Here is a 57,671-nt window from a genome sequence, read left to right as displayed (position 1 = left end):
GCTGACGAACCTCGACGACTACGTCAAGCAGTACAAGTGGGACGAGAAGGTCACCGGATCGCTCGCCGACACCGGCAAGTACAACGAAAAGGGCGTCATGGGCTCCGGTAACTGGTACGGCATCACGAACTACGGCGAGGACGTGATCATGTACTACAACAAGGACATGTTCGACAAGAACGGCATCGAGATCCCGACGACGATGGACGAGCTGACCGACGCGATGCAGAAGTTCGTCGACAAGGGCATCACGCCGCTGTCCGAAGGCGCCGCCGAATACCCGGTGCAGCACCTGTGGTGGCAGCTCGCGCTGAGCAAGGCCGACGATCAGTTCGTCAAGGCGTACGAGATGTACGACGGGGACGTCGACTGGGATTCCGAGCCGATCACCTACGCGACGCAGACGATCAAGGACTGGACCGACAAGGGCTACATCTCGAAGGACTGCACCGGTCTCAAGGCCGAGGACGCCGGCCAGGGCTTCATCAACGGCACCTACCCGATGTTCTTCTCCGGCACCTGGTGGTACGGCCGCTTCCAGAACGACATGAAGGGCACGAACATCACGTTCTCGACCTTCCCGCAGTCCAAGAAGGTAGTCGGCTCCTCCGGCAACCTGTGGGTCATCCCCGAGAACTCGAAGCGCAAGGACCTCGCCGCGAAGTTCATCAACATCACGCTGAGCCCCGAAGTGCAGGACCTCATGGGCAACTCCGGTGGCCTGCCGATCGCCGCCGAACCGGACAAGATCACCGATCCGTCGACGAAGGCGCTCATCGAATCCTTCAACAAGGTGCTTAAGGACAACGCGCTCGGCTTCTACCCGGATTGGCCGACGGCCACGTTCTATGACGAACTCAACGCCTCCCTCCAGGAGCTCATCAACGGTTCGACCGACGTCAAGGGCGCGATCGCCCAGATGAAGTCCGACTATGACAAGGGCGTTCAGGACGCCGGCGTCAAGGACTGACCGGTTCCGGTTCCGGGACCCCATCCATTCGCGGCGGCCGGACGGCGAAGCCTTCGACCGGCCGTCCGGCCGCCGCATGCCCGCAGGGCACCATCTGTACAACACCTGCTGAGGGAAGTGCATCATGTCTTCAACAACCAACCGTACCAAGCGCGAGCGCGACGCGGCCAAACGCGAGCGCGGGATGTCGCGCATCCCCGGAAGCCCGTCGCGGCGATTCTGGGTCTATCTGATCCCGGGCCTGCTGATGCTGCTGTGGATCATCGTGATCCCGGCCGTGTGGAACATCTATCTGAGCTTCACGAACTACCGCGGCATCAAGCCGCCGGTGTGGGCGGGCCTGACCAACTGGTCGCGTCTCGTCAAGGACCACACGTTCTGGATCTCGTTCATGAATTCGATCTGGATGATCCTCGCGATGGTGATCATCCCGATCCTCGTTGGCCTTGTGCTTTCGTCGCTGCTGTTCGATGTCGTGCAGAAGAAGTTCGGGCCGCGCACGGCTTCGACGATGCGCGCGTTGTACTACTTCCCGCAGCTGCTGCCGATCGCCGTCGCCTCGCTCGTCATGGGTTGGATCCTGCGTCCGGAGAACGGCGCGCTCAACGCGCTGCTCAAGGCGATCGGTCTGGGTGACCTGCAGCATGACTGGCTCGGCAAGCCGGATACGGCGCTGATCTTCCTGATGTTCATCATGATCTGGATCCAGATCGGCTATCCGCTCGTCATTTTCATGTCCGGCCTGCAGCGCGTCGATCCGGAGCTCTACGAGGCCGCGAGCCTCGACGGCGCCAACTGGTGGCAGCGTTTCCGCGCGATCACGCTGCCGTCGATCAAGCCGGAGATCTTCGTCGTCGCCCTCACCTGCACAATCGCCGCGCTCAAGGTGTTCGGCCCGGTGCAGATGCTCACGCGCGGCGGCCCGGGCACAAGCACGACGGTGCCGTCGTACTACTCATACAAGCAGTTCTTCCAGTCGCAGCAGGTGGGATACGGTGCGGCGATCGCCACGGCGCTCACCATCGTCATCATCATCGTTTCGATCGCCTTCACGAACCTTCAGGAGAAGGTCGCCAAAGAGGATGAGGAGTAGGCCATGACTTCCACGCTCGTATCCGCCGAACAGGATTTCGAATACAACTCGCCCGATCAGCACAAGCTGACGCCGAAGGAACTCAAGGAGATCGCGCACGTCAAGAAGAACCGCACAGCGGGCGACTGGGTGATCCTCGTGCTGCTCGTCATCGGCGCACTCATCATGATGTTCCCGTTCATCGTGCTGCTGCTCAACGCGTTCAAGACCTCCGCCGACTACAACACCTCCGGCCCGCTCGCATGGCCGAAGGAACTGAGCTTCACCGGTCTGCAGACCTTCTGGGAGCGCGTCAACTTCCCGCAGAAGGTATGGAACAGTATCTGGACCTCGGGTCTCGTCGCGGTGCTCGCCGTTGTGCTTTCGATGTTCAACGCCTTTGCGCTCGGCATCGGCCGCGTCAAGGGCCGCAAGTGGATCGTGCTGCTCATCATGCTCGCGAACATGCTGCCGCAGGAGGCGATGCTCTACCCGCTGTACACGATGTTCAAGGGAATGGGCCTGTACAACAATCCGTGGGCGATCGTCATCATCTTCACCGTCATCCAGAGCGCCTTCGGCACCTATCTGCTCTCGTCGGTCTTCGGCACCTTCCCGAAGTCGATCCTTGAGGCGGCGACGATCGACGGCGCGAGCCGCTGGCGCATTTTCAAGGACGTCGTCTTCCCGATTTCGAAGCCGACGCTGAGCGTGCTGCTCGTCTTCTTCTTCATCTGGACGTGGAACGAGTACATGATTCCGCTCGCGTTCCTCGTCGACAATTCGTCGCAGACCGTGCCGATTGCGATCAGCTCGCTGACCGGCGACCGTCTGATGGACGTCACGACGACGGCTTCGGCGTCGCTCATCAGCATCGTGCCGACGCTGATCTTCTTCCTCATCTTCCAGCGCACGCTGTCGCGCGGCATCACCGCCGGCGCCGTCAAGTGACCTGCGCGGACCATTCATTCACCTGCAAGGAGCATCATGAAATTCACCAACGGCTACTGGCTGATGCGTGACGGCGTCGATGCGCTGTTCGCGCGCGACGCCTACGAACTGCACGCCCACCCGGCGCAAGAGACGATCGATGTGCTCGCGCCGACGCGCGTCATCAACGAACGCGCGAACACGCTCAACCAGCCGGCGTTTCACGTGGAACTCAGCACGCCTATCGAAGGCGTCATCCGCGTGCGCGCCACCCACTGGCGCGGCGGCGCGCAGGGCATCGGATTCCCGATCGCGCACGACGAGGTCGGCGGACGCGACTACGTGAGCGTCGTCACGCACGGCGACGGCGACGGTGAGACAGGCGAGCGCGGCGCGACGGCCGCGCTGCGCTCCGGCGGCCTGACGGCGACCGTCGTCAAGGGACCCGAATGGAACCTCACGTTCACCGACGCCGACGGCCGCACGCTCACGAAATCGCAAGGCAAGTCGCTCGCGCGCTTCGCGCTCAACGATCTTGCGAACGTCAGCGCGGAGCCGGTTGGCGAGTTCGGCGTGACGCCGACGGGACTCGCGAAGGACGAATCGCGCACCTTCACGTCGATCCAGCTCTCGCTTGCCGTCGGCGAAACCGTCTACGGTCTGGGCGAACGCTTCACGTCCTTCGTGAAGAACGGGCAGAGCGTCGACACATGGAACGAGGACGGCGGCACCGCCTCCGAGCAGGGATACAAGGACATCCCGTTCTATATGACGAGCGGCGGCTACGGCGTCTTCGTCAACGACCGCGGCCACGTCTCCTTCGAAGTGGGCACTGTCAACACCGAAGCTGTGCAGTGCTCGGTGCCGGGCGAGACGATCGACTTCTGCGTCATCTACGGGCCGACGCCGAAGGAAATCCTCGACCGTTACACGCGGCTGACTGGACGTCCCGCCGAGGTGCCGGCGTGGAGCTACGGCCTGTGGCTGACGACGTCATTCACAACGAAGTACGACGAGGCGACGATCACGTCCTTCGTCGACGGCATGGCCGAACGAGGCATTCCGCTGAGCGCGTTCCACTACGACTGCTATTGGATGCGCGAGTTCCACTGGACCGATTTTGAATGGGATTCGCGATTCTTCCCGGACATCGAGGCAACGCTCAAGCGGCTGCACGCGGACAAGGGCCTGCATCTGTGCGCGTGGATCAACCCGTACATCGGTCAGAGCGGCGCGATGTTCGACGAAGGCATGCGCGAAGGCTACCTTGTGCGCAACCCGGACGGCACGATCTGGCAGACCGACAACTGGCAGGCCGGCATGGGTCTCGTCGATTTCACGAACCCGGACGCGCGCGCCTGGTTCAAAAGCAAGGTCGTCGCACTGCTCAGGCAGGGCATCGACGCGATCAAAACCGACTTCGGCGAGCGCATCCCACGCGACGTCGTCTGGCATGACGGTGCCCCGAAGCTCTCGATGCACAACTGGTACACCGAGCTGTACAACCAGACGGTGTTCGAGGCGATCGAGGAGGTGTACGGCGCCGGTAAGGCGTGCCTGTTCGCGCGTTCGGCGACGGCCGGCGGCCAGCAGTTCCCGGTGCATTGGGGCGGCGACTGCGAATCGACGTTCAACGGCATGGCGCAGTCGCTGCGAGGCGGCCTGTCGCTCACGTCCTCCGGATTTGGCTTCTGGAGCCACGACATCGGCGGATTCGAGGGCGCATTCCCCGACCCAGCCGTCTACAAGCGCTGGCTCGCCTTCGGTCTGTTGAGCTCGCATTCGCGTCTGCACGGCTCGACCGTCTACCGCGTGCCGTGGCTGTTCGACGAGGAGGACGAGAAGCAGGGACGGCGAATCGAGCCCGGCCAAAGCGCCGTCGACGTCTGCCGCGAGTTCACGCTACTCAAGCTCAGCCTGATGCCGTACCTCTATCAGCTGGGCGTCGAGGCGCATGAACACGGTACGCCGGTCATGCGTTCGATGTTCGTCGAATTCCCCGACGACCCCGCATGCCGCACGCTCGACCGCCAGTACATGCTCGGCCCCTCGCTGCTCGTCGCGCCGGTGTTCAGCTACAGCGGCGACGTGAGCTACTATCTGCCAGCCGGCGGGTGGACGAACTGGTTCACCGGCGAGCATGTGCACAGCGAGCACGGCATGTGGCGCACCGAGCATCACGATTTCGATTCGGTGCCGCTGTGGGTGCGCGACGGCTCGGTCATCGTCACCCATCCGGGTGCGATGACGCCGGACTACGACTACGCCGCCGACGCCGACGTGCGCGTCTTCCTCGGTGACGAAGCCGAGGCGAGCACGACGGTCACGTGCACTGACGGGCGTCGCGTCGTCTTCACGGCGAAGCGCGACGGCGACGGTGACGTCGTCGTCGATCGAACCGACTGCTGACAGGCGTCGAGGCTGTATCTAGATGAACGCGCCGGGGGCGAACGGTATTTCGTTCGCCCCCGGCGCGTTCATGCATGCAGTTGCGGGGTGATCAGGCGTTATCGGAATCGTCATCAAGGGACTCGACGAGCGGGGTTGTCTCGTCCTTGGCGAGTTCGGTCGCCGACGCGACCTTCTTTTTGCCGAACTTCGCCTTGAACAGGCCGACGAAGGTTGGAATCAGCGAAATGACGAGAATTGCGACGATGACGAGCTCGAAGTTCTCCTGGACGACCGGAATGCCGCCGAAGAAGTAGCCGAGCAACGTGAACAGCGACGACCACACGAGGCCGCCGAGCACCGAGAACGGCGTGAAACGACGCCACTGCATGCCGGTGATGCCGGAGATGAACGGCATGAAGGTGCGGATGAACGGGAAGAAACGGCCGAGGAAGACGGCGAGCGGACCCCAACGGTCGATCATCGTCTCGGTCTTGGCAAGACGTTCCGGCGTCATCGCCTTGACTTTGCCGGATTCGATGATGCGGCGGCCGAAGAAGTGGCCAATGAAGTAGTTGCATTGGTCGCCGAGGATCGGCGCGATCCAGACGACTGGCAGCAGCGCGGCGATCGGCAGCGCTGATTCACCGGTCGTGGCGTCGGGGGCGGCGAAGAAACCGGCGGCGAACAGCAGCGAGTCGCCGGGCAGGAACGGGAAGAAGACGACGCCGGTCTCGATGAAGACGATCAGGAAGATGAAGCCAAGCGTGGGGGCGACGCCCATCGCGATCCAGCCGGCGATCGCGCCACGCGGATCCTTGAGCAGGTTGGCGATGAAATGAATGAATCCCATGGAAATCCTTGACGAGTGAGGACGCGGATGCGCCGTGACCATTCGTTACTTATTACCGACATCTATCAATAGCACGGCAGCCATACGGGCGGCTGTGTGGGTGGGATGCAGGCGGTGGGGGGCGACGACTTCTACGCGGGCACGCCGGCCGTCACCGCGCACGACGTCGGCGACGGCCGCGCGATCTTCGTCGGCACCGCGCTCGACGAGGACGGCATCGACGCGCTGTTCGACGACATGCTGCGCACGGCCGGCGTGGCGACGATCGACGCGCCCGAGGACGTCGAGGTCGCCAGTCGCGTCGGCGACGACGGCACCATGTACACAATCGTGACGAACACCGGCGACGCCACGCGCGTGTGGGAGCGCGCGGACGGTGAACGAATCGTGCTCGACCCCTTCGCGGTGCTGCTGTTTGAGAACGACGTGCAAGTCGCGACGCCGCAACGATGAACGACGTGCAACGATGAGCTACGTACCGGGGCGGCGCCGCAATGGCGGACCGCCCCGGCCGATATGGGCACGTCGTCGGTACAATTGGCGAGGACGGACAAAGAGGAGCGAACGATGACGAAACGCAGCGGCGTGCATCAGGTGCTCGCGTTCGAGATCAACACGAACTTCACGCGGTACGCACTGTTCACCGACGGACGGATGGGCATTCCCGGCACTTTCGCGACGCCGAACACCGATCTCGACGAATTCTACGACGCGCTCGTGCAGGTCGTGCGCAAACTCGGCGTGCAGCTCGACGGCATCGCGATCAGCATGCCTGGATTCATCAATCCGCGCACGCAGACAGCGGAGACAGCCGGCGCGCTGCGCATCCTGTACAAACAGCGCATCGGCGCCGAACTGACGGCGCGCCTCGGCGTCGACATCCCCACATGGATGGAGAACGACGCGAACTGCGCGGCGATGGCCGAAAAAATGACCGGCAACGCGCGCAAATGCGACGATTTCGTGCTCATCACGCTCGACATGGGCATGGGCGGCGCGCTGTTCCTCGACGGCAAGCTGCGGCGCGGCAAGGATTGGCGGGCCGGCGAACTCGGCACGATGATCATCAATTACGATTCCGCAGGCTCGCTGCCGCTGCATGACTTCGTCTCGACGATGAAACTCTCGCAGTGGTACGCCGAGGAATTTGGCGTCAACGAGGGCGACGTGCTGCCGAGCACATTGTTCCACAAGCTCGACGATCCGCGCGTGCGCGCAATCGTCGAACGGTGGCTGCGCTACGTGGCGGTCGCCATCTTCAACACCGTCGTCGCCGTCGACCCGCAGATCGTGCTCGTTGGCGGCAGCATCAGCCGCGAGCCGGCGCTCGTGCCGATGCTCGAGGACGCGCTGAACACGATCCGTGACTGGAAGGCGTTCAAAACGCAGATCAAACGCTGCCGCCACAGTGGCAACGCCGGGCTGGTCGGCGCTTATTTCATGTTCGTCGAGGAAGTCGTCGAACATGGCGGCGCCAGCGACGTGCTCGCCGTCGGCGCGCGCTGAGCGGAAGGTCGCTCAGCCGAGCTCCTGTAGCGTGTACGGCAGCAGGCAGCGCGTGTCGTGCGCGTCGAGCTCCGACGGGTCCATGCAGCCCTCCCACAGCGCACGCGGGAAGATGACGTCGCTGAAGCGCACCCACTCTTCGAGCAGATCGATTGATTCGTCGGCGAGCCAACGCTGCTGCAGGCCGTCCATCGCCGACTGCGCGAGCGTGAACAGATCGAAGAAACGTTCCTCGGTCATGCCGCGCGGCAGCAGCCAATTCATCGAACCGACCATCTCCCACAGCCGCATATGGCGGCCGGTGAAGAAACGGTGAGCCGGATGGTCGGGGTTGAGCGCCTCGCCGCTGAGCACGCAGAACAGCTGAATCATCTCCGGACGCTGCATGTTGTACAGCACGGTGTTCAGGCAGTAGCGCGGATAGCAGTAGATGCGGTGGCCGTCGCCGTCGACCGCCGACGCGCTCAACGCGGCGAACTCGTTCGATTCGGTCGTGTCGTAGCCTTCCGACAGGACCATGCGCAGCAGATCCTCTTTGGAATCGATGTAATGGTAGAGCGCGGCCTCGCTGATGCCGATCTCGTCTGAAATGTCCTGCAGCGACATGCCCCAGTAGCCTTTGACGGCGATTGTCTTCGACGCGGCGCGCAGGATCTGCAGATGCCGCTCCTCCTGACTCATGCGCTTGCGTTTGACGAAGCGTTTGCCCGAGGTTGTGTCGCGCACCGTGACCTCATGGGAGGCGAGCAGCGGCTTGCGCGGCTCATGGGACACGCCATGCTGCTCGAGGATCTGCTGCCATGCGGCGACTGTCATCATAGGTCCTTTGCTCGGCGCACGACGCCGACGATACGGGGATGGAGGATCGGCGTCGCGGTTTGCGGCCGACGGAGTTGTGGATTATCTGTGCATAGAAGTGTAGCGCGGGCGGGGACAGCGGGCTCAGCGGGCGAAAACACGGTCGAGCCACGCGAGTGCGAGGGACATCCAGACGTCGACGCCCGGTTCGATGCCGTCGGTGCCGCCCCAGGCGGTCTCGGCCGTCGCGAGCGACAGACCATGGCCGCCGGTCGGGAACAGATGCGCCTCGACCGGGACGCCGGCGGCCTTGCAGGCGGCGATGAGCCGCAGCGTGTTCTCGACCGGCACGCAGTCGTCTGGCACTGTGTGCCAGACGAAGACCGGCGGCGTCTTCGCATCGATATGCTCCTCGATCGACACTTCACGCATCAGTTCGGGATCGGGGTAGCGTTCGCCGAGCAATGCGCGGAAGCTGCCGTCATGGCGGAACTCGCCGGAGGTGATCACCGGATAGGACAGCATCATCGCGGCCGGACGCAGCATATCCGGGTCGTAACCGTGGGCGAGCAGCACGTCGTCGGACGCGCTCGTGGTGAAATCGGCGGTGAGATGGCCTCCGGCAGAGAATCCGATGACGGCGATGTGCGACGTATCGATATGCCATTCGTCGGCGTGCTCGTGCATCTGCCGCACCGCCTCGGCCACCTCGAGCACGGCGGTCGGGTAGACGGAAGGTTTGCACGAGTAGTGCAGGACGAACGCGTCGCAGCCGTGCGCGAGGAAACGCAGCGCGATCGGCTCGCCCTCGCGGCCGGTCGTCATCTCGTAGCCGCCGCCGGGCAGCACAAGGACGGCCGGACGGCGACGCTCGAGATCGATGTCGGGATAATTGTCGGGGATGTAGCCGGCGAAACGCGCGTCGGTGCCGTCGATGCCGCTGATCGTCGTCTCGAAATACTGCATGACACTCCTTGGTTCGGGTCGGCGACGTCGCCGGCACGGAAAATGAATCGTTCGCGACCCATATTAGTTCGGTCGTCGAAATATCTTCGCCGGCGGAGCGACGCCAGCCGTCAGATCCACGAATCGAACCACATATGGCTCAGCCAGAACTCATACGGCACCGGCATCGCCGTCCAGATCGGGTAGAAGAAGATCGAGACGAGCGTCGTCACGGCGAGCACGGCGGTGAGCGTCGCGCGCCACAATGTCGGCGAGCAGGTCGTGCGGATCCAGTCGAGCACATAGCAGATCGCGAGGATGATCCACGGCAGCAGCACGATTGAATAGAACGTGAAGGTCGTGCGATGCAGATACTGCGCCCACGGCAGCCAGCCGGCGAAGAAACCGGCGAGGACCGCCCAGATGCGCCAGTCGCCGCGTTTGGCGATCGCGATGCCGATCGCCACGAGCGTACACAGCGAGCCGAGCCACCAGATGACCGGATTGCCCAACGACGTCACGGCGGCGACGCATTCGCTCTTTGGTGCGAGCGAACACAGGCCCGGATGGTCGCCGAGCTTCTGCCAGTAGAAACTCGTCGGACGGATCTGCAACGGCCACGTCAGCGGATTCGCCTTGTAGTCGTGCGGCGCGTCGAGCGTCGTATGGAATTGCCACATCTGTCGGTGGTACTCGACGAACGAGCGCGCCGTCGGCGGCAGCCACTGGACGCCCTGGCCGGGATGGGACAACGCCCAGTCATGCATGTAGGAATCGGGATGGATGAACCAGCCGATCCACGTCGCCAGATAGCTCAGCGCGTACAGCGGAATCATGACCAGCGCGGCGAGCAGCCCGGAGCCGAGGCCGGCATTGAGGAACCAGCGCCGGTAGCCGGCCTGATGGTACAGCCACGCATCCCACAGCACGCTGATGACGCAGAAGACGGCGAAGAAATAGGTGCCCGACCATTTGACGCCAGTCGTCAAGCCGAGCAGGATGGCCGCGCCGACGCGGTACCACGAGAACGCGATCTGCGGCGGACGGCCATCCGGGTCGGCTTCGTGCGCGGCGAACAAACGCCGGCGCGACCAATCGCGGTGCATGACGAGCAGCATGAACGCGCCGAGCGCGAGCACCATGATGAAGTTGTCGAGCAGGCCGGTGCGGCTCAGCACAATGCCGACGCCGTCGATCGCCATCAGATAGCCGGCGACGAGCGCGATCGGCATGTTGCGCCACAGACGCAAGGTCAGGCGAATCAGGATGACGATCGCCGCGACACCGGCGAGCGCAGTCGCGATGCGCCACGCGTAGACGTGCTGCGCGCCGCCGCACAGTTTGAGCCCCAACGCTATGAGCCACTTGCCGAAGGGCGGGTGCACGACGTATTCGGCCGAGCTCAACCAGCCGCCGACGTCGCCGTGCGCGAAGGGGATGTTCGGGCTCACGCTCGCGCCGTCGTAGACGACGCTGTCCGGCCAGTCGCGCGGCTCGCCGGTGTTGAGCATCGTCCACGCGTCCTTGACGTAATAGGTCTCGTCGAAGACGACGGCGCGCGGCTCTCCCAAACGCACGATGCGCAGCAGCGCGCCGAAGAATGCAACGATGAGCGTCAGACCCCACGAGACGGGGGCGGACAGCGGCGGAGTGGGCGCGGTAGTGGCTGCGGTGGTTGCGGTGGTTGTTGTGTGTGCGCCGTCGTTGGCGGTGTCGTGCGCGCGGCGGCCGTGCCGCGGGCGCGTGGCCGCATGCATGACGTTGGCGAAGGATCTGGCAATGGACAATATCAAACCTCCGGACATTGTGGCGTCGACCGTGCCTTCGTTCGGCGCGCGTGTCCCACGCTACCGGAGGTCGTGTATGGCGGGGTGGGGTTCTTGGGGGCGGTGACGTTTTGGGGGACGCGCGCGGCATACTGAAGGCATGACGGCACACAGGATCGATGATGAAATGATCGGCGACGAAACAATCAATGACGATACGCGCGGCGGGTTCGCGGAGGACGGCGGTTCGGACGTCGATGTCGAGCTCGGCGGTACGTCGCTCGACGTCAATGTTCCACGTGGAACGGTCGTGCTCGCAGCGACGCCGATCGGCAATACGGCGGACGCGTCGGCGCGTCTCGTTGCGCTGCTCGAACGCGCCGACATCGTCGCCGCCGAGGACACGCGACGGCTGTACGCGCTCGTGAATCGCCTCGGCGTGCACGTGTCGGGACGCGTTGTCGCCAATCACGACCACAACGAGCGCGGCAAAGCCGACGGACTGCTCGACGAGGCGGCCGCCGGCGCGACGGTGCTCGTTGTCTCCGACGCGGGCATGCCGACGATCAACGATCCGGGACTGGCGATCGTGCGCCGCGCGATCGAACGCGGGCTGCCGGTGACGTGCGCGCCCGGGCCGTCCGCCGTGCTCGACGCGCTCGCGTTGTCCGGACTGCCGACCGACCGTTTCTGTTACGAAGGCTTCCTGCCGCGCAAACACGCCGAACGCGTGCAGCATCTGCGCGCACTCAAAGGCGAACGCCGCACGATCGTGTTCTATGAGACGCTGCATCGCATCGTCGACGCGATGGCCGACCTTGAGGAGGTGTTCGGCCCCGAACGCCCGATGGCGCTATGCCGCGAGCTGACGAAGGACTACGAACAGATCCGCCGCGGCACGATCGGCGAAATCAGGCACAGCGTCGAAACTGATCCGCCGCGCGGCGAGATGGTGCTTGTCATCGGCGGTGCGGCCGAGGGCGAAGGGCAGGCCGCCGAGACTCTGGACGTCGAGGCGCTCGCCGCGCTCGCGACACGCTATGCGCAGGAACACGACGTGCGCATCAAGGACGCGATCGCGAAGGTCGTCGCCGAACATCCGGGCGCGGACGGTGCGCTTGCGAACAAGAAACAGGTGTATGCGGCCGTGCTCGCTACGCGTGGCTGAACTGTCGGGCGCGGCTGAACCGTCGGGCGCGGCGGGACGGAATCGTCGGATGGTGGGAATCGTCGGGCGGAGGGAAGGTTGAACTGCCGCGTGCGCGGCGGAAACTCAAGCGCGCGAACGCTCGACGGAATCGAACAGCATCTGCAGCGTCTCGCGCACGCCGGGGCCGCCCTGCTGTGAGATGTATTCGAGCAGGTTCGCGTCGGCGGAACGGTTGACGATGACCCATTTGCGCAGCCGCGGCGCGTGGCGCGCGATGTGCCACAGGATTTCGAGCGGCGTGTCCGGGTCGCTTGCGACGGTCGGCGTCAGGCGCACCGGCGGTGCAGGTGGCGTCAGCGGCTCGGCACACTGTTCGCTCACGGCGCACTCCTCGGTTCGCATCGATTCGAGGCGGCGCTGGACGGAAAGCGCGCGTTTCGCGCACCCGCGGCGATGAAGCAAAGACATGGAACGTTCCCCCGATGGTCAAGGATAATTCGGTAACTGTAGGCGGCGGTGTCGAACAAGGTTGGTGGCGGTCGTGTCGGCAGCGGTTGCAGTGGTTGTCGTGTCGGTAGTGGTGGGTTGGCAGGCGTCGGTGGTGGGCGTCGGTCAGGCGATGCAGGCGAAATCGGCAATCACTTCGCGCGCCCGCTGCGCCGAGTGCAGGTAGGCGCAGCCTTCGAGGATGAGCAGGCAATCCTCGATGTCGATGCTGAAATGACGCAGCAGCTGCAGGATCAGCTCGTCGAGTGACTGCTCGTAGATGTCCTCCGGCGGGCACATCGCCAGGTCACAGACGGTGCGTTCGGGCGTCGTGATCGTCAGCGGGCCGACGACCTGCGTCTGTTTCGGCGGGACGCGGCGCTCGCGCACGTTGATCGGGCGCCCCATGAGCGGCGCGCGGTAATGCGTCGTCGACAGGACGTCGACGGCGCTCGGGAATTCGCCGCCGAGCCACACCCACGCCGCCGCGCGGCCGCAGGCGACGAGCTGCGGATTCGGTAGCATCGCCGCGACGATCGCGGCGCGGCCGTACAAGGTTTCGCCGTCGGCGCTGCGGTAGGCGTGGCTTTCGTCGAGCGCGACGAGCGCGCCGGCACGCACGAGCGTGCGCATCGCGAAAGGGCCGGGAAGGTTGTCATAGGTGTAGAGGACCGTTTGGCCGCTCGGATTGTCGGGAGAGTATTGGTTGTCGGGCGTGGCGGCGTCAGACGCGGCGGTGTCGTGTGGTGGATGGGTCGCGCTGTGGGCGGTATGGTCAGCGTGGCCGTTGGCGTCGTGGATCGGGAAGAGGCCATCGACGCTCGCCGACTCATAGGTGAAGCAGTCCGCCTTGCGCAGATCGATGCGCGGCGGCTGTCGTCTGTCGTCGCGCGTCGGGTCGGGCTGTAGGTCGTACTCTGCCGGCTGCCATAGCGGCAGCATCGGTTGGTAGGCCTCGGTATGTCGGTCATGAATGCCCATCGATTATGCCTCCTCTCGCCATTGATGGTTGTTGCTGTCGTTGTTTGGTTGTACTCGCTGGGCCGTCGTCGGCGCGGCGATGGGTAGGTGCGTGGCATGTCCGGTCGGGTGACGTAGCCCGTGGCATCGGTTGCCGTCGTATGATGACCGGACATGCCATGCGTGCGCCGTCGGCACCGCGGATGCGTCGTGACGCGTGGCACGAGCGTATGGGCGGTGCCCGTGGCCGCGCAAGTCAAAAGTCATCCGATGTGCATATGTGGATAATCGGCGTATTCCGCCCACCATCTGTGGATGAAAATGTGGAAGGAACATGACGTGTGGATAGTGCGTGCGCGCCATCCACACGTCATCCACAACAGGTTGATAATCAATCAGCTGAACACGGCGTCGACGATGCTCGAACGGTGAGTCGATATGCGGTGTTCGCGACGTGCGTCGCATACGTCGAAGGTGTCCGCGTGCTGCCGGATAATCGGCGCATGACTCATATTATGGTGAATGTCGCTTGGCCGTATGCGAACGGCCCCCGTCATATCGGTCACGTCGCGGGCTTCGGCGTACCTTCGGACGTCTACGCGCGCTACCAGCGCATGAAGGGCAACGACGTGCTCATGGTCTCCGGCACCGACGAGCACGGAACGCCGATCCTCGTCGAGGCGGACAAGGAAGGCGTCACGCCGCAGGAACTCGCCGACCATTACAATCGCGTCATCGCCTCCGACCTGTGCAATCTCGGCCTGAGCTACGATCTGTTCACGCGTACGACGACGAAGAATCATGAACTCGTCGTGCAGGAGATGTTCCGCCAGTGCCTGAAGAACGGATACATCTACAAGGGCACGCAGAAGGTCGCGATCTCGCCGTCGACCGGACGCACGCTGCCGGACCGCTACATCGAGGGCGAATGCCCGATCTGCCATGCGCCGGGCGCGCGCGGCGACCAGTGCGACAACTGCGGCAACGAACTCGACCCGGACGAGCTGATCAACCCGGTTTCGAAGATCAACGGCGAAACGCCGATCTTCCAGGAAAGCGAACACTACTTCCTCGATCTGCCGGCGCTCGCCGACGCGAACCTCGCGTGGCTCAAGACGCGTCAGGGCTGGCGTACGAACGTCCTCAACTTCTCGATTGGCCTGTTCCGTGAAGTCAAGCCGCGCGCGATCACGCGTGACATCGACTGGGGCATCCCGATTCCGGTCCCCGGCTGGGTCGACAACCCGAACAAGCGTCTGTACGTGTGGTTCGACGCCGTCATCGGCTATCTGTCGGCGTCGATCGAATGGGCGCGTCGCTCCGGCGACCCGGAGGCGTGGCGCAAGTGGTGGAACGACCCGTCGACGCCCGGCTACTACTTCATGGGCAAGGACAACATCACGTTCCATTCGCAGATCTGGCCTTCCGAGATGATCGCCTATAACGGCGGCGGCTCGAAAGGTGGCGAAGCCGGACAGCTCGGCCCGCTCAACCTGCCCGAGCAGGTCGTGGCCTCCGAGTTCATGACGATGGAAGGCAAGAAGTTCAGCTCGTCGCGCGGCATCGTCATCTATGTGAAGGACATCCTTGAACGTTATCCAGTGGACGCCGTCCGTTATTACATTTCGGTCGCCGGCCCGGAGAACTCCGATTCCGACTTCACGTGGTCCGAATTCGTCCGCCACAACAACGAGGAGCTCGCCGCGTCGTGGGGCAACCTCGTCAACCGTGTCGCGAACCTCATCGCGAAGAACTTCGGTGAGGTGCCGCCAATCGTTGAAGACAAGCTGACCGACGAGGATCGCGCGCTGCTCGCCGAGTCGGCGGCCGCCTTCGACGCGGTCGGCTCGCTCATTGAGACGCATCATCAGAAGAACGCGCTCAACGAGGCGATGCGTCTCGTCGGCGACATCAACAAGTACATCTCGGCGACTGAACCGTGGAAGATCAAGGACGATGCCGACCGTCTCGGCACCGTGCTCCATGTGGCCGCGCAGGCGGTGCTCGACGCGAACCATCTGCTCGCGCCGTTCCTGCCGCATTCGGCGCAGAAGGTGTGGGAGGCGCTTGGCGGCACCGGCACGTTCTCGCCGCTGCCGCACATCGAGGAGGTCACCGATCTGGATAACCCGGCCTTCCATTACCCGATCATCACCGGCGACTACGTGCTCGGCGAGACGTTGCGTCCGTGGAAGAGCGAACCGATCGAGGTCGGCGCGAAGGTTGCCAAGCCGACGCCGATCTTCGCGAAGATCCCGACCGAGGCCGTCGACGAGGAACTCGCCCGCTTCGAGACCGCGCTCAACGCGCGTCGCGAAGCCGAAGCGGCTCGCCTCGCCGCCGAGCAGGCGAAGCTCGCCGAATAGTCGACACCAGCGGATCCAAGCGGATCCACGAGGCCGGCGGGAACAAACTTGTCTCCGCCGGCCTTCGCCATGTGTCGGGCGGGTCCGTCTGGCCGGTTGTGAACGTCTGCGGTGCGGTTCGTGCCGGTGATGTTCACGGGGATGGCCGGTTGTGAACGTTCCGGGTGTGATTGGCGTCGGTTACGTTCGCGGAGATGGATTTCCGCGGACGCGGCAGGTTGCAGGACGGATGCGGCGCGGAGGCACGCAACGGGTTTTGCTGGAGGCGAAGGGCGGTGTGATGGTGGCACGGCGATGGACGGAACTGCGGGTTGGCGTTGGCGGAAGTGGGGCAATCGTTGGAATGGTGCCGTTTTGGCGACGCTGAGATCGGTTGCGTACATGCGCGCCGCCGGCCGATTTTCCCGTTCCGCACCTGTTTTCAGGGAATTTTCAGAAAATCGTAGCGTCGCACTCAGCAACGGGCGGTTATATGAAACATGTCAGCGATCACAAGCTCGCCGGCGAGGTTCCTTCCAAGAACCCCATAACTGAACCCTTCTTCTCTCTTCTCTCTATGAAATGCCGGCGGCCTTCTCTCCGCCGGCTTTTTCTTTCCCTACTCCACCGCGTCCGTGATCATCGCGTACTGCGACTCGACGAGCCGCCAGTAGTGGCCGCGCTTGGCCATCAGCTCGTCGTGCGTGCCCTGTTCGACGATCTGCCCGTGGTCGATGAAGCAGATAACGTCGGCGTTCTCGATCGTGCTCAGCCGGTGCGCGATGATGAAACTCGTGCGTCCGACGAGCAGATGCTCGAGGCCGGCCTGCAGCGCCTCCTCGGTCTTCGTGTCGATGTTGCTCGTCGCCTCGTCGAGGATCAGGATGCGCGGATCGGCGAGCAGCACGCGCGCGAAGGCGATGAGCTGCCGCTGTCCCATCGACAACGTCGCGCCGCGCTCCTCGACGACCGTGTCGTAGCCGTTGGGCAGATGTTCGATGAATTCATGCGCATGCACGGCCTTCGCAGCGCGCTCGATCTCCTCGTCGGTCGCGTCGAGCCTGCCGTAGCGGATGTTGTCGCGGATCGTGCCGGAGAAGATGAACGTATCCTGCAGCATGACGCCCATCTGCCGCCGCAGCGACGCGAGCGTCACGTCGCGTACGTTGTATCCGTCGATCGTCACCGACCCTTCCGCCACGTCGTAGAACCGCGACAGCAGATTGATGATCGTCGTCTTGCCGGCGCCGGTCGGCCCGACGAGTGCGACCGTCTGCCCGGGGGAGACGTGCAGATCCACGAGATTGAGGATGTTCCTGCTGTCCGGTTCGTAGCGGAACACGACGTCGTTGAAATCGACTTTGCCGCGCACCGGCGGCAGTGCAACAGCGTCGTCCGCGTCGGTGATCTCCGGCTGCACATCCATCGTCTCGAAGATGCGTTCGAGATACGCGGAGCAGGTGATCAGCTGATTGTAGAAGTTGCCGATGTTGATGACCGGGTTCCAGAAGTTGTTCGCATAGCCGATGAACGCGATCAGTGTGCCGGTCGTCGCCGCGACGCCGCCGATGTTCATGATGCCGACGTAGTACAGCAGCGCCATCGTGCTCATCGAGATGATTTCGATGCTCGGCCACATCAGGAACTGCAGATGCACCGAACGCATCCACGCCGTGCGCACGGCGCCCTGCTGCTCCTGGAACGTGTGGTACTGTTCCTGCTCGCGCGCGAAGGTCTGCGTCGTCTTGACGCCGGCGATCGACTCGTGGATGAAGGCGTTGAGGTTGCTCTGCTTGTTGGAGAGGTTCTGGTACGCCTTGCGCTGGAAGTGCTGCAGCACGCGCACGGCGATGATGAGCAGCGGGAAGAGGACGAGGCTCCACAGCGCGAGCCGCCAGTCGATGACGAACATGATCACCAACGTGATGACAAACGTGAACACGTCCGAGATGACGTTGATCAGTCCCGAACTGAGCGTGTCCGACAGCGTGTTCACATAGTTGACGACGCGGATCAGGATTTTGCCGTGCGGCCGCGAATCGAAATAGCTGAACGGCAGCGTCTGGATGTGCGTGAACAGGTCGCGGCGCATGTCCTTGAGCATCATCTGCCCGACGCGCGTGATTTCCAACGTGCGGTAGCGCAGCGCGATCTCGTAGAGCACGATCAGCACGAGCATGATCGCCGATATCCATCCGAGCAGCCCGTAGTTGCCGTGCGGCAGCACGTCGTCGATGACGACCTTCGTCAGATACGGCACGCTCACGGCGATGCAGCTCATCGACATGACGACGGCCACGATTTTCGCGATGCGCGCGCGGTACGGCCTCATGTAGACGGTGATGCGTTTGAGGTCGCTGAGATTGATCTGTTCTTCGAGTTCCTCGTCTTCGCGGAAGGTGTTGCGTTTCGCCATTGCTGTCTCCTCCTTTCTGCGTGTGCCGCGCTCAGCGCGCGCCCGTCTCGTCGTCGATGGCGTATCCCTGCGCCTGCCCGGACTGTGCGCCGAGCTGCTTGTGGTAGATCGCCCAGTATCTGCCGTGTTTGGTGACGAGTTGCTCATGCGTGCCGCGTTCGACGATGCGTCCGTGCTCGAGCACGAGGATGAGGTCGCTGTCTTTGATCGACGAGATGCGGTGCGCGATCGTCACGATCGTCTTGTCGCCGTCGAGTTCGTTGAGGTGTCGCCTGATCTTCGCTTCCGTCTCCATGTCGACTGCGCTCGTCGTGTCGTCCATGATCAGGATCGACGGGTCGTCGGCGATTGCGCGCGCGAGCGACAGGCGCTGCTTCTGGCCGCCCGACAGGCCGACGCCGCGTTCGCCGACGACGGTGTCGTAGCCTTCGGGCATCCGTTCGATGAAGTCGTCGGCGCCGGCGATGAATGCGATGTGCCTGATGTATTCGGGTGTCGGGGCGTGCGCGCCGTCGACACCGAAGCTGATGTTGCCGCCGATCGTGTCCGAGAACAGGAACGTGTCCTGTGCGACGACGCTCACCTGCGAGCGCAGCGTGTGCAGCGGCCAGTCGCGCGCGTCGATGCCGTCGATGAGTACGCGTCCGCGCGTGGGGTCGTAGAAGCGCGCGATCATGTTGACGAGCGTCGATTTGCCGGCGCCGGTTTCGCCGAGGATGCCGAGGCGTGCGCCCGCCGGGATCGCGAAATCGATGTCCGTCAGGATTGGCGTGTCCGGATCGTCGGGGAACGAGAAGTCGACGTGTTCGAAGCGGATCGAGCCGTTGATGTGCGCGGGGGTCGCGGCGACCGTCGTGTGCGCGGCGGACGTCGAGGCAGAAGTCGAGTCGGCCGCCGATCCAGTCGTCGACTCAAATGTCGCAGCAGCCGCCGCGTCGGCGTGCGGCTCCTGGATGCGCGGCGTCGCCGTGAGCAGACGGCGGATCTTGACGCATGAGGCGTTGAAACGCTGCCAGTCGTTGACGAGCCATCCTGATTGGCGCACCGGCGAATCAATCATCCACAGATACGAGCTGAACGCGACGAGGCCGCCGAGCGTCATGTTGCCTTTCAGGACAAGGAAGCCGCCAAGCGCGATCGTGATGAGCTGCAGCGAGAAGCCGAGGCCGTCGAGCCATGGCATGTAGCGGCGCGTGTTACGTGCCATGTCCATGTTGCGTTCCATGTAGTCGTCGTTGCGTTCGTCGAATTTCTCCGTCTCGTAGTCTTCGCGCACGAAGGCCTTGACGACGCGGTTGCCTTCGATGTTCTCCTCGACCATCGAATTCATCGACGCGAGCGAATTGCGGATTGCGAGGAACAGCGGTTTCGCGTGCTGCGACAGCTTGCGCGTGAGCACGAAGAGGAACGGCGTGACGCAGGCGAGCGCGAGTGCGAGCCGCCAGTCGATCGACGTCATCATCGCGAGCGCGCCGACGAACATGACGACGCAGTTGATCGCCTGATAGCTCACCCAGCTGAGCAGATGGCGGATCGCGTCGGTGTCTGAGGTCATGCGGCTCATGATGTCGCCGGTGCGCGTGTGGTTGAAGTAGTTGAAGTCGAGCGTGTGCAGTTTCTCGTATTCGTCGCTGACGAGACGGAAGACGGTGTTCTGCCCGAAGCGTTCCATCCACATCGCGTTGCCGTAGTAGGCGGCATCGCGCACGATCGTGACGACGATCATCAGGATGCACAACGTGGCGAGCAGTTTGAGCTGCCGTTGTTCGATGACCTGATCGACGATGCGCGCCGAGATCAGCGGCGTGACGAGTGCCATCGCGGCGCTGACGAAGTAGAGGATGATCGCGCCGATCGCGCGCGGCAGGTCGGGTTTGCAATACGCCATGAGCCAGCGCAGGTTGCCGGCGTGTTCGTTGCGTTTCGGATTGACGTACATCGGTGGTCTCAGAGCTCCTGTGCGCTGCGGTTCACCGGAACGGATGGATAGTTCATCCGGCGAATGAAATGGTCGTCTTGCATTATGTGCACATGCCGCCGCCCATGCAAACCGGCGTCGGCGTCGGCGTGTCGGCGGTATATCGTGGTCGTTGCTGCCACACTCGGGCATCCGTCGGCGCGTTTCACCGCAGGGCACAGCGCGACCGGCGGCGGCAGGCTCGCGTGCATAATGGAATCAAAGGAAATGGACGAGGACGGATCACGATGCGGACGGCATCGGCGACCCGTGGGATTCCCACGGGCACGGAGCCGCATGCGGGCAGCATGGAGGAAAGGCGACGGCGATGACTGGCGTAGTGGAGCGAATGCTGGGTGGCGAGGAACGCATCGCGGGTCGGCTGATCCCCGACGCCGCCGGACGGTTCGTCTGGGGCAACGGCGTCATCACGATGGTGTTCGAGGCCTCGGACGCCGCACCAGTGCGGCTCGTCGGCCTGTCGGGACGCGGCATGTCGCCGGTCGACGCGAACATCCCCGGCGAACCCGACGCGCAACCGATCGTCGAACTGCGCTCGTCGATCGACGGCGGCGGCGACAACCGTCTGCAGCTCGCCGCCTCGGCCGCAGGACTCAAACTGCGTTTCGTCAAGGCGCTGCTCGTCTCGCCGCCGGCCGACGAAAGCATGGGCAGCGGCCCGAACGCCAAGCCGATGGACGCGCTCGCGATTGTGCAGCGTGACCCGAACGGCAACGGTCCGCTCGTCATCTCCGTGTTCAAGACGCGCACCGGCCTGAGCGCCGTGCGCACCTATACGATGCTGCACAACGACGACGAATACCCGGTCGAGGCTGTCTCGTCGATGAATGTGACGTTGCCGCTCGCGGCCGCGCGTCTCGACGATGCGCAGACGCTCATCTACTCCGGCGAAAGCTCATGGGATCTCGAGAACGCGTGGAGCTGCCAGCCGTTGCGCGCGACGCCGTTGCGCGACCGCGACCAGCACGTCAACCCGGGCATGTCGTCGGCGCGTTTCGCGCGCAGCTCGTCGTCGACGTGGTCGACCGGCGAATACCAGCCGGCGGGCATCGTCGAAGGCTTCAGCGAGGACGTCGCCGCGCGTCCCTTCTCGTTCATGTGGCAGATCGAGCACAACGGCGCGTGGGAGTGGGAGATCGGCGAGGACGATCCGGGTATCCGCGTGAGCGCCTACGGTCCTGAATACCGCGACCATCAGTGGTTCACGATGCTCGGCGAGGGCAACGATTTCATCTCCGTGCCTGTCGCCTTCGCGATCTGCGCCGGCGACTGGCAGCGCGTCGTCGCCGAGATGACGGTGCACCGCCGCGTGCTGCGCCGCCACCACGCGGCGGCGCAGGGCCGTTCCGGGGTCTTCGACGATACGCTGCTGCGCGTTGTCTACAACGATTACATGAACACGCTGTGGGGCGATCCGACGATTGAGAAGGAGCTGCCGCTCGTCGAAGGCGCCTCGAAGGTCGGCGCCGACGTCTTCTGCATCGACGCCGGCTGGTATGACGACGAGGGCGGCGGCTGGTGGGACATGGTCGGCGAATGGCAGCCGTCCTGCGACCGTTTCGGCACCGTGCGCCTCGCCGGACTCATCCACGACATTCAGGCGCACGGCATGATCGCGGGCCTGTGGCTCGAACCGGAGGTCGTCGGCGTGCGTTCGCCGATCGCCAAGGAGCTGCCTGACGACGCGTTCTTCTGCCGGCACGGGCGCCGCGTCGCCGACCAGGGTCGCTACCATCTCGATTTCCGTTCGCCGGTGGCGCGCGAACATGCGAACGCGACCGTCGACCGTCTCATCGACGAATTCGGCATCGGCTATTTCAAGTTCGACTACAACACGATGCCGGGCGTCGGCACCGACGTGCACGTCGACTCGGTCGGTGAGGGGCTGCTCGAACACTGCCGCGCCGTGCAGGACTGGATCGACGACGTGCGCCGCCGCCATCCCGAGGTCATTATCGAGAACTGCGGCTCGGGCGCGATGCGCGCCGACTATGCGATGCTCGGCCGACTCGATCTGCAGTCGACCTCCGACCAGGCCGATCCGCTCGTCTACGCGGCGATCGCCGCCGGCGCAGGCATGACGGTCCTGCCCGAACAGCAGGGCAACTGGGGCTACGCGCAGGAGGAGATGGACGACGAGAAGGCCGTCTTCACGCTGACCGCCGGCATCCTCGGGCGTCTGTACCTGTCCGGATTCATCAACCGCATGGATCCGATGCGCCTCGCGCTTGTACGCGACGCCGTCGCTCTGCACCGCAAGGTGCTCGACGAACAAGGCCATGTGATGCCGTGGTGGCCGTACGAACTGCCCGATTTTCGGGACACATGGCTCGCCTACGGCCTGCGGCACGACGAACGCATCTCGAAGGACCTGTACCCGGAGGTCGCCGGCATCATCGGCGAACACGGCCACCGCGAATACCTCGCTGTGTGGCGGCGCGGCGGCATCAGCTCGATGTATCTGAACCTCGGCGAAGGCGCGCACATCACGCAGGTCTTCCCCGACCCGGCGCATCCGGAACACGCGCCGAGCGCGAAACCATGGACGATCGAACAAGTCGATCCGCAGACGGTGTGCCTGACGGTTGCGAACGACGACGTGCCATCGGCGCGCATCTTCGCGGTGACCTACGACGACGCCGGCAAGGAATCGGAATCGGAAGGTGCGAGCAGGGCATGAGCAAAAAACACCGCGACCGCAACTGGGCGCCCGCGCCGCCGGCGTTGCCCGCCGATGCGCAGGTCATCGACAACCACACGCATGTCGCCTCCGTCGTGCCGTTCTCGCAGGCGATGAGCCATGAGGCGCAGGAACGCGGACAGGACCCGGTGCCCATCTACAGCGTCGATGAACTGCTCAAACAAGCGGCCGCCGTCGGCGTCGAAGGCGTCATCGATTCCGGCTGCGAACTGCCCGACCTGATGACGGCCGTCGACATGGCGAGGGAACACCCCGGCGTCGTGCACGCGGCCATCGCGATCCACCCGAACGAATCGGTCCTCCACGGCCATCGCGGCGCACCCGGCCCCGACGGACTGCCGGTGCGCTACAAGCCGTGGCACGACGTGAGCGTCGACGACGCGATCGCCGAAGTGCACCGCATCGCCGTCACCTACCCGAAGCAGGTCGTCGCGATCGGCGAAACCGGCATGGACCTGTTCCGCACCGGCGCAAGCGCGAAGGAGCTGCAGCGCGACGCGTTCCGCGCGCACATCGCGCTCGCGAAGGAACTCGACCTGCCGATGCAGATTCACGACCGCGACGCGCACCGCGACGTCATCGAAACGCTGCTCGCCGACGGCGCGCCGCGCAAAACCGTCTTCCACAGCTATTCGGGCGACGCTGAGATGGCGCAGATCGCGCGCGAGCACGGCTGGTATCTGTCGCTTTCGGGCACGTCGAGCTACAAAGGCAACGACGGCATCCGCGAATCGGCGAGGATCGTCGGCCTCGACCACGTCATGGTCGAGACGGACGCGCCGTATCTGACGCCGATGCCGTACCGCGGACGGACGAATGCGCCGTATATGATTCCATACACTTTGCAATCCCTTGCCCAATATCTTGAGATGCCGATCGAGGAGGTCGCGCGGGCGACGCGGGCGACGACACGCGAAGTGTACGGCGTGTGAGCGCGGCCGCGCAATCGGATGGATAATCGATTGCGCATAGCTGCGCAAACGGCGTCATGAAGCCGCGCGTCGGCTGTGTGATGGCACTGCGACAGTTGTGTGACACGCCGTGCGGCGGCCGTCTGGCGGCTGCGTGCGGCGGAGCGAATGACGCGGTGTAGGCGGTGGCCTCGACGATATGGGCGGCGGTATGCTGTAGGAAAACGTGGCATAAGTCGGCTTGCGTGACGCGATAGTGTTCCCTATTGCATATTTTGCAAGTGCGGATCCGCGCGGCCGAAGATAAGCGAACAACGACGGGGAGAACCCGATGATGCGGCCGGCCGGATCCTGCTCGTGAAAGGAACCGCGATGGCTGCAAAGCCGGAAGACAACGGCGAGGACACGCTGCTCAAGCGCGCCGCCCAATACACGAAAGCTCCGAAGGTCTCCCACAAGGTGCTGACCAAACAGGAGCGCGAGGAGATCCTCAAGGAGCACAAGCTCCGCCAGGCGCAGGCTGAACGCCTCGAATCGACGGGATCGTCGGGCCCTGTCGGACGCGCATGGCGTAGACTCCAATCAAGCCCCGACAAGGTGTCGCTCGCGATGGCGCTCGTCGCGCTCGGCGTCGTCTACGGCGACATCGGCACGTCGCCGCTGTACACGATGCAGACCTTCCTCTACGGGCGCGGTGGCATGGCAAACACGACCGACGAATCGGTCATCGGCATGCTTTCGCTCGTGTTCTGGTCGATGACGCTCATCACGACCGTCGAATACGTGCTCATCTGCATGCGAGCCGACAATCACGGCGAAGGCGGCATCCTCGCGCTCTATTCGCGTCTGCGCCGCTACGGCAAATGGCTCGCCGTGCCGGCGATGATCGGCGGCGCCGCGTTTCTGGCGGATTCGGTGCTCACGCCGGCGATGTCGATCAGCTCGGCCGTCGAAGGCCTGACGACGCTGCCGTGGCTCGAACGCGTCTTCGAGGAGAACTCGGGGCTCACCGAGATGATCGCCCTCGTCATCCTGCTGTGCGTGTTCGCGATCCAGTCGCGCGGCACCGAAAGCATCGGACGCGTCTTCGGCTCGATCGTGCTCGTCTGGTTCCTGTTCATCGGCGTCATCGGACTCGTGAACATGTCGGGCGACTGGAGCGTGCTGCGCGCACTCAACCCGGTGCACGGCATCACGTTCCTGTTCAGCGGACAGAACGTCGCCGGCATCGCACTGATGGGAACGGTGTTCTTGTCCATCACCGGCGCCGAGGCGCTGTATTCGGACATGGGCCATGTGGGACGCGGCAACATCTACCTGACGTGGCCTTTCGTCAACCTCGCGCTTGTGCTGTGCTATTTCGGGCAGGGCGCGTGGATCATGAACCATATCGGCGACGCCGCCTATCTGAAGTCGGTGCCGAATCCGTTCTTTGCGATGATGACGCCGAGTGTGCGCGGCGTGGCCGTCGTGCTGTCGGTGGCCGCCGGCATCATCGCCTCGCAGGCGCTCATCTCCGGCGCGTTCACAATCGTCTCGGAGGCGACCGGCCTCAACTGGATGCCGCATATGCAGGTGCGGTATCCGTCGCGCACGCGCGGACAGCTGTACATTCCGATGATCAACGCCGTGCTGTGCGTCTCGACGGTGTCCGTGCTGCTGATCTTCCATGATTCCGAGCACATCGCCGCCGCCTACGGCCTTGCGCTCACCGTCACGATGATCATGACGTCGGTGCTCGTGACCGTCTACCTGTGGCATCTGCGTTCGCGATTCGCCGCTGTGCTGTTCGCGATCGTGTTCCCGTCGATCATGGTCATGTTCTTCGTCGCGTCGATGGCGAAGTTCCTGCACGGCGGCTGGTTCACGATGCTGCTCATGCTCGCGATCCTCGGCGTCATGTACACGTGGGATCAGGGTACGATGCTCGAACGCGCGCAGCGGCGCCACATGAGCGCAAAGGAGTGCCTGCCGGTGCTGCAGCGGCTCCATGAGGATGCGGCGGTGCCGTATTATTCGGACAACATCGTCTACCTGACGAGCGATCAGGAGATGGGCCGATTCGACACGGACATCTTCTTCTCGATCTTCGCGAACCATCCGAAGCGTGCGCGCGCATGGTGGGCCGTCTCCGTCGAAACCGCCGACGAGCCGTTCACACGCGAATACTCGGTGGAGACTTTCGGCACCGATTACGTGTTCCGCGTGCGCATGCGCCTCGGCTTCAAGGTCTCGCAGTCGATTCCGGCGTACCTGCATCAGATCATGCACGACCTGCTGCGCTCGGGCGAACTGCCGAAGCAGACGACGCGCTATCCGAAGGTGGACGCCGATCCCGAGATCGGGCCGATCCGCTACGTGCTGATCCATAAGGAGCTCATGCCCGAATCGAAGGTGTCGTCCGGCGGCGCGATGGCGCTGCGCGTCAAGTACGCGATCCGTCATGTGGCCGGCTCGCCGATCAAATGGTTCGGCCTGGCGCCGTACGACCCGGTCACCGAGGTGCAGCCGCTCTTCCTGTCCACGGTGCGCCCGCCCCGCCTCAAGCGCATCATGTGACGGCGGCGGTGTCGGCGGCGCCATTCGGGCGCCTTTGAGGACGTCAGAACTAAAACCGATAGCGAAAATGCGAGAAACGCACGCGCGCGCAACAGGCAGCAGTTACAGTATCCACCATGTGCAGATTGCTTGGATACGCCACGAACGATGTCAACGCGAGCCTTCATCAGGTGCTTGGCATGCGCGCGTGCGCCGCGTTCCGCGATCTGAGCGTCATCCACAATGACGGCTGGGGCGCCGCGCTCATCACCGAACCGATGGCCGCCGCCCATGTGACCGACGGCGGCGCGCCGTCGCCGGAGACCGGTTCCGCGCTGTACCGCAACACAATCGCCGCCCACTACGACCCGATCTTCGACGAACTCGCGTCGGTCGGAGCGCGCAGCGCGCTGTTCCATCTGCGACTCGCCAGCTCCAACCTGCCGCTCATCCTCGAAAACCAGCATCCGTTCTTCGCGAACGGGCTAAGCTTCATCCACAACGGCGACATCTCCGACGAGCAGGGCCGCAACATCACGACGAACCGTTCATATCCGATCGACCACAGCCTCGTCCAGGAAACTGGCGGCCGTTCCGATTCCGCGATCTACTTCGCGACAGTGCTGCAGTATCTGGGCGTCGGCTACGAACTCGAGGAGGCGCTCGCGCAAGCCGTCAAGGAGCTGCGCGCCGCGTATCCGCTCAGCAGCTACAACTGCATGATCCAAAGCAAGGACACGTTCATCGCGCTGCGCGCCGAAAGCGGCGGCCCGACGCGTCAGGGCGTCGTCGACGTCTACGCGCGTTACGGCCGCGCCAACGAAGCCGGGGATTACGCGGTGCTGCGCTACCGTGACCTCGCCGGCGCGACGGACGACACGTCGCTGCGCGGCGTCGTCGTGACGAGCTCCGGTTACGCGCAGCCGGAAACGGAAGGCTGGCGTGAGCTCGGCAACAACCAGATGATCGTCGCGTCCAACCGCACCGGCGACTACCGCATCCGCGCGATCTGATCAATCTCATCAATCTGGGTAGACGTCTCATCAATCTGGGTAGGTTGGTTGATGAGGGCATGCCGCTGCCACCGCCTTTGCCTGCCGGAATACCCTGAGGGAGTGTACGGCGGGCGGCGTTACGATGACGGTATGACCGGAACGATTCCCACACTTGAGCAGATCGACGCGGTGCACCGCAAGGTTGCGCCGTCGCAGGCCGCATACGACCTCATCCACACCCACTGCGTCATCGTCGCCGACATCACGCGGCGGCTCGCGCATCGTCAGAACGCGTTGTTCATGCGACGCTGCACATTGACCGATGTGCACGCCGAGCAGGTCGACGTGCCGCCGACCGACGGTGTCGCAGGCGGACTCGTGCCGCCGCGTTACATCGACGTCGATACGGCGGTGCGCGGCGCGATGGTGCACGACATCGGCACGTATCTCGTGCTTCGGGAGAACGGTGCCAACGGCGGTCCGCTCAAATTCGGCGACAACTACATCGAACATGGACTGCTCGGCTACCGGCTGTTGCTCGACGAGGGCATCGACGAGTCGATTGCGCAGTTCGCGCGCAACCACACCGGCGTCGGACTCACCAAGGAGGCGGTCGCGCGGCAGCATCTGCCGCTGCCGCCGGACGACTACGTGCCGCTCAACCTCGAGCAGGAGATCGTCATGGTCGCCGATAAATACAACAGCAAATCGGTGCCGCCGCGCTTCCTGACGTCCGCGACCTATGCGCGCAAGGCGGCGCGCTTCGGCGAGGCCAACCGCGACGAATGGCTCGAACTCGTGCGCAAATACGGCGAGCCGCCGGTCGCCGCGCTCGCCGAGCACTACCACCAGAAGCTGACCTGAGCGCGCCAGCTGATCTGGGCATGGCACGATACACGAACCGCCCGAACGATCATCGAAGATCGTTCGGGCGGTTCCGCGTGATGCCGCTGTTGTCAGAGTCGGCGGGGCTGCTCAGCGCAGATCGATTGTCTCGTCGAGCTGAGCGGCGACCTGCGGGTCGGCGGTGACGACGATGACGGTGCGCGCCTTCGTGTCGGTGTGCAGTTGCGCGCACAGCAGATCGAGGATCGTCGTCGCGTCGTCGCCGTCGAGCGCGGCCGTCGGTTCGTCGGCGACGATGATGTCCGGATCGGTCGCGATCGCGCGGGCGACGGCCACGCGCGACGCGTCGACGGCGTCGAGATCGCGCACGCGGGTGCGCGCGTGATCGGCAGTCGCAATCGCGGCGGAATCATCGGCGGAATCGGCGGTGTCGGAATCGGCGGAATCAGTGAAGCCGACGGCACGCAGCAGGTCCTGCGCGACGACCGGGATCGGCTTGAGGAAGTTGCGGCCGGACGCGTCCATCGTATAGATGAGGTTGTCGGCGGCGCTCAGCTCGCGGCGCAGCGGCCACATCGCGAGGATCGCGCCGATGCGGTGGCCGCGCAGCTCGAGCGGGCTGAGATCGGCGAAGGACGTCGTCTTCGTCAGCACGCGGCCGCGCGTCGGCATCAGGAAACCGGTCAGCAGCGCGACGAGCGTGTTGTGCCGGCGGTCGTCGTCACTGTCGACGAGGATGCCGTAGCTGCGGCCGGCTTCGCAGCGCAATGTCAGATCGTCCCAGATGTGTTCGTGGGTCTTGCGGTCGTCGACGCCGACGCCGTCGAAGGCGAGCATCGGATAGGCGCGGAACACGGCGTCGTCGGCGTCGCTGTGACGGCTCTCCTTGTCGAGCGTCGCCGACACGGACGCCGATACCGACGCCGCGTCATCGGCGGTGGGGGAGGTAGTTGCGGCGGTCGCGTTTCCGGCGTCATCGGTCGTGTCGGTCGTATCGCCATCAGTCGCGGCAGTGGTGTCATCGGCAGTAGTGTCGGCGGAGTCGTCGAGTTCCTCGGCGAGCTCTTCGATGCCGCTCGTGCCGTCGATCGAGATTGCCGGCGCATCGTCATAATCGATTGTGTAAGCGATGCTCGTCGTGCCGCCGTCGGTCGTTTCGTCGGCGTCCTTCGCGGGCGTCGTCGTCTGTTCGTCGGTCATGCCTGCTCCTTTTCCGTCGTCGATGCCGTGTCGTCGTGATCATCCGCGTCATCATCCGTGCGATCATCCGCGCTGTCCTCGTCGTCGCGCGTCAGATACGGCGACGCGAACAGTTGCGCGGTCGGGAACGCGGCGACGCGGATGCCGGCGATCGCCGCGAGCACAAGGCAGCCGATGACGCTGATCCAGATGAGGTTCCACACGAGCGCGCCCGGCAACGTGAAGCTGTGGCCGTCGACGAAGTTGCCGGCGAGCGGATTCGCCGTGCAGCAGCCGACGATCAGACCGATCGCGGCGCCGAGCAGCGTCGGCCACAGGATTTCGTTCATGAACTGCCATGCAAGGCGCCCCTTCGTGACGCCCACCTGCAGCGCGAAGCCAATTTCCTCGCGACGCGGCAGCACCTGCAGCAGCGTGAGCGCAAGCAGCAGCGCGCCGCCGATCGACCACAGCGCAATCAGCATGAGTCGGGTGTTCGCTGCGAGCGAGTCGAGCGGCTTGAGCGAACGCTCGTACTGGTCGATCGTCGGCGAGGACAGTCGGTAGCCGCTCGGCAGTTTGACGTCCTTGACCGCCTGCTTGAAGGCGTTGTACTGGGCGATGCCCTGGAACATGAACACGACGTTGACGTCGGGGCGCTGCCAGCCGGAGGCATCGAGCGGGTCAAGATCGTCGGCGGCGAAGGAATAGTAGGTCGTGTAGAGCACGTTGTCGCGCACGTATTTCGCGAACTGCGCACTGCCGGAGGCCGGATCGGTGTATTCGTACAGGCCGCACACCGTGTAGTTGTAGGTCGTTTTCGCGTCCTTCGCGTTGCCGAGCGTGACCTTGTCGCCGACCTTGATGCCGTTCTTGTCGGCGAGCGACTTCGACATGATGAGATCGTGGCGGGTGACGTCCTCGTAGCCGAGTCCCTTGCCGTCGACGATCCGGTAGCTGCCGTAGCTGTTCGCGGCGACGGCCTGCTCGCTCAGGTAGGACTGCAAGGTGAAGTCGCCGCCGGTTTCGTCGGCGTCGACGTCCGCCTGCTGCGCTCCGGCGACCGGCTTGAGTTTGCCGTCGCCGCGCACCGGCACCGAATCGATGAGCGTGTAGCCGAAGGTCGCGTTCTTCTCGTTGGCTGCGGCGCCGATGCCGTTGTAGGCGTCCCACGTCATGTAGTTCTTCGTCGAATCGGCGTTGTCGCCCTGCGCCTGCACCTTGCTCAGGTCGCTTGGCGTGAAGACGCCGAGCGGTGCCAGCTGGTCGTAGCGTGCGCCATGCGCCTCGTTGTACTCGTGCAGCACGGCCACGCCGAAGGCCGACCAGAGGGTGACCAGCAGGCTGACGATGAGCGTCAGCAGGTTCCTCCAGGGGTGACGGCGCAACGCGGACCATGCGTTCTTCGCAACGAACATCCGTTGTCTCCCGTTGATTGTTCCCGATGTGCGCGCGCCCGCTGGGGCCGTGCACGTTCACTACCGTGATTGTATCTAGCAAGGCGGTCTGAACAATGCCTGAATGGCCGCGGCTTCGCGCACGGTGAGCGTCGCGATGTGCGTATCCACATTCGCCGTCGCATTGTGGATGACACGCCCGCTGTCCACATATCCACAATCGTTTGTGCGGCGGTGGCGGCGCAGCCCGGCGGCATGCGAGGGTGGACGTGGGACGTCGGCGATGGCCGCCGACGGTGTGGTAGCCGCATCCCGCGGCGGTAAGGAGCACCCATGCGCGATACCTACACCTTCGATTCCGAGGCGTTTCTAGCGACGCTCGCCGCGCTGACCTCGCGTTTCGAACAGGTCGTCGCATCGTCAGCGCTGTCGTTCGACGGCATCGACGACGACGCCAACCCGATCCAGCATCCGGAACGCCGCGACGACGGCGTCGCGCCCGCCCGTGTCCTCTTCGACGATGGAAGTTCGGCTGACGGAAGTTCGGCTGACGATATCAACGTCGTCGACGATGGTCAGTCGTGCGACGAACGCGGCGTCGTGCGCGAACGGATGCGCAACAGCGAAGGGAAGGTGGACGCGCGCATTCTCGAACTCGCGGCGGAATTGTTCGGCGGCACCTGCTGGGCGTCGCTCATCGGCGTCGCGTCCCTTGGTTTCGACGATGCCATCGTCGACGTGGCGCGCGCATTCATGCTGCACACGGCGCGCTGCGTGCGGCGCAATGGTTTGGCTGTCTGGCTGCACGGCCTCATCGCCGACGCGTCGACGGCGAAACTGCTCGGCAAACCAAGCCCGATGATGCCGATGACGATCCGCCCGATGAGCCGCATCCAGATGCACCGCTGGGTCAGCTCCGACGCCGCACACCGCTACGGTACGAACAAGCAGCGCCGCGAGGACATCGACGAATACCGCAAGCAGGCGTATCGGCTCACCGCATACAGTCTGCTGCGCTGGGGCTCGCCGATCGACGAATGCAACCATATCGCGTCGCTGATGCTGTCCGATCCGAAATTCGGCGTCAGTCTGCTGCGGCAGGACCCGAATCTGCTGCTGCAGGGCGTTGCACCCGACTGCCGAGTCAGCCGCGCGCTCGCGTATCTGCGGCATCTGCATGTGCAGGCCGATCTCTACTACGCACGCGCCGTGCAGCGCCATTGGGATCTGCCGCAGCTCGACCCGGCCAACCATACCGAGGCGACGGCGGCAATGGATCGGCGATATCTCTACGACGCGCATCGACTCGTCATTTCCTACCGCGCATTATGGGACCGCGCCGTGCCGAAAGCCGACGCCGTACTCTCGGAGGTCATGCAGACGCAGGAGTATCCGCGCATGAAGCTGTGGGAGAACCCGGTGTATCTGCGTGACGTGGCGCGTTCGCTCGTCGGCGCGTCGCTCGCCGCCGACCTCGTCGAAGGTTTCGAGGCGCGCGACGTGCAGCGTTTTGAAGCGGGCGTCGCGAGGCTGCGCACCGTGACGAAGATGGTCGACACAATGACATTGCTGCTGATGCCGATCGCACTGTCCGACTCGCATGAGCCGAAATGGGCGCAGATGAACCGTGGCGGCTACCGTTCGCGCACGCAGGCGTGGCGGCTGTACTGCGACGTCGGTGCCGATCTCGCGCTCATCGTGCTCGGCCGGATCGACCGCGGCGACGACCGCTACCGCGCCGAGGCCGCCGCCGCGCTGATGCAGCTCGACGTGCAGGCCTACTGCGAGATGACGATTCCGCTGTTCCAGCCGCAGCAGGCCGACGCGGAGAGAGGGAAGGCGGGGAAGAAGATGGGCGAGGCTGCGGCGGCGGTTGACGGTGCGGCGGCGGAATCGGCACGTCGTGGCATCTCGGACGGTGAGGATACGGCGGCTGGCGCAGTCAGGGAGATTGGTGAGGTCGCGGTCAGTGTGGACGGTGAGGTCGCGGCTGACGCTGACGAGACGCTCATCGCGGCACTGATGCACGTTGACGAATGCGATGAGGTGGACGTCGTCGCCTGACGTCCACCTCATCGATCATCAATTATCAGTCATCGTGCGCATCGTCGTGCCGCCGCTGCCAGTGGCGCGACGATCACTCGCAGGCGATGCCGTCGCCGTCGCGGTCGAGCTTCGGCGCATAGCCGGGGTCGCCGCGGTGCAGCGGCGCCTTGCCAGCGGCGCGCACGGCCGCGCAGTTCTTGTAATAGACGTTTGCGTCCGACTCCGTGGCAGGTTCGTACGTCTGTTCCTGAGTCTGCGCGGGCGCGGGAGCCGGCGTGGCGGTCTGCGCGGGTTCCGGAGTCGCCGTCGGCTCCGGGGACTGCGCTTCGATCGGCGTGATGACGCCGCCGTCGGTCGGCACCTGCTGTGTCGGGCAGCTCGACAGCACGTTCTTCATCGCGTCATGTTCGCCCTGCGTCACCCACAGCTCGTACTTCTTTTTGACACCGATCTGACGGGCGACGTATTCGCAGCGGAACGACTTGTTCGCCGGCAGCCACGTCGCCGCATCGCCATCGCTCTTCTGCTGATTGGCGGGGCCATCCACGGCGAGCAGGTTGTACGGGTCGTTTGCGAACTGCGTGCGCGTCGCCTCGCTCAGCTGTTGCGCGCCGGTCTGCCACGCATTGCTCAACGCCACCACGTGATCGATTTGCACGGCCGTGCTCGTGTCCTGGCCGCGCGTGAAATCGATGCGCTTGCCGGTGTACGGGTCGTTGAGCACGCCGGTCGCGACGACGCAGTCATGCGTATTCGCCTTGTACGTCTTGTCGGACATGTCACGGTTGAGGATGTCGTTGCGCGTGTCGCAACCGTTGTGATCGACGTCGCTCCACGCAGGGCCGAACTGGTCACGCGAATAGCCGGTCTTCGGCGCGCGGCCCTTGACCGGCAGCTGTTCGAGCACGTCGAGCGCGCTGCCTTCGGGCACCTGAAGGTCGGCGTCGGCGGAGGCGGACGGAGACGGCTTCTCATCGGACGAGCCGTCGTCGGCGACCGACTGGTTGCGGCTCGTCTCGCTCGACGACGCCGAGCTCGACGCCTCGGCGGAGGACGGCATCGAAGTCGAACACGCGCCGAGCGACAGCAGCAGGCCCGCGCTCGCGAGCAGCGCGATGGATTTACGGAACACGTCGGCGGACATGATCATTCCCTTCTGGGTCATCTGATTGAACGTATGCTGGTGCGGATTCGGGCGCGCGGCGGTGGAATCCGCGAATATGCTACCGGTGCCAGTGTAGAAGATATATCAGTATATGAGTCGCGGACGTCCACGTTCTCCATCGATTGTTCACAGCGGGAGCGGCGATGTGTCGCGGGATTGGTCGTCGAGATTGTAGAATCGTCGCAACGGATCAGCGGGGGAAACGGTGAAAGGGGAGATGATGTTCGAACATCAGGCATTGCTGCGGCCGGCGATCTATGGTGTCGCGGTCGGCGACGCGCTGGGTGTGCCGTACGAGTTCATGGCGCGCGGCAGCTTCCGCTGCACGGATATGGTCGGCTATGGCTCGCATCGGCAGCCGGCGGGCACATGGTCGGACGACACGAGCATGACGTTGGCGACCGTCGATTCGCTGCGGCGGGGCGGCGGCCGGATTGACGTGGATGACATGCGCCATCGCTTCGTCATGTGGCTGCGTGACGGCATGTACGCAATCGACGGCAACGTGTTCGACTGCGGCATCACCGTGCGCGAGGCGCTGCGGCGGGGCGTCGGGCGTGACGGCGAACGCAGCAACGGCAACGGTTCGCTGATGCGCATCCTGCCACTCGCGTTCACCGATGCCACCGACGACGAGGTGCGCGCCGTCTCCGCGATCACGCATGCGCATGCGACGAGCATGGACGCGTGCGTCGCCTATGTGTATGCCGCGCGCGCCCTGCTCAACGGCGCCGATCCGCGCGAGGCAGCGTCGACGGCCGGATATGCGGATATTTGGGAACAGCCGGTTTCGGCGATTGAATCGACCGGCTATGTGCTGCACACGCTGCCGGCGGCGTTGTGGTGCCTGACGACGACCGGCAGCTACGCCGACTGTGTGCGTGCGGCCGTCAATCTGGGTGACGACACCGATACGACGGCCGCCGTCGTAGGAGGGCTGGCCGCGATACAGTATCATGGCGGCTCTGGCGACGTACCGCGGGATTGGCTTGAGCGGCTGCGCGGCAGGGAGATCATCGAATCCGTGCTGCCGGCGTGAGAGGTGCGGGTGCCGCGGGTCGGTTCGTCGACACCGTCGGCGTTTCGGCCCGGAATCTGGCTGTTTTGCGGGTCGGATCGTCGAGCATGGCGACAGGTCGCCCCGTAGCGGGTCAGTTTGTCGGGCCAGTCGACGATTCGCCCCGGAATCCGGCTGTTCCACGGGGCGGATTGTCGGCCGTGTCGACGGAACGACCCGGAAATGGGCTGTTTTGCGGGTGGGGTTGTCGACGCAGTCGACGGAACGAGACGGGATGCGTTCCGGAAATGGGGGTTGAAACGACTGAGGGGCGCAGTTCGGGTTGAACTGCGCCCCTCAGTCATGCAACCTGGTCGTCGGGCCGGAACCACATGGATCCGGGCTGCCTTACTTGGCGAGCTGGTTGTCCAGGCGGTGCAGGAAGGCGGCCATGTCCTGGCGGACGACCGGGCTCATGCCACGGAACTCGCGTGCGTTGCCGACCTTCCAGCCCTCGGAGATGCCCGAGCCGGCCAGCCATGCGATGTCGTCGGCATGTGGCGTCTTGCCCGGATCGGTGAACTTCACGTCACGGAAGTCATACTTCGGCGTCACGCCGCCGTCTTTGCCGCCCAGCTTGGCGAGCCGGCGCAGGAACGCGGCCATGTCCTGGCGTACGACCGGGCTCATGCCACGGAACGTGGACGATCCGTCCTTCTCCTTCCAGCCGGTGGAGATGCCGGCGTGGGCGAGCCACAGGATGTCCTCGGCGTGCGGCGTGCCACGGTTGACGTCGCGGAACGTGTTCCAATCAGCCGCCGATGGCTTCCACGTCTTGGCGTCGCCGATGCCGCGCTTGACCGCCTCACGACGCAGGAACGCCGCCATATCCTGACGGTAGACGCGCGTCATGCCTTCGAAGCGCGTCGTGCCGTCGCTGTTGGCATATCCTTTGGTGATGCCTGAATCGGACAGCCAGTTGATATCGGCCTCATGCGGCGTCGACGCCGAGACATCGGTGAAACGGTAGACGGTGAGGTCGCCGGACCAGCTGCGGCCGGTACCGGAATCGAACACGACATGAGCGGTGCCCGGGCCGACGGCCGTGAGTTCATAGCCGTTCGCCGTAATCGCATTGGTGTTCTCGGAGGTCCACTCGCCCATGATGAAGGGGTCAATCGGGGCATAATACGCGCCCTGTGGGTTCCATGCGTCCCGGCTCGCCCACAGCGTCACCGGAGTCGTCTTGCCCACGGCGAAGTGGCTCGGCAGGCCATCGAACTGCGCGGTCCGTGCGACGTCGTCGCTCACGCCCATCGGCAGCATGTAGGATCCCCTGAGCTTGAGCGGCGTCGTATCGCCGTTGCCTCCGTTGATTTCGCCGGCGGCCACGCCGTTGATCATCGCGAAGCTCATGTTGGCGGAGCCCGGATCGATGATGCTCATGTAGTGGCCGTAGTCGTTCTCGGTGACGCTTTCGCCGTTGGTATGGCGGATGTAGTTTGATTTCTCGCCCATCCACAGGTCGAAGGCTGCGGAGAAGTTCGTGTTCCACTGGAACGCGAGCACTTCGCCGTAGGAGCTCTTGCCGTCGACGGTCGCGGTCCAGATGTTGGAATCGTTGCCGGTGCGCAGATGATTCAGCGTGTACGTCGATTCCAATGCGCGCTGGATGGCGATGCGCTCCAACGTGTTGTCCCACTTCGGGGAGAGATAGGTCTCCTTGCTCATGTTCTTCTCGAGCAACCACTGCTGCACGGTCACGTAATCGCCGCGGTCGTTATGGAACTTGATGCGCGAATCGTTGTAAGCGTCCTCGCGCCACTTGCGTAGACTCTGCTTGGCCTGCGTGTACACGGCGTCTTGCTGCAGCTGCACAAGAGCGACGCCGATGACGCCTTCGCCGAGCTCGACGTTCAGATCGTAATAAGCGGCGTCCTGATTGCGCGATTGCTGCGGCTCGTCGGATTGCTCGGGCAGCAGCTCGGCATCCAGCTGCGGCAGCTGCGCCTGCTGCGAGCGTGCGCGCATCGGCCCCTGCTCGGTGATCTCGAATTGTGGCTCCCAATTTTCGACGTCGGTCGCCTGGGCGGTGGCGGGCATCATCGTGCACAGCATCGCCGCGGCCAATGGCGCGCTGATCCAGCGCAGTCCCTTCCTTGTCCCACCGGACATGATGGTGTTCCTCTCTTCTCCTTCTTATATTGTTCCCATGATTCTTCCCCATTGAAGAATCATGGTATTGATTGTATAGCCAATCGTTATTCGCTGCCGTCCCCATGTCGCGAATCGACACAACATCATCATGCCGCCGTAGCCGAGCACGGCATTCCGTACCGTGGTTCGGCAATACGACATGAACAACAACGGCGTTCTCAGCCAACCAGAATTGGTCAAGGTAACCACGATAGAAGAGAGCTACCGTGGCATCAAATCCGCGAAGGACGTCGAATACTTCACCGCGCTCACATGGCTGAATCTCGACGGCAATCAATTGTCTTCGGTGGATGTGAGCCATAACACCGCACTCGACCATCTGTATCTCTCCAATAATCGGCTGCTGTGGATTGGCGGTGTCGCGGAATCCGCCGATCCGGATCTGTCCGGCCAGCAGTTTGGTCCCGTGTCCGCCCCCTCGTTGGATCTGGCGAAGGCCGCGCCGGGTATTGACGTGTCACGCATCTCGAACGTGCCGGGCGGCAAGTTGCAGGGCACCGTACTGACGCCGGCCAGCGCGGACGGTCTCGTCTCCTACGACTACCGGTTCAGCGACACGCACGAACCACTGCACGCACAGGTACGGTTCGAAAGCACCATGCACACCGTCACGTTCGACGCGAACGGCGGCACCGCGGTCGCCGCCGCCAAGGTCGAGCACGGCAAGACGGCCGCTGCTCCCGCCGCTCCGACTCGTGACGGCTACACCTTCGACGGTTGGTATACGGCGAAGGCCGGCGGCAGCAAGTACGATTTCAGCACGCCCGTCACCGGCGATCTGACGTTGTATGCGCATTGGACCGTGAAGACCGCTCCCACGACGATCACGTTCCGTGATGTGTCGTCGTCGACGCCGCATCATGAGGATATCCAGTGGCTGGCGGACAACGGGATCTCGACCGGCTGGAAGATGGCTGACGGCAAATACGAGTTCCGTGGCATGAGCGCCGTCGTGCGTCAAGATATGGCCGCGTTCCTGCGTCGTGAGGCGGTCAAGCGTGGCATCTCGGATGCGGCGACGTGGAAGCCGTCGGCCTCTGATTGGAACACGTTCCGTGACGTCAACCGCGGCACGCCTCATGCCGAGGACATCCTGTGGCTTGCGCATGCGGGCATCTCGACCGGTTGGAAGGAGTCGGACGGCACGAGCACGTTCCGTGGCATGAGCCCGGTCGTGCGTCAGGACATGGCCGCGTTCCTGCGTCGCTTGGCCAAGCTGGGCAAGAAGGACGGCGATGTGACGCCGAAGACGGACTTCACTGACGTGTCGAACGCCACACCGCACGCCGACGACGTGCGCTGGCTGGGAGGCTCTGGCATCTCCACCGGCTACCGCAATGCGAACGGTACGTGGAGGTTCGAAGGCATGACGAGCGTCTACCGCCAGGACATGGCCGCCTTCCTGCATCGCTGGACAACCAGCTCGCCAAGTAAGGCAGCCAGGTTCCGCATGGCTCCGGCCTGATGACCGGATTGCATGACTGAGGGGCGCAGTTCAACCGTGAACTGCGCCCCTCAGTCGTTTCAGTCTGGAATGCATCCCGCCAGCGTCCCGTTCTGTCGACAGTGTCGACAATCCGACCCGCGGAGCAGCCTGTTTCCGTCCCGTTCCGTCGACGTGGTCGACGATCCGACCCGCGGAGCAGCCAAGTTCCGGGTTGGTTCGTCAACTGGCCCGACGGACTGGGACGCTACGTCCCGACCTGTCGCCGCGGTCGACAATCCGACCCGCGAATCGGGCAGTTAGTGGGTCGGATCGTCGACTGGCCCGACAGATCAACCCGCGGCAAACGCCGGCCGCCCCTATCGCGTCCCATACAGCGGTGCGACCTGCTGGCGGATCTCGTTGCGGTACATGAACCGCACGTCGGGGTCGGTGAAACCAGGCCCCGGCGCGGGGATGTCCCGCTGACCGATGTACGTCTGCGTCCAACGCGAGCCCATGCGCAGCACCGCCTCGTGCTTGACGTCGTAGTAGCCTTCCTGCACGGCGATGAACGAACCCGAGCATCCGCGCGCCGCCGCGAGCAGATGCGGATGGTAGCGCGTCGACAGCCATCGCTGTCCGGCCTGCGCCGGGAATCCGCGTTCGAGCAGATCCTGCATCGGATACAGCCACGGCTGCCATCCGTGTTCGGCGAGCATATGCATCGCGTCCTGCGAATCGTAGGGGATGCATTCGACGACGCCGATGCGTTCGCCCCGTGGCACACCCCACGCTTCGAGCACGGCGACCATATGCTTGAGCAGCGCCTTCGGGTCGCTGACCAGATCGAGCTGCATACATACCATCGTTTGCGGCAGCGGCGCGTCGTCGGGCAGATAAACGCCTTCCAACGCGTTGACGAAGCAGTCGTCGGGTGCGAGCGTCGTCGTCCGGTGTTCCGGGTCGATCGCGTCACGGCTCGGCACGTCACGGCATGAGAACGCCGTGATATCGCGTGCAATCGCCGCCACATAGGCGCGGTCGCGCTCCTCGAGCGGTTCGAGTCCGACGCCGCTGACGACTGCGGGTATGTTGTGCTGCTGCGCCCACTGCGCTGCGCTCAACCGTGCGAGATTCGCGTTCCAGAAGCTGCGCATGTAGCCACCGCCGATGATGTGCAGATCCTGCGTGCGCTCGTTGAGCAGCCGTATGCCGGCGGCGTAACGTGCCGCGTAGCCTTCGTCGTCGAGCGCCCGCGTCATCTCTGCACCGATTGCCGTGACCGGAATCGACTCGATCGGCGTCGATGCGCGTTCGTCGTCGGGCAGCGCTTTGAACAGCCGTTCGCGGTCGACGATGCATAGCTGCGCGATCGTGTCGACGACGGTGAGCTTCGGGTGCAGTCCATAGAGGATCGCGGCCGCCGGTCCCGCGCACAGGCAATCGAAGATCACCGGGACCTCCGGATCGACCTGCGCGAGGTATTTCACCCATTCGCGCGCGATGAGCTCGTCACCGTAGTTCGGGAAGCCGGCTTCGCCGATCAGATAGTGCGCGCGCGACCGCCGCGCGAGTTCCGCCTCCGACGGCGGCGTGATGCCGTTGTGCCGGTTGTACATGCGCGTGACGCCGTTCCAGAACGTGCGTTTCGCATCCGCCCATAGGTGCAAGCCGGTGCCGCTCATGTCGACTCCTTATTTAGTCTATTGTTGACTTATTGTTCGGTGCGTTCCTGCGCATGCTCGTGCGCGCGCTGTTCGGCGGCCGCGGTTTCGGCCTCCTGCTCGCTGATCGGCGTGATCGACAGCGCACGGTTGTTGATCAGCGCGTAGTTCGTGTTGCGTGGGTCGCGGATCACGAAAGTGCACGCGTTGTCGTCCAACGCGACGGCGACGGCGTCGGTCATCGCGTCGTCGCCGGGGATCGGCGTGCGTAGTGACGTGATAAGCCTGAACTCGCCGTTGTTGAACAGGTCGAGCGGCATCTCGAAGTACACGGTGTGGTGGCCGGGCTTCGTCAGATGCATCTGCGGATTGCGCGCGCCGGTGTCGAAGGTGATGCCGCCGCGGCGGATGTCGTGCAGCGCAATCGCCAGATAGAAGTCGTCGGTCTCGTCGAAATCGTATTCGACGGCGAAACGGAAGACGTCGTCGCTCGTCAGCATCAGCGGGGAGACGCCGTAGGTGCGCAGCAGCGGGCAGCGTTCGTTGAGCCCGTTCGGATACTCCTCACGTCCGTGCGCGCGCGCCTCCTGTTGCTTGCGCTCGTTCTCCTCCTGCGCGGCTTCGAGATTCGCGAGCGTGTAGCTTTCCGACACCGTTTCGCGATCGCCGATCGCGGCGACCTCGCCGTTCTGAATGAACATCGCGCGCGTGCAGTAGCGTTTGACGGCGCTCATGTCATGCGTGACGAGGATGACGGTTTTCGTCGGATCCTGCCGCACCTTCGTGAAGTAGTCGTCGCATTTACGCTGGAATGCCTCGTCGCCAACGGCGAGCACCTCGTCGAGCACGAGGATGTCGCCCTGCGCCTTGATCGCCACCGAGAATGCGAGACGCACCTGCATGCCGCTCGAATAGTTCTTGAGCTTCTGATCCATGAAGTCCTCGAGCTCGGCGAATTCGACGATGTCGTCGTACATCGCGTCGACCTCCTCGGGCGTGAAGCCGAGCAACGCGCCATTGAGATAGACGTTCTCGCGGCCGGTGAGCTCCGGGTTGAAACCGACGCCGAGTTCGATGAACGGCACGAGCTTGCCTTCGACATGCACCGAGCCGCTGTTCGGATAGTAGATCTGCGAAATGATCTTGAGCAGCGTCGACTTGCCACCGCCGTTGCGGCCGACGATGCCGAAGAACTCGCCGCGGTGCACCTGGAACGTCACGTCCTTGAGCACCTGCTGCTTCTTGTAGCCCTTGATGCCTTTCGTCCAGTTGATGAAGGCCTGCTTGAGACCGCTCGCCTGTTCGGTCGGCAGCTTGAACCATTTCTCGACATGATTGACGTCGAGCACGACCGGCTGGTCCATGTAGTTGTCGATTGTGACGACGTCGTTGTTTTCCACAGTGTTCTCCACGTTCTTGTCGCTCATCACATCACCTCCGCGAATCGACGGCTATTCTTGCGGAAGACCCACACGCCGAACCACAGCAGCAGCGCGGTGATCGCGAGCGGAATCAGCTTGACCCACCATGAGCCGAAGGTGTTCCAGACCGTCGGCTGCGTCGCCGGCGCGATGAAGTTGTGGCGGATGTCCTGGATCGTCTGCGCGATTGGGTTCATCAGCTCGAGATTGGCGATTGTGCTGTACTCCGGATGGTTCTTCGTGATGAAGCTCAGCGGGTAGATGATTGGCATCGCGTAGAAGATGATCTGCTGCAGCACTTCCCAGATGTGCAGCACGTCACGGTAGAACACGTAGAACGTGGCGAGCATCAGCGCAAGCGCGAGCGCGATGATGTACAGTTCGAGCACGTTGAGCGGCAGCCACAGCACCCGCCATGTGAATTGCACTCGCATGAAGATCGCGAAGATGAGCACGACGACGTAGTTGATAGCGAGTGAGATCAATGAGCCGATCGATGCGGAGACGACGACGATGTAGTTCGGGAAGTGCACTTTGCGCAGCAGGTCGCCACGGTCGACGATCGAGCGCAGGCCGATGCCGACCGTCTCGGTGACGAACTGCCATGAGCTGATGCCGAGCAGCAGCACGACCGGGAAGGTCGGCGTGCCGTCGGTCATGCGCATGAACTTCGCGAATACCACATACATGACGGCGAACAGCATCAGCGGCTTGAGCACCGACCATGCCACGCCGAGGAACGATCCCTGATAGCGCATCTTGAAATCGGTCTTCACCAGGCCGCGCAACACGGTCATGGCGTATCCGTAGCGGTTCTTCAACCGTTGACTCAGCGTATTCACTCGCACCTTCTTTGTTCGGGTCCAGTCGCTTCATTGTAGCCGTGCCACGGCGCCAGCGTATGCGACCATCATAGGAGGCCGCCTCGGCAGCGGCGGTCCACCCTCGGCGGATCGATGCCTTTTTCGCCGCACGGACTATGCTGAAGCGTGATTGAAGGCTGCAAACGACCAAGTGACGACTAGCAAGTGAGGACCCATGTCATCGATTCGATTCGCGAACGTGCTGCTGGAGACGAAGCCGCGTGCGCTGAGCTATCCCACGATGTATTACCACACCGACCAGCTGCTGACGCCGGATCCGCGCACCGGCGACTGGACGATCGCGGGCGCCGGCACCGTCGATTTCACGACGTATTTCAACGCGCTGTCCGTGCTCAAGCTGCTCAAGTACACGCGAGCGACGGCGTTCCGCCTGCATATCGACGTCAAGAGCGCGAAGCCGGTCACGTTGACGCAGACGCGCGCCGAGCGTCTGTCGATGCAGCCGCAGCTCGTCGAATCGGTCACGGCCAACGTGCCCGGTGACAACAAGTGGCATGAGGTGACGCTCGACATCACGACCGACCCGACGACCGTCATCGCCGGATTCCAGATCGCCACGCAGGCGAAGACGACGATCCGCAACGGCTGGTACGAGGTCGAGTTCGACGGCGATCCGCGCGACGTCGAACTGGCGATCGCGACGACGACGTTCCGCAAGGAGAAGTTCATCGAACGCAACATCGCACTCGTGAAGACCGAGCTGCTCGGCTCCGACTACGACATCGCCAAGCATCTGACGATGCATGTCATCGACAACGGCAGCACGCTCGACGCGGCCGCGCTGAGCGACGAACATGTGACGGTCACGCCGAACGAGAACGTCGGTGGCGCCGGCGGCTTCGCACGCGGCATGATCGAGTCGCTTGAGCAGTCGACGCCGGCGACGCATGTGCTGCTGATGGACGACGACGTCGAGGTCTCGCCGGAAAGCATCCTGCGCACCTACAACCTGCTGCGCATCGTCAACGACGAATACGCCGAGGCCTTCGTCTCCGGCGCGATGCTCAACATCGAGGACACGCAGGACCAGAAGGAGGACACCGGCTTCATCTCGACGTACGACGGCTCGTGCGTGCCGGCGAAGCCGCCGCTGCAGGTGACGAAGTTCGTCGACGTCGTGTACAACGAGTGCTACGACGAGCAGCTGAGCGTGCCCGCGGACGCGCACCGCTACGCCGCCTGGTGGTACTGCGTGATCCCGACGGCTGTCATCGAGCGCAACGGCCTGCCGCTGCCGGTCTTCGTGCGCTTCGACGACGTCGAGTACGGCATCCGCTGCAATCCGAAGTTCATGACGATGAACGGCATCTGCGTGTGGCATGCGAAGTTCGACATCCGCTACAACGCCGGCGTCGAACGCTACCAGACGATCCGCAACCAGATGATCGGGCAGATGACGACCGGCCTCGTGCCCGATACGAAGACGATGTTGCACAGCCTGCACCATATGGTCGATCTCGAGTGCCGCAAGTTCAACTACACCGACGCCGAACTCGCGCTGCAGGGCTTCGAGGACTTCCTCAAGGGGCCGAAGTTCATCATGCAGCCGGTCGCACAGGAATGCTTCATGCGCGCCAACCGCGAGAAGGAGCAGCTTGTGTCCTTCGACGAGCTGCGCGAGCAGGCGCGTCAGCTCGGCATCGATGATTTTGATCCGGACATGCTCACGCGTCAGGTCATCGACTTCGACGAGCCGCGCACGCTCAAGCAGCGCGCCTTCGATTTCCTGACGCGCAACGGTCAGCGTTTCGGCGCCGACAAGTTCGCCGCGAAGAAGATCGACGGCGATGCGGCGGCCGACCGCGTCGAATACACGATCATCCCGAGCGCCGGCTGGCTGTATCCGGCGGGCATGATCCACAACGAGAACATCATCATCGCGATCGACTGGGCGACGCGCAAGGGCGTCATCCGCGTCAAGGACGTCAAGCGCTACCAGGAGGTGCAGAAGCGCTACAAGCGTGATCTGGCCTACTACAAGAAGCACGCCGACCGTCTGTCGCGCGAATACCTGGCCGCCGCTCCGCGGATGGAGTCAGTCGAGTTCTGGAAGGCCTACCTGCAGATGGACTGAGGTGCTCAGTCAGCGCGGATGACAGTGCCAGCCGCGGACATAGATATGGACATGGGCGTCGACTGTCTGCTTAGACAATGATGTGGTGCCGATTCTGACGAATCGGCACCACATCGCGTTTTCGAGGGGTGCGCTGCACTGTTGCCATGTTCTCTGACGATGAACGACGGATCGGCGGAATATCCACGTCGTCTTTCTACAATGAGTCGCATGACGCAGCGCAAACGATTTTCGACGCGGGCCATCGTCGGTCTGCTCGTCACTTCATTGACCTTCACAATGTGCACGGTGCAGTCGGCGTTCGCCGACGAGACGGCGCTGGCGGTTCCCGACACCGTACAGACGACGGACACGACCACCGACGCACAGGCAGATGCTTCGGATGCCACGGATACCGCGGCGGATGCTGCGGCGGAAGCGGTGGCAGACGGCTCAACGAAGGACGCCATTGCCGATCCGCAGCATATGTGGAACCAGAACGACGACGCGTCACAGGCGCGTCCACGCGCACGCTTGGCCATGCGAACGCAGTGGACGACGCGTGACGGCGTCAAGACCTTCCTGCACGGCAACAACGAGGTCTTCGCATCGCCGGCCGCGCAGGTCATCGACGTCTCCGCATGGCAAGGTTCAATCGACTGGGACAAGGTCAAGCAGTCGGGGATCGACGGCGTTATCCTGCGTCTCGGCTACTGCAACAATCTTGATTCGTACTTCGAGCGCAATCTGCGCGAAGTGCGCCGCCTGAAGATTCCCTACGGCATTTATCTGTACAGCTATGCGGACAACGCGAAATGGGGCGCAATCGAAGGCGACTTCGTCGCAAGGCAGATGAACCGGTACAAGCTCGACGACATGACCTACCCGATGTTCTACGATCTCGAGGAATGGTCGACATGGGATTGGGAGGACGGACAACACAGCGTACCGACGACGACGGCGCAGTACAACACCGTCGTCAACGCCTTCCTCAATGCGATGGCGAAGAACGGCCGAAGCAACGTGCGCATCTACAGCTACCTCTACTACTTCAACACGCGGCTCAACCATCCGAACATCATGTCGCGCGCCGGATGGGTCGCACAGTACAACAGTCGCTGCGATTACATGTTCCCCGGCTATGGGGGCGCTCGCGGATGGCAGTACACGCAGTCAGGCGACGTGAATGGCATTGATGGAGCCGTAGATATGAACGCCTTCGATATGACGGTGTTCAAGGACGTGAACCGTTCGACGCCGCATTACGCGGATATCGTCTGGGTTTGGAACAAGCAGATTGCGCGGGGATTCGCCGACGGCACTTACCGCGGCATGAACACCGTCGTGCGTCAGGACATGGCCGCGTTCCTCAGGCGTCTCGCCGCGCAGTACAACGTCGGTGACGCGAAAACATGGAAGCCGTCGGACGCCGACTGGAAGCGCTTCTGCGATGTGAACCGTGGCACGCCGCATGCCGAAGACATTCTGTGGCTTGCCCATGCGCGCATCGCCGACGGCTATGCGGACGGCACGTTCCGCGGCACCGTGCCGGTATATCGTCAGGATATGGCTGCGTTCCTCAAGCGGCTTGCCGATCAAGCGCACAAAAGCGCCGGCGTGACGGCGAAGGGATTCAAGGACGTGAACGGATCCACGCCGCATGCCGCCGAAATCGGCTGGCTCGCCGGTGCCGGCATTGCGCAGGGCTATGCGGATGGCACGTTCCGCGGCATGACCGTCGTCTACCGTCAGGACATGGCGGCGTTCCTGCATCGGCTCGGTAACCGGTTGGGCGTCTGACGCCGGCCGCCGCGGCGTCATCGACGCGACACACCGAAGTTGCGTGTGTCACCGGAAGTGGTATATCCTTTTCAAGTTGCGTGTCTTAGGGCATCGCAGTTGGAGGATTCGCCTAGTGGCCTATGGCGCACGCTTGGAAAGCGTGTTGGTGTAACAGCCTCGCGAGTTCGAATCTCGCATCCTCCGCCCAATTGAAAGCGGGAACCTGTTCGACAGGTTCCCGCTTTCGCGTTCCAGCCCTCTTGCGATCATCCCGAAGCGGCGGTGTGCACAGGATGATCGCAGGACATGGTCAAAGACCGTGCTCAGCCGCGGAAGATCCGCTCCCACATCGCGACGCTGCCGAGATCGGCGGCCTTATAGTCGGCGGCGAGACGGTCCCAACGCTTGAAGAACTCCTTCGAGAGGAACAGTCCGCGCGTGAACTGCGTACGGAACAACGCATTGTCGCGGCGGCACCAGGCGGCCGAATTGCCGTCCGCCGACGTCACGAGCACCGACGTCGCGCCGCGGAACGCACGCCACGTGGCGTCCTTGGCCGCGATGGCGCGCTGCGGACGCTTGTCCGCTGTGCCGTCACGATGCGTCGTCAGCGATTCGAAGACGGCGCCGAAGCATTCCCGCTGCACGCGCTTGCGGCTCTTCGGACGCCCCTGCGGCTCGTATTCGCTTTCCGCCTGCGGGAAATCGGTGAGATTCGCGCGCGTATCGGAGTCGGAGAATCCCTGACGCTCCCGGCGTGCGGTGGCGAGCGCCGTCGGCAGCGCGTCGACCATGTACTGCGGGCCGCGCATGACGTCACGCAGCGCCAGATGCCGCAGCTTCACGCCGGAATACACGAGCCGCAACCCCAGATTCGCGTCGCCGTAGGCCATCTGGTAGAACATCTGCCACTTCGGACGGTCGATGTGCAGCAGCGCGCACACCCAACGGTTGCGGTTGTTGAAATACTCCTCCCACGAGCGTCCCGGATCCTTGTCATGCCACGCCTGATGCCAGACGGCGACGCCCGGCAGACTCACGGTCGCATAGCCGTGCTCCTTCGCGCGCAGTCCGTATTCGATGTCGTCGAATTTGATGAAGGCCGGCAGCGACAGGCCGATCTCCTCCATGACGGCCGTCGGGATCAGACACAGCCACCAGCCGTTGAAATCGGCGTCGAAACGGCGGTGCAGCTTCGGGCAGTCGCGCAGTGGGAACTGCGCGTAGTCATGGTTGTATTCGGCACCAACGCACGGGAACATGCGCACTTCGGTCTTGTCGAAACGCTCGCCCTGCGCATACATGACGGTGCGGTTGTCGAGGTGCAGCATGCCGCCGCCGACGATCGTCGGCGTTGTGCAGTAGTCGGCGAACTGCACGGCGCGGATGATCGATTCGGGTTCGCTGATCGCGTCGTCGTCGAGCAGCATCGTGTAGGCGCTGCGTGACGCCTTGAGCGTTTCGAACATGCCGCGCGAGAAGCCGCCGGAGCCGCCGAGGTTCGCCTGCTGGATGTAGGTGAGCTGTTCGCCGAGCTCGGTACTCACGTCGGCGAATCCCGGCTGGTCGCAGACATGGTCGGTGCCCTGATCGGTGCAGTAGATCGTGTCGAGGCGCGCGCGCACGTTCGCATCGGCGGCGATTGCGCGCAGCTGACGCAGGCAGTAGGGGGCGCGGTTGAAGGTCGCGATCGCGATCGAGAACGGCCGTACCTCGGCTTCGCGGCGCGCCGATTGCGGCACCGCCCATTGCGCGTGCGCGACGTGCAGTTCGGCGTCGATATCCGCCTTCGCGTCGAACCAGAAGAAGCCACCGTCGAGCAGACCGTCCATCGTGATGTCGACGCTCACCGTCGAGGGAGCGTCGGTCGCGTCGACGCGCACTTCGCGCACCGGGTGGATCAGGCCGCGGCCGGTCGAACGCATCAGCTGCAGCACGCCGGCGCCGCGCACATCCGCCGTGAAACGGACAGCGGCCACGCGCGTCCAGCGACGCCAGTAGCTCGCCGGGAACGCGTTGAAATACGTGCAGAACGAGGCGTGACGACCGGCGTGCACGGTGACGGCGTCGCGGCCGTCGACGGTGAACACGGCGGACGATGTGTTCGCGGGCGTGCGTCGGTTCGCGTTGAGCAGCCGACGTAGCTCCGCCTCGTTCATCGCGTCGAAATCAAGCGAATAGAAATCGGCGAACGCGTTGACGACGTCGTCGCTGAGTACCGGACGCGTCCACTCGATCGCGTACAGCGGCATCGTCATATCCGCATCGGTCGTCGGGAACACGACGCGGCTGACGGTCTGCCAGGAGGCGGCCTCCTGCGTGCGCTCGTCGTGCCGTTCGTCATGCTGTGGGGAAGAAGTCACTGTCATACCCGCCCATAGTAGTAGGGGAGGCGGCCGGCGCTCACTGCTTCGGCAGATCCATGAATCCCATGCCGTGCAGATAGTTCTTGCCCATCATCATGTCGTACTGCACTATCTTGTAGTCGGCGAGCAGCTGCTTCGCCTTCTTCGAGAACCGCTTGGGATCCATCTCCTTGCCTTCGGCGTCGAGATAGGTGACCGACGAATCGGCCGACCAGGTGCCGCCGTTCGTCACGGCGCGCGACAGCGCCGGGATCTCCTGATGCAGCTCGGTGAGCAGTGCGAGGTACGGCGAGACGCGCGCGTTGAGCTGCTGCGCCGTCTGCGCCATGAAATAGTTCGACGACGAATACGCCGCGTCGGACGCCGGCAGTTTCGTGCCGTGCGTCGCCGACGCCTTGTTCGACCAGATGAAGTAGTCCGTCTCGTGCAGCGCGAGGCTGTTCTTCGGATCGTTGACGGCCGTCGAATAGATGCCGGGCAGATGGTCACCATAGAAGACGACGGTGATCGGCTTGTCGATCGCGTCGAGTTCGTCGAGGAACTGCTGCGTCGCCTCATCGGTGCGCTGCAGGCCCTTCGCGTAGTTGGCGATGACGCCCTTCTCGCCGTCCGGCACCGACGATTCGTTTGCGGCGAAGAACTCGTTCTCGTCGCCGTAGATGCCCGGATATGGCGCATGGTTCTGCATCGTGACGAGTTCGATGAACTGCGCCGGCTTGTTCGCGTCCGCGTTCGCCTTCACCTCGTCGATGACGTTGCGGTACGCCTGCTCGTCGGTGACGGTGTCCGACTTGCCGCTCTTGCCCTGATAGGTGCCGGCGTACTTGATCTTCGGGTCGCTGTCGAGCGTGTACAGATGCGAGAAACCGAACTTCCTGTAGTTCGCGTTGCGCAGATAGAAGCGCTGCAGGAACGGGTGGAAGCCGACCGAGCAGGCGTCGGAGCCGCAAGCCTTGTTCCACATCTGGTTGAAGGCGAAGACCTCCGGACGCGTCGGCAGCAGCTGCTGGTACGGCGAGAGCAGCGAACCATTGAAGTTCGCCATCGACAGGCCGGTCATCTGCTGGAATTCGATGTTCGCGGTGCCACCGCCGTAGCCGGGGGACAGCATCAGGCCGCTCGTCGTCGTCTCGCCGAGGGCGTGCACGTTCGGTATCGGGTCGACGTTGAAATGGACGCCGGGGACACGGTTCGGGTCGGAGAAGGTCTCCGACAACACGTTGATGACGGTCGTGTCGGTGAGCGTCGCATTGCGTTCTGCGTTGATTGTCGCCGCCTGCTTCGCATAGCGGTCGTTGATCTTCTGCATCATCGCCTCGTCGTAATCAGGTTCTTCCTCCATCGCCTTGACTCGCGTGAGCGACAGGAAGGTCGTCGCGGCACCGTTCGCGCGTGCGTCGTCGCCGACGTTCCAGATGATCGGGGAGTAGCCGATCTCGTTGACGAATTCACGGATCGACGAATGCGCCGACGACAGTCCGCTCGCGTAGCTGACGATCAGCCAGATGCTCAGCACGGGCGCGAGGATGCGGCAGATGTTGCCGAAGATGTTCTTCACGCTCCTGATTGGGTGGAGCCACGAACAGTGGATGAACGCGCGGCGGCGATCGAGGAACTGCAGCACGATGCAGATGACGACGAACCAGATGATCAACGGCACGCCATGGTCGATGATCGGCCGGTACTCGTCGGTGACGAAGCCCGCGACGCTTTCGCCGTCGCCGCCGCCGCTGAGGAAGCCGAGATCGGAGGGGAGGATCGGCTCGGTGCGCATCGCGTATTTGATCTTGCACGCGAAGGCGTAGACGCCGGCGAGCGCGCCGAAGATGGCCGTACCGACCCAGAAACGGTTGATGACGGTTACGCACACGAGATAGATCATCGCGAGCGCGAAGAAGTTGAGGATGCCGGCGACCGACGACAGACTGTGATACGAGCTGTCGAGGATCTGCCGGAAGAACGAATGCTCGAGTTCGGGATCGTACATGTGCTTTGTGTCGATGCTCCACAGCAGCATCATGTCCGCGACGAGCACAAGCGCGAAGGCGACGCACAGATACGCGCCGTATGAGTATTTCGGCCGCTTGTTCCAGATCCGGTAGAACTTCGTGTCGGTGAACCGTTTCCACTGCCGCTTGACCGTCGCGATTGGATGGAAGCCGGGTTTCGCGGGGGCGGTGTCCGTGGGTTCGGTGGATTCGGTGGATTCTTTGGATTCGGCGGCTGCGGATTCGTCAGCAGTTGCAGATCCGTCGCTCGTCGTGCCGGCATCTGCGGCATCGCCTTCGTTAGCTGCGGCGACGTCCACGTCTGCGTCCCCGTCACTCGCATCGACACCCGCGTCCGCATCCTGAGTCGTCTTCTCGCCGACGGTCGTCGCGTTGTTGTTCCCGTCGTCGTTCACATCGTCGTTCGCGTCGTCGGCGTCCAGATCGATGATCTCGACGTCCTCGATGTCGACGGCGGCTTCGTCCGCGTCGTCGGAACGTCGATTCGTCGACTGCGGCAGCTCGGAATCACGCATCGTGCTGGGCCTTTCTGCATGGGATCGCAACAGCGCGGACACTGCATTGCGGTGAAACGGTAACGGAAACGTGATTCGGCGGACACGGCGTGGCGGACCGTGCGGCATCGCGTGCGACGCCGCGTTTCCGACTCATGACAGGCCATTGTAACGTCGCCACCTGATTACGTCCCGTCGCCGCGCATATGTCGGGTGCCGGCGGCTATCGCCCATATACGCCCATATAATGGCGGCTATGCAATACTCAGTGACCGCCGTCGTCGTCTCCTACAACCGCAAGCAGCTGCTTGAAGAATGCCTCGACGGCATCCTCGGACAGACGCGCCGCCCCGACCGCATCATCATCGTCGACAACGCGAGCACCGACGGCGCACGTCAGGTCGCCCACGACTTCGCCGAGCGTTCGCCGATCGTCACGAAAGTCATCGGACTTCCGCAGAACGTCGGCGGCGCCGGTGGCTTCTGCGCCGGCATCGCCTACGCGGTGGGCAGAGGCATGGGCAACAAGAAGAACCTGCCGAAGCCGGGAGCCGTCGACTATCTGTGGTTGATGGACGACGACACGGTGCCGACGCCCGACGCGCTCGCCGCGCTGCTGCGCGCCTGTGACCTGTGCGTCGAGACGAACGGCTGCCTGCCGACGGTCCTCGGCTCGAAGGCCGTGTGGGTCGACGGCCGCGAACATCGGATGAACAGGCCGCGTCCGCGCGCCGCGCTCGCGAAGGGCGCGCGCACGATGCGCGACGGCGCGTTCCAGGTGCGCTCGCTGTCCTTCGTCTCCTGCCTGATTAACGCCGGCGCCGTCCGCGGGCTGCATCGGCTGCCGATCAGCGCGTTCTTCCTGTGGAACGACGATTTCGAATACACGAGCAGACTGCTGCGCGACGGCATCGGCTACTACGTGCCGACGAGCGAAGTCGTCCATAAAACGAAGCGTTTTGGCTCTTCCGACGCTGATCCCGGCGAGCGTTTCTACAACGAGGTGCGCAACAAGATCTGGATGTTCCGATTCTGCGGCGACGACTTCACGTTCGGCGGCAGGATCACATTGCTGCTCAAGACGCTGCGCCGCTGGGTCTTCACATGGCTGCGCGCCGGCGACCGCGCGCAGATCACGCAGTGCCTGCGCGATGGATGGCGTGACGGCTGGCACACGCGACCGGAATCGAACAGCACGATCTTCGCCGACGTCTACCCGCCGATCGCGACCTACGTCGACTGGATCGAAGTCTGAACGATGATGTCACTGCAGCGGCGGCGCGTGCGGCTCGGACGTCGCTGATGACGCGGGCATTGTTGATGACGTGGACGTCGCTCTCGCGTCTTCGCGCGGCGCCGCGCTGTGACGGCCGTGCTGCGGCGGCAGTGGCGGCTGCGGCGACGTAGCGATCGCGGTGTTGTGCCGCGACGTCATCGAACGGTACGCGCGCTTGCGCAGCGACGTCGGAATCACGCGGTAGGCGGCGCGGACGAACACGTTGCGCAGGAATTGCCACGGCGTCGTGAAACCATCACGCAGGAAACGCCACTGCAGCTTCAGTTCGTCGCGGAACATCTCGCTGCCGCCGCGGCGCTCGTACGCGGCCTCGCTCGTACGGTACAGCACGAGCGGCTGCGGCACGTTGAGGAATCGCGCATGGGCGAGCATCAGCCGCTCCCACAGCATGTAATCCTCGAATCTGCCGGAATGCTCGGGATAGCCGCCGGCGTCGAGCACCGTCGACTTGCGGAAGACGACGCTCGGATGATGCACCGGCGACTGCAGGCGCGCATACCGCTCAAGGTCGGCGCCTTCGGCCGGCAGCATGCGGATCTGACCGGGGTCGTCCTCGTCGTCGCTGAACTCGCGGATCGCGCTGCCCATCACATCGACCGGGCGACGCGACTGTTCATCGGTATGCGCGGCGTTCGAACGGCGCACGAACAGCGGTATGAGCGTCGCGAAACGGTTCGGCAGCGACACGTCGTCGCTGTCGGCGCGCGCGACGATATCGTATTGGCAATGTTGCAGCCCGACGTTGAGCGCATGCGCAAGTCCACGGTTCTCGTCGAGCGGCACGATCGTCACTTCGGGCACCGGCTCGTCGGGATGCTCAGCCGTGAACCACACGGACATCGTCGACTGCAACGTGTCGAGATAACGCTGCACCGGCTCCTGCACGGCGCCGTCGCGCACGATGACGATCTGCGACGGCGGCAGCGTCTGCTCGATCGTGCTCGACTGGACGGAACGCTCCACCTCACGCAACGAATTGCCCCCGTACACCGCCATCAGCAGCGTGAAGGGGGGCGTCGTCTCCCGGCGTTCCGTTTGGTTCATGCAACCTATCGTAAACCACGGCCGTGGCCGCTTGCGGCGCCGCAAGCGCGCGGACGGCGGCCACGGCCGGCGGAATCGGCGGTCCGATGCGGAATGCGCGCGACCTCGTCCCGTCGTGTGCATACCGCGTTTTAAGCTGGTGCCGAATGCGCGCCGCGTCTTGCCACGCCGGCGCGGCAACGTGAACGTCCATGCGGTAACGCTTTGCGGACGTCATCGATTCGTATGTTTTTCGGAAGGACATCTATGACCTCGAACGAGCGCAATGCCATGCCCGATCTGGTGATTGTCGGCGCCGGTATCTTTGGTCTGACCATCGCGCAGCAGGCCGTTGAGAAGCTCGGCGCGCATGTGACGATCATCGACGTGCGTGACCATATCGGCGGTAACGCCTATTCGTATATGGATCCGCAGACGGGTGCCGAGATCCACAAGTACGGCGCGCACCTGTTCCATACGTCGAACGAGCGCGTGTGGGATTATGTGAATCGTTTCACCGATTTCACCGATTACGTGCATCGTGTGTACGCGACGCATGACGGCGAGGTGTTCCCGTTGCCGATCAATCTGGGCACGATCAACCAGTTCTTCCGTGCGAACTACACGCCGGCGCAGGCGAAGGCGCTCATCGAGGAGCAGGCGGGCGAGCTGGCGGGCACCGATCCGGCGAATCTCAACGATCAGGGCATTTCGCTGATCGGCCGTCCTTTGTATGAGGCGTTCATCAAGAACTACACGGCCAAGCAGTGGCAGACGGACGCGAGCGAGCTGCCGGCGAGCATCATCAAGCGTCTGCCGGTGCGTTTCAACTACAACAACCGTTACTTCAAGGACACGTGGGAGGGTCTGCCGAAGGACGGCTATACGGCGTGGCTTGAGCGGATGATCGACGATCCGCGCATCACTGTGCAGCTGGAGACCGATTTCTTCGATGAGACGCAGCCGCTGAACAAGAAGGCGCTGCTCGAGGCGGGCGTGCCGGTCGTCTACACCGGTCCGGTCGACCGTTACTTCGACTATGATCTGGGCGAGCTCAAGTGGCGCACCGTCGATTTCAAGGAGGTGCGCTATGACGAGGGCGATCATTTCGGCTGCCCGGTCATGAACTTCTCGGACGCCGATGTGCCGTATACGCGTGCGATCGAGTTCAAGAACTTCAATCCGGAGCGCGCGGCCGAGCAGAATCCGGACAAGACGGTGGTGTGGGAGGAGTATTCGCGTTTCGCCGATCGCGACGATGAGCCGTACTATCCGATCAACACCGACGAGGACAAGGCGTTGTACGCGCGGTACAAGGCGAAGGCCGCCGCCGAGCCGAAGGTCGTGTTCGGCGGACGTCTCGGCACGTACGCGTACTACGACATGGATCAGGTCTTCGATCAGGCGCTCACGTCCTTCGAAGAAGAAGTCGCGCCGCTGCTTGAGCAGCGCTGAGCGGCGTAATCTCAATCGTATCTGTCGTCATCATCGGCGAGGCCGGGCGTGATTCCGCGGAATCACGCCCGGCCTTTGTTGTCGTTACATTGTTGTCGCCGTTGTCATGAGACGTCAATGATGAACGGACTCGCCGGCAGTGCGTCGTTGTACAACAGCCGCCGCGCCTGCGGATCGTTCGCGTAGAGGTAGCGCACGGCGCGGATCTCGTCGACGGTATCCGACCGCAGCACGACGCCGCCGCCGTCGATCGCCGCGCGCGCCGGCACGAACACGCCATCGGATCCGGCGACTTCGAATCCTTCAATGGTGCCCGTCGTCGGCGTCGCGATGTCGTCGACGCCCGTCCTGACGTCGCGACGGGGCACGCGCACGTTGAGCGCGTCGGCGGTGCCATCGACGAAACGCAGGCGCACCGTGCCCGGTTTCGTCGCGCCCGTTGTCGCTTTTTCGATGATCGGGCCGTTCGGCACCGCCTCGCCGCGCGTCATCGCAAGCCACTGTGCGGCCATGCGCGCGCCGAGCACGTCCTTGCCGAGCGGGTGAATGACAGCGTCGGTGCCTTTGTCGGTGTCGATTGCGACGGTCATCGCAACGTTCTCAGGATTCGCAAGCCGCGCATCGCCGAGCGTATCGAGCTGCCGCTGACGGATGCCACGGAAATCCTGATCCGTGGCGTAGCGCGCGAGCTGCACGTAGAGGAACGGCAGATCGGCATCGTCGAAATCGTCACGGTACTGGTTGATGAGCGCGATCATCCGCTGTGTGTAGGCGTCGACATCAGCTGTACGCGACGCGTCGGCGCAACCCTGATACCACAGGACGCCGGCGAAACGCATGCCGCGCAACGGCTTGATATGGCTCGCGTAGATATCGCCGCCCGCCTCATGACGCGCGATTGGCGTGCCGCCCCACGCCGTCTGCACGACGCCGACCGGAATCAGCGGCTGCGCCTGACGCACATGCGCGGCGAACTGCTGCGCGAGCAGACTCATCGGCCGCACCTGCTGCGCGTCGGACGCCGGCAGCCAACGGCCGCTCGTGACGGCACGCGCCGGGAAACCGACGTCGCCAGCCACGCGGTCGGCGGCGACGAAGCGCACATCGGCGTCCACGAGCGGCTTCGGCAGGTCGTTCATCGTGAACTGGCCGCCGAGGTTGGCCTGCTGTTTGCTCGCATCGCCGTAGTACTGGTCGACGTTGAGCTCCATGTTCGACTGTCCGGACGCGAGGAAGACGTCGCCGAAGACAACGTTCGCGAGCACATGCACCGGCGTCGCGCCGTCGCGGAACTCGATGACGTACGGCGTCTGCGAGCCGGCGGTCGGCGTGAACTCGGCGGTGAAGGTGCCGTCGTCGTTCACATGGGTGACCGCCTCCTTCGTGCCGTCGGCGCTGACGGCGCGTACGTTGAAGGCGTTGAAGGCGGCGGATTCGGTGGACTCGGTGGATTCGGGGGAGGTGGCCGCGTGGACGGTGCCGCGTATGGTGAACGGTTCGTCGCGTTGGACGACCATGTTGTCGCCGTAGAAGGAGGGCAGCGTGACGGTTGTGCCGCTGCCGTGCTGCGTGGCGACGACGGACGTTTCGCCGCTGCCGTTCCGCTCGTCCGCGCCGCTGCGCATGAGGCCGCCGATGACGATACCGACGATGACGCACACGACCACAAGCGCGCCCCAGACAATCGTCCAGAAGGTCGCGGTGTGGCGGTGGGCGCGTGTGGTGAGCGGTGTGGATGGGTTCGCGGTGCTGGCAGAGGCCTGCGGGCCCTCGGCGGCGGCGGGGTTGGCGGGCATGGTGTCCGCGGAGGCGGTGTCTGCCGTCTCGTTACGTGGTTCGTGGTGTTCCCCTGGCTGCTGTCTGCTCATGTCATCCATAGTGACCTGCCGAGTTGACGACGCCAGCCCGTTTGCGACCTTTTCCAGCGGGGGGGTACCGGTGACGTTCGCTGGGCACCCCTTGAGTGATCACGGTTGGCGTGGTTTGCGTCGGTGGCGTTCGCTGGGGTGGGGCGTAGCGTGGGTGGGCTGGACGGGTTGGGGTGTGGTTGTGGTGGTTTGCGACACGCCGTGGAGGGGTTGTGTTTGTTGGGTTTTGGTGGTGTGGGTTTGTGTTTTGGTTTGGGGTGGTGTAAGTTTTCTTCTTGCTGCCGCTCACGGCTTGCTGGTCTGGTTGACTGGTCGGGTTGTGGGTGTGTGTGGTGGTTTGAGAACTCAATAGTGTGTACTGTACTACTTCATCA

General features: G+C 63.8%; 39 protein-coding genes and 1 tRNA gene (1 of these 40 running past the window's edge). 21 read left to right on the top strand and 19 right to left on the bottom strand.

The annotated features are described in order from the left end of the window. The 4 genes from G606_RS0107835 to yicI all read left to right on the top strand — a co-directional run. Positions 1-970: the 3' portion of an ABC transporter substrate-binding protein gene (locus G606_RS0107835; protein WP_026645493.1), read on the top strand. The gene continues 341 nt to the left of window position 1, outside the view; 970 of the gene's 1,311 nt are visible here — the last part of the coding sequence; the start codon falls outside the window, past its left edge; the stop codon is at positions 968-970. 124 nt (positions 971-1,094) lie between these two features. Further along, positions 1,095-2,063 (top strand): carbohydrate ABC transporter permease, encoded by a 969-nt coding sequence (locus G606_RS0107830; protein ID WP_026645492.1) that lies wholly within the window; start codon positions 1,095-1,097, stop codon positions 2,061-2,063. A gap of 3 nt (positions 2,064-2,066) precedes the next feature. After that, entirely contained in the window at positions 2,067-2,993 is a 927-nt protein-coding gene (locus G606_RS0107825) for a carbohydrate ABC transporter permease (RefSeq protein ID WP_081664125.1), read from the top strand. Positions 2,994-3,029: 36 nt separating this feature from the next. Continuing rightward, a complete protein-coding gene (yicI, locus tag G606_RS10300) occupies positions 3,030-5,381 on the top strand; it encodes an alpha-xylosidase (protein WP_034524009.1) in 2,352 nt (783 codons plus the stop codon). A 91-nt stretch (positions 5,382-5,472) separates the two neighbouring features. On the opposite strand, the gene G606_RS0107815 is transcribed toward yicI, so the two are convergent. Next, positions 5,473-6,213: a DedA family protein gene (locus tag G606_RS0107815; protein ID WP_024541554.1), complete on the bottom strand. Its 741-nt coding sequence runs from the start codon at positions 6,211-6,213 to the stop codon at positions 5,473-5,475. Between the two features lie 105 nt (positions 6,214-6,318). Here G606_RS0107815 and G606_RS0107810 point away from each other — a divergent pair, with 105 nt between their 5' ends. Both G606_RS0107810 and G606_RS0107805 read left to right on the top strand, forming a co-directional pair. After that, on the top strand, positions 6,319-6,666 hold the full coding sequence (locus G606_RS0107810) for a beta-galactosidase trimerization domain-containing protein (RefSeq protein ID WP_026645490.1): 348 nt from the start codon (positions 6,319-6,321) through the stop codon (positions 6,664-6,666). 114 nt (positions 6,667-6,780) lie between these two features. Next, positions 6,781-7,719, top strand: a complete 939-nt coding sequence (locus G606_RS0107805) for an ROK family protein (protein WP_024541563.1) — start codon at positions 6,781-6,783, stop codon at positions 7,717-7,719. Between the two features lie 12 nt (positions 7,720-7,731). Here G606_RS0107805 and G606_RS0107800 read toward each other — a convergent pair whose 3' ends face one another. The 3 genes from G606_RS0107800 to G606_RS0107790 all read right to left on the bottom strand — a co-directional run bounded on the left by G606_RS0107800 (position 7,732) and on the right by G606_RS0107790 (position 11,219). Next, positions 7,732-8,538 carry a TetR/AcrR family transcriptional regulator gene (locus tag G606_RS0107800; RefSeq protein WP_231371463.1) on the bottom strand — a complete coding sequence of 269 codons (807 nt, stop codon included), beginning with the start codon at positions 8,536-8,538 and terminating at the stop codon, positions 7,732-7,734. 123 nt (positions 8,539-8,661) lie between these two features. Continuing rightward, positions 8,662-9,483, bottom strand: coding sequence for an alpha/beta hydrolase (locus G606_RS0107795; RefSeq protein ID WP_026645488.1), 822 nt, complete (start codon positions 9,481-9,483; stop codon positions 8,662-8,664). Between the two features lie 110 nt (positions 9,484-9,593). Beyond that, positions 9,594-11,219 (bottom strand): phospholipid carrier-dependent glycosyltransferase, encoded by a 1,626-nt coding sequence (locus G606_RS0107790; protein WP_081664132.1) that lies wholly within the window; start codon positions 11,217-11,219, stop codon positions 9,594-9,596. A 196-nt stretch (positions 11,220-11,415) separates the two neighbouring features. Here G606_RS0107790 and rsmI point away from each other — a divergent pair, with 196 nt between their 5' ends. Beyond that, positions 11,416-12,396, top strand: a complete 981-nt coding sequence (gene rsmI / locus G606_RS10295) for a 16S rRNA (cytidine(1402)-2'-O)-methyltransferase (protein ID WP_051198703.1) — start codon at positions 11,416-11,418, stop codon at positions 12,394-12,396. Positions 12,397-12,501: 105 nt separating this feature from the next. On the opposite strand, the gene G606_RS0107780 is transcribed toward rsmI, so the two are convergent. Both G606_RS0107780 and G606_RS10755 read right to left on the bottom strand, forming a co-directional pair. Then, a complete protein-coding gene (locus G606_RS0107780) occupies positions 12,502-12,759 on the bottom strand; it encodes a variant leucine-rich repeat-containing protein (RefSeq protein WP_026645486.1) in 258 nt (85 codons plus the stop codon). A 231-nt stretch (positions 12,760-12,990) separates the two neighbouring features. Next, on the bottom strand, positions 12,991-13,845 hold the full coding sequence (locus G606_RS10755) for a hypothetical protein (RefSeq protein WP_051198702.1): 855 nt from the start codon (positions 13,843-13,845) through the stop codon (positions 12,991-12,993). A gap of 482 nt (positions 13,846-14,327) precedes the next feature. Here G606_RS10755 and metG point away from each other — a divergent pair, with 482 nt between their 5' ends. Further along, on the top strand, positions 14,328-16,190 hold the full coding sequence (metG, locus tag G606_RS0107765) for a methionine--tRNA ligase (protein WP_026645485.1): 1,863 nt from the start codon (positions 14,328-14,330) through the stop codon (positions 16,188-16,190). A gap of 598 nt (positions 16,191-16,788) precedes the next feature. Here metG and G606_RS0107760 read toward each other — a convergent pair. Both G606_RS0107760 and G606_RS0107755 read right to left on the bottom strand, forming a co-directional pair. Continuing rightward, a complete protein-coding gene (locus tag G606_RS0107760; protein ID WP_026645484.1) occupies positions 16,789-18,585 on the bottom strand; it encodes an ABC transporter ATP-binding protein in 1,797 nt (598 codons plus the stop codon). A gap of 31 nt (positions 18,586-18,616) precedes the next feature. After that, on the bottom strand, positions 18,617-20,524 hold the full coding sequence (locus G606_RS0107755) for an ABC transporter ATP-binding protein (protein WP_026645483.1): 1,908 nt from the start codon (positions 20,522-20,524) through the stop codon (positions 18,617-18,619). Between the two features lie 346 nt (positions 20,525-20,870). Between G606_RS0107755 and G606_RS10285 the strand changes: the two genes are divergently transcribed. The 5 genes from G606_RS10285 to G606_RS0107730 all read left to right on the top strand — a co-directional run bounded on the left by G606_RS10285 (position 20,871) and on the right by G606_RS0107730 (position 28,572). Beyond that, positions 20,871-23,243, top strand: coding sequence for a glycoside hydrolase family 36 protein (locus G606_RS10285; protein ID WP_101671152.1), 2,373 nt, complete (start codon positions 20,871-20,873; stop codon positions 23,241-23,243). Further along, entirely contained in the window at positions 23,240-24,196 is a 957-nt protein-coding gene (locus G606_RS0107745) for a TatD family hydrolase (RefSeq protein WP_026645482.1), read from the top strand. The genes G606_RS10285 and G606_RS0107745 overlap by 4 nt, the downstream gene beginning before the upstream one ends. A gap of 351 nt (positions 24,197-24,547) precedes the next feature. Further along, positions 24,548-26,734 (top strand): KUP/HAK/KT family potassium transporter, encoded by a 2,187-nt coding sequence (locus tag G606_RS0107740; RefSeq protein ID WP_026645481.1) that lies wholly within the window; start codon positions 24,548-24,550, stop codon positions 26,732-26,734. Positions 26,735-26,850: 116 nt separating this feature from the next. After that, entirely contained in the window at positions 26,851-27,726 is an 876-nt protein-coding gene (locus G606_RS0107735) for a class II glutamine amidotransferase (protein WP_026645480.1), read from the top strand. A 132-nt stretch (positions 27,727-27,858) separates the two neighbouring features. Continuing rightward, on the top strand, positions 27,859-28,572 hold the full coding sequence (locus G606_RS0107730) for an HD domain-containing protein (RefSeq protein ID WP_026645479.1): 714 nt from the start codon (positions 27,859-27,861) through the stop codon (positions 28,570-28,572). Between the two features lie 111 nt (positions 28,573-28,683). On the opposite strand, the gene G606_RS0107725 is transcribed toward G606_RS0107730, so the two are convergent. After that, entirely contained in the window at positions 28,684-29,754 is a 1,071-nt protein-coding gene (locus tag G606_RS0107725; RefSeq protein ID WP_034524006.1) for an ATP-binding cassette domain-containing protein, read from the bottom strand. Continuing rightward, positions 29,751-31,151 (bottom strand): ABC transporter permease, encoded by a 1,401-nt coding sequence (locus tag G606_RS0107720; protein ID WP_026645477.1) that lies wholly within the window; start codon positions 31,149-31,151, stop codon positions 29,751-29,753. The genes G606_RS0107725 and G606_RS0107720 overlap by 4 nt, the downstream gene beginning before the upstream one ends. Before the next feature lie 312 nt (positions 31,152-31,463). On the opposite strand from G606_RS0107720, the gene G606_RS0107715 reads away from it, so the two are divergent. Further along, a complete protein-coding gene (locus G606_RS0107715; RefSeq protein ID WP_026645476.1) occupies positions 31,464-33,194 on the top strand; it encodes a hypothetical protein in 1,731 nt (576 codons plus the stop codon). A gap of 73 nt (positions 33,195-33,267) precedes the next feature. Here G606_RS0107715 and G606_RS0107710 read toward each other — a convergent pair whose 3' ends face one another. Further along, on the bottom strand, positions 33,268-34,341 hold the full coding sequence (locus G606_RS0107710) for a GmrSD restriction endonuclease domain-containing protein (protein ID WP_231371460.1): 1,074 nt from the start codon (positions 34,339-34,341) through the stop codon (positions 33,268-33,270). Between the two features lie 220 nt (positions 34,342-34,561). On the opposite strand from G606_RS0107710, the gene G606_RS0107705 reads away from it, so the two are divergent. After that, entirely contained in the window at positions 34,562-35,380 is an 819-nt protein-coding gene (locus G606_RS0107705) for an ADP-ribosylglycohydrolase family protein (RefSeq protein WP_155802843.1), read from the top strand. A 366-nt stretch (positions 35,381-35,746) separates the two neighbouring features. Here the strand turns inward: G606_RS0107705 and G606_RS11225 are convergent, their stop codons facing one another. Continuing rightward, the gene (locus G606_RS11225; protein ID WP_155802841.1) at positions 35,747-37,513 is read right to left on the bottom strand and encodes an S-layer homology domain-containing protein; all 1,767 of its coding nucleotides are present in this window, start codon (positions 37,511-37,513) and stop codon (positions 35,747-35,749) included. 181 nt (positions 37,514-37,694) lie between these two features. On the opposite strand from G606_RS11225, the gene G606_RS11485 reads away from it, so the two are divergent. Next, positions 37,695-39,020 carry an InlB B-repeat-containing protein gene (locus G606_RS11485; protein ID WP_081664124.1) on the top strand — a complete coding sequence of 442 codons (1,326 nt, stop codon included), beginning with the start codon at positions 37,695-37,697 and terminating at the stop codon, positions 39,018-39,020. Between the two features lie 338 nt (positions 39,021-39,358). Here the strand turns inward: G606_RS11485 and G606_RS0107690 are convergent, their stop codons facing one another. Genes G606_RS0107690 through G606_RS0107680 form a run of 3 tightly spaced genes read right to left on the bottom strand, consistent with a single transcriptional unit; the run spans position 39,359 to position 42,908 of the window. Beyond that, complete coding sequence (locus tag G606_RS0107690; protein ID WP_026645472.1) at positions 39,359-40,666, bottom strand: polysaccharide pyruvyl transferase family protein; 1,308 nt, start codon at positions 40,664-40,666, stop codon at positions 39,359-39,361. 29 nt (positions 40,667-40,695) lie between these two features. Next, positions 40,696-42,072, bottom strand: a complete 1,377-nt coding sequence (locus tag G606_RS0107685) for an ABC transporter ATP-binding protein (RefSeq protein ID WP_026645471.1) — start codon at positions 42,070-42,072, stop codon at positions 40,696-40,698. After that, positions 42,072-42,908, bottom strand: a complete 837-nt coding sequence (locus G606_RS0107680) for an ABC transporter permease (protein WP_026645470.1) — start codon at positions 42,906-42,908, stop codon at positions 42,072-42,074. Before G606_RS0107680 ends, G606_RS0107685 begins: the two co-directional genes overlap by 1 nt. Positions 42,909-43,104: 196 nt before the next feature. Here G606_RS0107680 and G606_RS0107675 point away from each other — a divergent pair, with 196 nt between their 5' ends. From G606_RS0107675 to G606_RS0107665, 3 genes are all read left to right on the top strand, one after another. After that, a complete protein-coding gene (locus tag G606_RS0107675) occupies positions 43,105-45,024 on the top strand; it encodes a glycosyltransferase (RefSeq protein ID WP_026645469.1) in 1,920 nt (639 codons plus the stop codon). A gap of 210 nt (positions 45,025-45,234) precedes the next feature. Continuing rightward, on the top strand, positions 45,235-46,803 hold the full coding sequence (locus G606_RS11315) for a GH25 family lysozyme (RefSeq protein WP_051198698.1): 1,569 nt from the start codon (positions 45,235-45,237) through the stop codon (positions 46,801-46,803). Positions 46,804-46,904: 101 nt separating this feature from the next. Next, positions 46,905-46,989 (top strand) — tRNA-Ser (locus tag G606_RS0107665). A gap of 119 nt (positions 46,990-47,108) precedes the next feature. Here the strand turns inward: G606_RS0107665 and G606_RS0107660 are convergent. Together G606_RS0107660 and G606_RS10270 are read right to left on the bottom strand one after the other, a co-directional pair. Continuing rightward, the gene (locus G606_RS0107660; RefSeq protein ID WP_034524034.1) at positions 47,109-49,043 is read right to left on the bottom strand and encodes a glycosyltransferase; all 1,935 of its coding nucleotides are present in this window, start codon (positions 49,041-49,043) and stop codon (positions 47,109-47,111) included. A gap of 145 nt (positions 49,044-49,188) precedes the next feature. After that, complete coding sequence (locus G606_RS10270) at positions 49,189-51,675, bottom strand: sulfatase-like hydrolase/transferase (RefSeq protein ID WP_081664122.1); 2,487 nt, start codon at positions 51,673-51,675, stop codon at positions 49,189-49,191. Positions 51,676-51,910: 235 nt separating this feature from the next. Between G606_RS10270 and G606_RS0107650 the strand changes: the two genes are divergently transcribed. Continuing rightward, the gene (locus G606_RS0107650) at positions 51,911-52,909 is read left to right on the top strand and encodes a glycosyltransferase (RefSeq protein ID WP_026645467.1); all 999 of its coding nucleotides are present in this window, start codon (positions 51,911-51,913) and stop codon (positions 52,907-52,909) included. 9 nt (positions 52,910-52,918) lie between these two features. Here G606_RS0107650 and G606_RS10265 read toward each other — a convergent pair whose 3' ends face one another. Next, the gene (locus G606_RS10265; RefSeq protein WP_081664121.1) at positions 52,919-53,995 is read right to left on the bottom strand and encodes a glycosyltransferase; all 1,077 of its coding nucleotides are present in this window, start codon (positions 53,993-53,995) and stop codon (positions 52,919-52,921) included. A 246-nt stretch (positions 53,996-54,241) separates the two neighbouring features. Here G606_RS10265 and glf point away from each other — a divergent pair, with 246 nt between their 5' ends. Further along, positions 54,242-55,429 carry a UDP-galactopyranose mutase gene (gene glf, locus G606_RS0107640; protein WP_026645466.1) on the top strand — a complete coding sequence of 396 codons (1,188 nt, stop codon included), beginning with the start codon at positions 54,242-54,244 and terminating at the stop codon, positions 55,427-55,429. A gap of 104 nt (positions 55,430-55,533) precedes the next feature. Here glf and G606_RS0107635 read toward each other — a convergent pair whose 3' ends face one another. Then, positions 55,534-57,297 carry a sialate O-acetylesterase gene (locus tag G606_RS0107635; RefSeq protein ID WP_231371459.1) on the bottom strand — a complete coding sequence of 588 codons (1,764 nt, stop codon included), beginning with the start codon at positions 57,295-57,297 and terminating at the stop codon, positions 55,534-55,536. Positions 57,298-57,671: the final 374 nt, after the last annotated feature.

Origin of the sequence: Bifidobacterium sp. AGR2158, assembly GCF_000424225.1 — a bacterium.
In the GTDB taxonomy this organism is placed as follows: Bacteria; Actinomycetota; Actinomycetes; order Actinomycetales; family Bifidobacteriaceae; genus Bifidobacterium; species Bifidobacterium anseris.
Note: the sequence above shows the minus strand (reverse complement) of the source record. Positions and strands in the feature narration are given on the sequence as shown.

Coding starts and splice junctions, on each gene's coding strand:
- G606_RS0107830 (WP_026645492.1), top strand. CDS start 1,095: ATGTCTTCAACAACCAACCGTACCAAGCGCGAGCGCGACGCGGCCAAA.
- G606_RS0107825 (WP_081664125.1), top strand. CDS start 2,067: ATGACTTCCACGCTCGTATCCGCCGAACAGGATTTCGAATACAACTCG.
- yicI (WP_034524009.1), top strand. CDS start 3,030: ATGAAATTCACCAACGGCTACTGGCTGATGCGTGACGGCGTCGATGCG.
- G606_RS0107815 (WP_024541554.1), bottom strand. CDS start 6,213: ATGGGATTCATTCATTTCATCGCCAACCTGCTCAAGGATCCGCGTGGC.
- G606_RS0107810 (WP_026645490.1), top strand. CDS start 6,319: ATGCAGGCGGTGGGGGGCGACGACTTCTACGCGGGCACGCCGGCCGTC.
- G606_RS0107805 (WP_024541563.1), top strand. CDS start 6,781: ATGACGAAACGCAGCGGCGTGCATCAGGTGCTCGCGTTCGAGATCAAC.
- G606_RS0107800 (WP_231371463.1), bottom strand. CDS start 8,538: ATGATGACAGTCGCCGCATGGCAGCAGATCCTCGAGCAGCATGGCGTG.
- G606_RS0107795 (WP_026645488.1), bottom strand. CDS start 9,483: ATGCAGTATTTCGAGACGACGATCAGCGGCATCGACGGCACCGACGCG.
- G606_RS0107790 (WP_081664132.1), bottom strand. CDS start 11,219: ATGCATGCGGCCACGCGCCCGCGGCACGGCCGCCGCGCGCACGACACC.
- rsmI (WP_051198703.1), top strand. CDS start 11,416: ATGATCGGCGACGAAACAATCAATGACGATACGCGCGGCGGGTTCGCG.
- G606_RS10755 (WP_051198702.1), bottom strand. CDS start 13,845: ATGGGCATTCATGACCGACATACCGAGGCCTACCAACCGATGCTGCCG.
- metG (WP_026645485.1), top strand. CDS start 14,328: ATGACTCATATTATGGTGAATGTCGCTTGGCCGTATGCGAACGGCCCC.
- G606_RS0107760 (WP_026645484.1), bottom strand. CDS start 18,585: ATGGCGAAACGCAACACCTTCCGCGAAGACGAGGAACTCGAAGAACAG.
- G606_RS0107755 (WP_026645483.1), bottom strand. CDS start 20,524: ATGTACGTCAATCCGAAACGCAACGAACACGCCGGCAACCTGCGCTGG.
- G606_RS10285 (WP_101671152.1), top strand. CDS start 20,871: ATGACTGGCGTAGTGGAGCGAATGCTGGGTGGCGAGGAACGCATCGCG.
- G606_RS0107745 (WP_026645482.1), top strand. CDS start 23,240: ATGAGCAAAAAACACCGCGACCGCAACTGGGCGCCCGCGCCGCCGGCG.
- G606_RS0107740 (WP_026645481.1), top strand. CDS start 24,548: ATGGCTGCAAAGCCGGAAGACAACGGCGAGGACACGCTGCTCAAGCGC.
- G606_RS0107735 (WP_026645480.1), top strand. CDS start 26,851: ATGTGCAGATTGCTTGGATACGCCACGAACGATGTCAACGCGAGCCTT.
- G606_RS0107730 (WP_026645479.1), top strand. CDS start 27,859: ATGACCGGAACGATTCCCACACTTGAGCAGATCGACGCGGTGCACCGC.
- G606_RS0107725 (WP_034524006.1), bottom strand. CDS start 29,754: ATGACCGACGAACAGACGACGACGCCCGCGAAGGACGCCGACGAAACG.
- G606_RS0107720 (WP_026645477.1), bottom strand. CDS start 31,151: ATGTTCGTTGCGAAGAACGCATGGTCCGCGTTGCGCCGTCACCCCTGG.
- G606_RS0107715 (WP_026645476.1), top strand. CDS start 31,464: ATGCGCGATACCTACACCTTCGATTCCGAGGCGTTTCTAGCGACGCTC.
- G606_RS0107710 (WP_231371460.1), bottom strand. CDS start 34,341: ATGACCCAGAAGGGAATGATCATGTCCGCCGACGTGTTCCGTAAATCC.
- G606_RS0107705 (WP_155802843.1), top strand. CDS start 34,562: ATGTTCGAACATCAGGCATTGCTGCGGCCGGCGATCTATGGTGTCGCG.
- G606_RS11225 (WP_155802841.1), bottom strand. CDS start 37,513: ATGTCCGGTGGGACAAGGAAGGGACTGCGCTGGATCAGCGCGCCATTG.
- G606_RS11485 (WP_081664124.1), top strand. CDS start 37,695: ATGAACAACAACGGCGTTCTCAGCCAACCAGAATTGGTCAAGGTAACC.
- G606_RS0107690 (WP_026645472.1), bottom strand. CDS start 40,666: ATGAGCGGCACCGGCTTGCACCTATGGGCGGATGCGAAACGCACGTTC.
- G606_RS0107685 (WP_026645471.1), bottom strand. CDS start 42,072: ATGAGCGACAAGAACGTGGAGAACACTGTGGAAAACAACGACGTCGTC.
- G606_RS0107675 (WP_026645469.1), top strand. CDS start 43,105: ATGTCATCGATTCGATTCGCGAACGTGCTGCTGGAGACGAAGCCGCGT.
- G606_RS11315 (WP_051198698.1), top strand. CDS start 45,235: ATGACGCAGCGCAAACGATTTTCGACGCGGGCCATCGTCGGTCTGCTC.
- G606_RS0107660 (WP_034524034.1), bottom strand. CDS start 49,043: ATGACGATGCCGCTGTACGCGATCGAGTGGACGCGTCCGGTACTCAGC.
- G606_RS10270 (WP_081664122.1), bottom strand. CDS start 51,675: ATGCGTGATTCCGAGCTGCCGCAGTCGACGAATCGACGTTCCGACGAC.
- G606_RS0107650 (WP_026645467.1), top strand. CDS start 51,911: ATGCAATACTCAGTGACCGCCGTCGTCGTCTCCTACAACCGCAAGCAG.
- G606_RS10265 (WP_081664121.1), bottom strand. CDS start 53,995: ATGAACCAAACGGAACGCCGGGAGACGACGCCCCCCTTCACGCTGCTG.
- glf (WP_026645466.1), top strand. CDS start 54,242: ATGACCTCGAACGAGCGCAATGCCATGCCCGATCTGGTGATTGTCGGC.
- G606_RS0107635 (WP_231371459.1), bottom strand. CDS start 57,297: ATGAGCAGACAGCAGCCAGGGGAACACCACGAACCACGTAACGAGACG.